The organism is Prosthecobacter sp., assembly GCF_034366625.1.
GTDB lineage: Bacteria > Verrucomicrobiota > Verrucomicrobiia > Verrucomicrobiales > Verrucomicrobiaceae > Prosthecobacter.
Map to the genome: position 1 here is coordinate 1151967 of NZ_JAXMIH010000006.1, position 57671 is coordinate 1209637.

The window sequence follows — 57671 nt, forward strand, 5'->3', positions numbered from 1 at the left end:
TGACGCCGGGGGCCTCGCGCTGCATGCGGAAGGCGAGTTCCATGCTCTGGATCATGCCCTCGACCGGTGCGTGGCGTGTGCGCTCGAAGTGCTCGCGGTTCATCGCTTGGAGCAAATCGAGCTTGCGCATCTGACCGGCGGAATCGCCAGTGGCGTCGAGAAAGCGGAAGGTGGCGTCTTTGCCCAACTTGCCTGCACGACCGACGGTGGTGCCTTGATGTGCGGCGGGCAGGAAAGCGCTGCCGTAATTACGCGGGCCACCATGCGTGGCGGGCGGACTGATGCTCACAAAGGCGGGCAGGTCGGCGTTCTCGCTGCCGAGACCGTAGCTGATCCATGAGCCGATGGACGGACGCACAAAATTGTCCGCGCCCGTGTGGATCATGCACACCGCCTGGCCGTGCGACTGGCCTTTGCTCTGCATGGAACGGATGACACACAAGTCATCGAGTCGCTTCGACACTTCGGGGAACAAATCGCTACCCCACAGGCCCGCTTCGCCATGCTGCGAAAACTTCCACGGCGAGCCGAGCAGCTTCGCCTGGCTCGTGGACGATGGATCGAGGTTCTTCGCCGGTGCAAAGGGCAGCTTCTTGCCGTCCATCTGCTGGAGCTTCGGTTTGTAATCAAACGTGTCCACCTGCGACGGTCCACCGTGCATGAAGAGGAAGATGACGCGCTTCGCCCGCGGCGTGTGATGCAGTCCACGCGGCAAACTGGCCGCTGTGGCGATGCCATTGAGCGCGAGCGCCCCGAATCCGCAGGCAGCGGTCTGCAAGGCATGACGGCGGGTGATAAGTGGAGACGTGTTCATGGCATCATTCGAGAAACAAAAACTCCGTGGAGGCGAGCAGCACATGGGCGAGATCGGCGAGGGCTTTTTCGCGATCATCGTTGGCGGTGTTGATGAAATCATTCGCACGCTTGGCCGCCGTGGCGCTCGGCGCACGTCCGAGAATGGCCTCATGTAGCCATGTCACTGGGTCAGCCTGGGCGTAGGCTTGTTGGGCGAGTGTGGCACCCTGTTTTTGCAGGAAGGGGCTGTTGAGCAGATACAGCGCTTGCGTGGGCACGGTGGTGAGCGGGCGGTCGCCGGAAACCATCTCGGGATTGGCGACGTCGAAGATTTCCAGCTCGGGGGCGAGGTTGTTGCGCGCGACGGGGAGGTAGATGCTGCGGCGCAGTTCTTTGTCGAACTTCATCGGCTTGTCGAGATCCTCGCCGTAAGTGAGCGCGGTGGCGGCGGCTTGTTCGAGTTTGAGTTCGCCGGTGAGGAAGAGCAGGCTGTCGCGAATTTCCTCGGCGGTGAGGCGACGATATGACCGCCTGCCGAACAAACGATTTTCGGGATCGGCGATGGTGCGCGGTGATTTGGCCTCAGCGGCGAGCTGATAGGTGCGGCTGAGCACCATCTCGCGGATCAATGATTTGAAGGAGCCGCCGCTGGCGCGGAACTTCGCGGCGAGGTGATCGAGCAGCGCGGGATGCGTGGGCTTCTCGCCCTGCACGCCGAAGTTATCGACGGTGCCGACGATGCCACGCCCGAAAAGCTGCGCCCAGAGGCGGTTCACGATCACGCGGTCGAGCAGCGCATTCTCCGTGCTCGTCATCCAGGCGGCGAGTTGCAGGCGACCGCTCGATCCGGCGGGGATCTTCGGCGCTTTGCCGCTGTGCAGCACGGTGGGGAAGCTGCGTGGCACTTTGGGGCCGAGTTGATTCACCTCGCCACGCACGCGCAGATGGATGTCGCCTGCGTCACGCGCATCGCGCGGGGCCATGGCCAGCTCGGCGTCTTTGAGCGCGTTCACCTGCTTGTCGAGCTCTTTGGTAAGCGCGGCGTTGTCCATCAGGAGGAGCGGATCGCCCGTGCTGCTGCCGTTCGCCATCGCCAGTGCGGTGGACTCGCGCTCGATGTCTTTTTCGGAGATGAACTGCACGGCATCGACGATCACATAATCCTTCGTGCCTTGCGTGCCGACGATGACATTCACGCGCCCGCCTTTCTCGAAATGAAACCGGCCGATGGGCTCGAACAGGCCGCCGATGCTGGGCTTCTTCGTCTGGTCAAAGATGATCTCATGCACGCCGTCGAAGGCTTCGACGGTGATGGGCACGCGCTTGTCGCAGTTGCCCTTCGCCGGATAGGCGATTCGCACCTCGTAGATGCCGGTCTCGGGCAAGGCACCGCGAAACACGGCCTTCTTCGCGCCTCGGTCCTGCTTGTCGTTGTGAATGTAGAAGTCGCCGAAGCGCTTCGCAGACAGGCTCGACTGCTTCCAGTCGCCGACGAGTTCCGCGCTGGCCTCATCATAAATCACGCCCGCGAGCGGCAGTTTCGTCAGTGCTTTTTTGCCCGCGACGGTTTCCATGAAATCGCGCTCCACTTTGAGCCGCATCGCGAGTTCGAGCCGCGCCACTTTCTGCTTCAGCTCGCCAAACGCTGGTTCCGGCTGCGGCAGTGCCTGCTCCACCCAGCTTGCCACATTCACGCAGCCGTTCCGCGTGCCCATGACGACCTCCGTGGAGCGGAAGAAGCCCGCGAGCGCGTAGTAGTCCTGCTGGCTGAAGGGATCGAACTTGTGATCGTGGCAGCGCGCACAACCAACGGTGAGGCCGAGAAACGCGCGGCCAATCGTGTCGATCTGCTCGTCCACCGTGTCGAGGTGCAGCTTCTCCTTGTCGCGCTCCGTGAGCATCTTCGGCCCCAGCGCGAGGAAACTCGACGCGATCATCTGACTGCGCCGCTGCGCGGGAGTCTTTGCGGCCATAAGGTCACCCGCGATCTGCTCACGAATGAACTCGTAGAACGATTTGTCGTGGTTGAAGGCATCAATGACGTAGTTTCTGTAACGCCACGCCTGATAAAAGGTGTAGTTGCGGTCACCGCCGTTCGAGTCCGAATAACGCGCGAGATCCAGCCAGTAGCGGCCCCATTTTTCTCCGAACTGCGGGCTGCTGAGGAGCTTCTCGACATAGTCGGACAAGTCAGACGTGTCAGACTCGTCCGACGGCGGCAAGCCGGTGAGATCATAGCTGAGCCTGCGCATGAGCGTGACGCGGTCCGCATCGGCGGCAGGCGTGAGCTTCTTTGCCTCCAACTCTGCGAGGATGAACACATCCAGCTCTTTGCGCGGCCAGTCTTGCTGCTTCACGGCAGGCAGCGCGTTCTTTTGCAGCGGACGAAACGCCCAGCCTTGGCGTGCCGCCGCGAAATCAATCGTCTTCTTCGTGCTCGCCGCGGCCATCGACTCCACGCGCGGATCAGGCGCCCCCATCGTGATCCATTGCTCCAGCACGCGAATGTCTTCCGGCGGCAGCTTCGACTTCGGCGGCATTTGCAGATCTTCGTCCTCGTAGCGCACGCTGTGCATGAGCAGGCTCTTCGCGGGCTTTCCGGGCACCAGCGCCGGCCCCGCATCGCCACCCTTCACCCAACCTTCCTTCCGATCCAGCAGCAGCCCGCCTTTCACCTTTCCCTGCTGCGAGTGGCACTCATAACAATGCTTCACCAGTAAAGGCCGCACGCTGCTCTCAAAAAACGCCACGCCATCCGCCGCCGATGAATCAGCAGCCGCGAGGGCAAGGAGGAGCGAGATGGAAGAAAAGCGACGCACGGCTACACAAGACAAGAAAAGAGGACTCTTGGACAGGAAAAGATCGGGCTGGGTGCGCGGGTCTTTCGGTTGGCTGTTTCCTCACTTCACCGGCACTGGCTTCGTCTGAATGAGTTGCAATGAGTCCTTGATGCTTTTGCCGACGAGGCCGGCGAAGATGACCTTGCCGCCGGGAACTTCAGCCGGAATGTCGAAGGTGACTTCGATCTCGCCGGTGCCGCTGGCTTTCACTTCCTTGCGTTCGATGCGCTCGTTGCCGCCGCCTTTGAGCGTGACTTGAATCGGTTTTTCACCGAGATCGGCCGGGAAGGTGTGCTTGAGTTTCACGGTGGCTTTTTGGCCGGGCGTGACACTGGCAGGTGCTTCGAGGGCGATCAATGCACCGGGCTTGGCGGCATCGGAGGACTTCTTGGCAGCTCGATTGGCGGTGACGCGCTCCTTTTTGCTCATCTGCTTGCCTTCGAGCTGCTTCATGTATTGCTCGCGAAAGGCGGCGTCATCGCGTTTGCGGAAGACTTCGAGGAGCGGGTCGTTCGTTTTGACCATCCAGTCTTCGAGCGCTTTTTCGAGCGTGGCCACCTGCGCAGCATCTTCGGGTTTGGCGATGAGATTGCTGAGCGCGTCGTGGTCGTAGCGCACCTCGTAGGCTTCCTCGGGCACGCGATGATCGAAAAGGTCGATGCGCGCGGCGATGGCCTCGTTTGTTTTTGCCAGCACGCGCATCTGGCGGGCAGTGGCGGTGCCATTGGTGGCTCCGGTCATGACGCGGGTGCCGTTCGACCACGGGCTGAAGACGTAGAGCCAGTCTTTCGTCTGCACGGCGCGCATTGGTGTGCGCTGACCGCCAGCGTTCTCGTTGTGCTCTTTGAAGACCATCACGCGCTCGGGTTGTGACTCGCCTTTGAGCAATGCGGCGAAGGAGGTGCCGTCGAAACCACCCGGCTGCGCGATTTGCAGCATGTCGAGAATCGTCGGCAGCAGATCGACGGTGGAGATCATGTGCGCGTCATCGACGGCACCTGCTTTTGTGACCCCTGGCCAGCGGATCATAAGCGGCGTGCGGCTGCTGTGATGATAGAGCTGCGTTTTGGCAAACGGCAGCGGCATGCCGTGATCGGAGAGGAAAATAATGATGGTGTTCTCATCCTGGCCGGCGGCCTTGAGGGCATCCAAGATCGCGCCCACGCCATCATCGGCGCGGCGCACACTGGAGTAATAAAGGGCGAGTTCTTTGCGGATGATTGGATCGTCATGCAGGAAGCCGGGCACGGGAACCTCCTCGGACGTGAAGACTTTCGAGGGCATATTCGGATCAGGAGCGCTCTCGCCTCGATTGCCTTCGCCATAGAAGGGCTTGTGTGGATCAGCCACATTCAAGAGCAGGCAAAACGGCTTTCCGGCCTGCTTCGCGGCTTCGATGCCTTGGGTGGCAGCCTTCCCCCACGAGGCGGCATTCTTCACATCGTCCTTTTTGCCTTCGCTGAGTATGATGTCCCAGGGGAAAGGCGAGTAGGGCGTGGAGTGCTCCACCTTGTGCCGGATGCCGGTGAAATAGCCCGCTGCCTTCACCAGATCACCCAGCACCGGGTAGTCCTTGTCGTTTTTGCCCATCGCCCGAAAGCCCTCGATGCGGTTGTTGTGCGGGTATTTGCCGCTCCACATGACATTGCGTGATGGCATGCAGTTCCCTACAACGACATGCGCATGATTGAACCGCAGGCTCTGCATCGCGAGCTTGTCCATGTTCGGCGTGGTGTCCTTCAGCGTGCAGCCGAAGACGCCGACCGAGTCGCAGCTCATGTCATCAGTGGTGATGATGAGCAGGTTGGGCTGTGCCAAAGCAGCGTGCCAAGGACAGAGAGCAAAGAGGAGATAAATGAAACGCATGGCGGAATTACTGGGTGTTCTTCTTTCCTTTGCCTTTCTTGGTCGACGATGTGCCAGGAGCTTCTGGGGCGACGGGACGAGTGGAGGCTGGATCGGTCAGCAGGTGCGGCTCGCTGAAGAGGGTTTGCTTGTCACCCTGCTCGCGCATCCAGGCTTCGAGTTGTTCGCGCAGTTTTTTCACGCGGGTGGACTGCGCAGGATCAGCGGCGAGGTTGTTCTGCTCGGCGGGATCGGCGCGGAGATCGTAAAGTTCGACAGCAGGGCGTTCATGGTAGCGCTTCACAATGGCGGTGGCCTCAGGGTCGGTTTGCGCCTTGTTGAACCACGAGGTCCAGTACGGAAGACCGCTTCTGATATTTGGTGATTTGTCGATGTGCGTGGTGTGCGCGAACTCGGGATGGAGATTGAGGATGAGCTTCCAGTCGGCGGTGCGGATCGCGCGGATGGGATAAACGTTCATGCTGCCGTCGCCGCTGTGCGTGGTGAAGATGAATTCGCGATGCGTGGACTTTTCGCCGCGTAAAACGGGAAGGAAGGAGCGCCCGTCGATCCCTTCCGGAACCTTACCGCCAGCGGCGTCGATGAGCGTGGGCAGTAGGTCGATCCACTGGATCATCGCGTCGGTGCGTGCGCCTGATTTGATGACGCCGGGCCACGCAGCGAGGAACGGGACGCGCGCGCCGGTGTCGTAGAGATTCCATTTGCCGAAAGGCCACTGCCCGCCGTGGTCGCTGGTGTAGAGGAACAGCGTGTTCGCGGGGACGAGGTATTTCTTTGCCAGATCCATCACCTCGCCGAGCTGCGTGTCGGCGGTGGTCACATCGGTGTAGTAGCGGGCGCGAGACTCACGTGTCTCTGGTGTGTCCACGAACTTCGGCGGCAGCGTCACCTTCGCGGGGTCGTAGCCTTCGAGCTTGTCCCATGGCACATGCGGCTCATGCGTGCCGACGAAGAGACAGAGCGGTTTGGAGGCATCGCGTTCCTTGAGAAACCTCTCCACAAAAGCTGCGTCGTGTTGCTCATCAAACACATCGAAACCGTGTCGTTGCGCGTCTTTGCCGCCGTGCGCCACTTTACCGAACGCAGCGGTCTGGTAGCCGAGTTTGCGTAGTACATCGGGCAGCGAAGCCACGTCATCGCGTTTGAAGGTGTGATTGTTCTCCGCACCATTGCGCGCCGGCATCAGACCGGTCAGCATGGCCGCGCGGCTCGGCGCACACGATGGCGAGGCGATGAAGGCATGCGTGAAGGTCATGCCCGCGTCCGCCAGCCGCTGCATGTTCGGCGTACGGACCTCCTTTGAACCATAGGGCGTGGAGTCGAGCTGCCCGTGGTCGTCGGCGAGGAAGATGACGAGGCTCGGCTGCGCTGAGTATGATGCAGGCGAAAGGCAGAACGCCGAAAGGATGACCGCGAGGATGAAAGGCTTCACGGCGCATGGAAACGCAGCAAGTGCGTCAGGCTATCGGCTTTAACTGCGTATGCCGCTCCTGCCTGCGGGCCGTGCGGACGGCGGCGGGCTTCAAAAGCGCGGGGGTAGTGGTCATGCCGCGAAGATTCAGTGCCTCGCGGCTCGGCGTGCGGTGCCAGTCGGCTTCCAGCGCGGCGGCGGCAAGTTCGCGATCCACGCCGCTTTCTGTGATGAGAAAATCAAAAAGGTTCTGCGCGATGACGTGCAGAGCGATCTGATGCGTGCGGCGCAGCGTGGCATGGAGCCAGTCGCTGAAGCGTAGGAATTGGACGAAGGGCGAGGCTCCGTCGCGCCAGAGAAGCATCAGCGTGTTGGTGAAATTACCGCTGTTGGCGACGATGTCCCAGTAGCGGGCGAACCGCCTCATACGTTGCATGTCGGCAAACGAGATGTCGCGTGTGGACAGGATTTCATAGGGCGGATGCGGCGCGTAGATCATGCGGTATTCGTCATCATGCCGGACGATGGGCGTGCCGCGCAGACGTTTGAGGATGCCGACCTGGATTTCCTGCGGGTTCAGCCGCACGAGGCGGTCAAAGCCGCGTCCGAAACTTTCGATGCCCTCGCCGGGCAGACCGACGATGAGGTCGGCGTGAATATGCACGCCGGTTTCTTCGCGGAGAAACCGGAAGTTGTCCTCCAGGCGGTCGAGGTTCTGGCGGCGGCTGATGTTTTTCGATGTGGCATCATCAAACGTTTGGATGCCAACCTCGAACTGCACCGCGCCCGGCGGGAAGCGGCGAATGAGAGCACGGAGTTGCTCGGGCAAACGATCCGGCACCATCTCGAAGTGCAGGAACAGGCCGTCACGCCAGCGGTCGAGGAAGAACTGCAAGATGCCCATGCTCGTGGGCAGATGCAGATTGAAGGTGCGATCGACAAATTTGAACTGCGTGGTCTCACGATCAAGCAGCCGCTGCATGGCGGCCAGGAAGGCATCGGTCGCAAAGGCACGCACGGGGATGTCGAGCGACGACAGGCAGAACTCGCACGTGAACGGGCATCCGCGCGACGCCTCGACGTAGATGACGCGATGTTTGAGGTCTTCGTCGGTGTAGAGCTCATACGGCGACGCGAGCTGGTTCAGCGCGGGCAATTCGGCAGCGATGATCTTGGGGACGTTCGCTTTAGCCGCAGAGGGGCAAAGAGGCAAAGGTGCTGAGTCAGATGCTGCCTCTTTGCTCCTCTGCCCCTCTGCGGTAAACCCGAGCAACTCACGGCATACTTGAGCGAATTTCATATCCGCCTCGCCAGTGATCACATGGTCCGCTAGCGCGACGATCTCCTGCCCCTCCGTCTCATACGAAACCTCCGGCCCGCCGAGGATGATGATCAGTTCCGGTCGGAGGCGCTTGAGCAAGGCAACCACTTCGGTCGTTTGCTCGACATTCCAGATATAGACACCAAAACCGACGATGCGCGGCTTGTGCGCGAGGATGGCTTCGACGATCTCCAGCGGTGGCTGGTTGATGATGAATTCCGCCATGCACGCACGCTCGCGCAGCTCGCCGAGATTCGCCATGAGGCAGCGGAGCCCGAACGAGGCGTGGATGTATTTCGCATTAAGCGTGGCGAGGACGATGTCCGGCATGAGTGGGCACAGTGGCCGATTCCCCAGCCCCTGCTACTTCTTCTTCCCCTGCCCTTTGCCCTTCTTCACAGCGCCCCCGCTGCCGCCTTCCATCAAATCCGGCAACGGCAGGTAGTCAAAATCGAGGATCATCTTTTCGGCCAGAGCGGCGCGGAGTTCGCGCTCAGTAGCGGCGAGTTCGGGTTTGCCGCTGAGGTTGTTCAGCTCGGAGGGGTCGGCTTCGAGGTCATACAACTCATAAACCGGACGTGGGGTCGTGAAATAGGTCGTGCGCAGGCCGGGCGAGAGCTTCCCGGCGGCATTCGCCTCCTGCATTTCCTTCCATGCGACTCCACCGGCGGAATCGACGGGTGAATACGGAATCCAGGGCGTGCAGTTGTAGATGAACTTGAAGCGGTCACTGCGCACCGCACGCGCGAGATCGTATCCGGCGTTCGTCATGTCCGCCGCGACCGGTGCAGAGCCATGCGGGCCGCGTTCGACGAAGAGATGTTTCCGCGGCGTGTGCGCCTCACCTTTGAGCAGCGGCAGAAAGCTCACGCCGCTCATTTTGGAACCTGCTTCGAGTCCTGCGGCCGCGAGCAGCGTGGGCGCTAGGTCTTCGGCGCTGATCAGCGCACGCGAATCGCCACCCGGCTTCACCACGCCGGGCCAGCGCACGAGAAAGGGCACGTTCGAGCCTGGATCATAGAGCGAGCCTTTGCCGTGCGGCATGGCCATGCCGTTGTCGCCGCAGAAGACGATGAGCGTGCTGTCCATGAGGCCGCGTTTTTTGAGCACATCGAGCACACCCGCGACGGTGCGGTCCACGCGATTCACCTCGGCGCAGTAGTCGGCGAGCTGCTCGCGCACGCCGGGCAGATCCGGCCAATGCGCGGGCACTTTCAGCGAGGCAGTATCGGGGCGAAACTCGGCAGGGGCATTCCACGCATGATGCGGGTCGCTGAAGTTCGCCCACATGAAGAAGGGCTTGTCGGCAGGCTTCTTGTCGAGAAAGGCGGCGACTTGTGCGGCTACTTCGTTGTCAGCGCAGGTGTTCAGTGAGTCCACGCGGTCGATGAAGGTCTTCAACTGATGCTCCTGGAAGACTTTCGCCGCTCCTTGGCCGATTTTCGTCGCTCCATCGAGATGGTAGCTGCGACCGCACACGCCGGTGAAGTAACCGCCCTTTTCACGAAGCAGTTCCGGCAGCGTGATCTCATCTCGCGGCAGCGGTGCGGAGAATCGCGTCATGCGTGCGGCCACGGGCGAGCGACCTGTCATGAGCGTGGCACGCGAGGGCACGCACTGCGGTGCCCCGGTGAAGAAGCGGTGGAACTTCATCCCTTCGGCAGCGAGTTGGTCGAGCGTTGGCGTTTTGACGTTCGAGCTGCCGTAGGTGCTGAGGAAGGGGTAGCTGTGGTCGTCGCTGAGGAGGAAGAGGATGTTCGGGCGCTGCTCCGCCGCGAAGGCCGAAACTAGCATGACGACTGACGAAAGGAGGATGAGAAAAGCCTTCATGGAGGCCTATAACGCGGAGACTTGTGTCATCTTCCGATTGGAAACGGCGACGGACAGTTCAAGATGAGCCGCATGTTCCAACCCCCTCGCTTTGTTGTCGTCGCACTGGTTTGCCTGCTGGCATCGTCTGCCTCAGGAGATGAGCCAAAATGGATTTCGCTGTTCAATGGCAAGAATCTGACCGGCTGGACGATCAAGATCGCGAAACGGCCACTGGGCGAGAACTTCGCGAACACGTTCCGTGTCGAGGATGGCATCCTGAAGGTCAGCTATGACGACTACTCGAAGTTTGATGAGCAGTTCGGCCACCTCTTCACCAACCTCGCCTACTCGCACTACATCCTGCGGCTGGAGTATCGCTTCACCGGCACAATGATGGCCGACGCACCGCATTATGTGAACCTCAACAGCGGCGTGATGCTCCATGCGCAGCCACCGCAGAGCATGCGCTTTGATCAAGGTTTTCCCGCGAGCCTGGAGATGCAGTTCCTGGCGGGTGAAGGCAAGGGGCCGCGCTCCACCGCCAATCTCTGCACACCCGGCACGCATGTGGAGATGGGTGGACAGTTGATCACGAAGCACATCGTCAAATCCAGCGCGCCGACCTTTCCGGCGGAGGAATGGGTGCGTGTCGAAGTCGAGGTGCGAGGCAATGACGAGATCATTCATCGCATCAACGGCGTGGAAGTACTGCGCTACCAGCGCCCACAGCTCGATCCCACGAACAACAACGCCCCGGCGACGGATCAGATCGAGGCGGGCGGTAATCTGATGCTCAGCTACGGCCACATCGCACTTCAAGCCGAAGGACAGCCGGTGTGGTTCAGAAAGATCGAACTGATGTCGCTGGAGAAGAAGTGATCATGCCGCATCAATCGCATTTGTGACGCGGCGTGCGGAGCGCGTGGCGGCGTCCTGGCCCCAGGGGAGATTGTCGAAAGCGGCACCGGCGAAGTGGACGCGACCGACGGGCTGGATGAGATGCGGCCAGATTTGCGCAAGCTTGCCAAGCGCGAACGGCGTGCGCTCGCAACCGAGGGCATATGGCTCCTCTTTCCACCACTGATGCACAATGGCCTGCTCGATGGTGTCCTTGTTTTGGCCGGGATAAAACTTCCGAAATGCGGCGAGCGCATCTTCCGGCGACAACGCGGGCGGGCCGCTGCCCATGAGCACGCAGCTTTCGCCCGGCACCTCGTGCGCGCATTCATAGACGAGGCTCATGGTAGAGCTGGCGCCTTCGAAATTAATGCTCGGCACGTTGTCGCCCTCCCAGAAGCGCGTTTTGGCCTGCAGCACGATGCGCGACTGCATGCCCATCGGCGTGTGTTCGAGCGCGAACTTTTTCTGCACCGGCCATGCGGGCGAAACCTTGATGCCAGCCTGCACGAGCGGCGACACGCACAGCACGGCGTAATCGGCCTTCAACGTCTGCTCTTTTTTATCCGGGCCTTCGGTGAAGGTGACGCTCACACCATTTGCATCGTGCTCCAACATAGTGACGGGACAGTTTCTGCGAATTCGGTCGCCAAGATGCTTCGCAAACGTGTCCGGCAGCAGTTGGTTGCCGCCCTTGAGACGAAACACCTCGCGCTTGAACACGGGCAGTCCGCGCAGCTTCACGATGGACTCCTGCCAGATGCGATACAGCGCAGAGACATCGCTTTCGGTCGCGGGCTTGTCCTTGCTGCTGAGCCGCGAACCGCCGCAGTAACTGCGCGCGGTTTCGGAAGCACCTTGCTCTGCAAGCCAGTCGCCTAGAACAATGTGATCGAGTTCGTCCAAGCCGATGCCGAAGGGCTGATACTCGTCTTTGAACTTCTCCGCCATCGGGCCAAAGAACAGCCGCGAAATTTCCTTCCAGCCATGTTCCTGCATGAAGGCGACCTCGCGCTCGTTGAAGCCGAACTCGCGCTGCGTCTTCGCATCCGCCAGCTCCTCCTCGGTGCGCCACTTGCCACGCACATTGGCAAACATCTTCCGCCGCCGCGCATACGCGAGCACCGGGAGATCAAACTTCCGAACCCACTCGCGATATGTGTCGTAACCCGGATTGGTGAACTGCTCCGCGCCGACATCGGCATACAAACCGTCTGGCAGCGGATCATAGATCGTCTTCACATGCCCGCCGGTGCGCTTCGACGCTTCCAGCACCGTGACCTCATGCCCCCGCTCCATCAGATCAAACGCACAACTCAATCCACCGATGCCGCCGCCGATGACGACGACGCGCTTCTTCTTCACAGGTTCTGCGGACGGGAGATTTGCAGCACCGGCCAGGAGAGCGGCGGTGGAAGTCTTGAACAGCTTACGCCGCGTGATGGCTGTGTGGCTGGCTGGCATGATGGTCGATCCTCGTGGTAGATGATTGTCAGCTTCCTGCCAGAGCCTCTGCTGCGATGCGCCGGTAGATTTCCTTCGCCGCTTCAAAGGTGCGCTTCGCTTCATCGCGCTCGGCGGGGGCGATGTTTTTCTCCCGCACGCGCCAGAGCTGGTCGATGCATGCGGCGCACCACTTGGCACTCTGCCGCGATGCGCGGATGGGTTTGTCAGCGATGATGACGTTGACGGGATTGGTGTGCAGTTGCGGGAAATGCCGTAGCGCGACCCAACTGCTGCGCGTGATCTCGACGGTGAACGCCACATCATGCAGTTGATCGTCGGCAGGCACTTCGCGCGTGGCGGCGACGATGCCGTTGACGACCAGTTCGACTTTGCGCTTGCCGCTGGCGAAGGGATTCGCGCCAGTTGTGTCGTGGTAATGCACGGTGTCGCCGACGAGACGCTGACCCCCGACGGGCACCGCGCCGCCGTAGGCGATTTCGAGCGGCGTTTCGGAGCTGAAGGCGACCTTGGCGCTCACTTTCACGCGGCCCGGTTGTGCGAGCCTCACTTCGTCGCCAGCGGCCTTACCTTCGACGGTGAAGCCCGGTGCGTGCGCGTAACCATCGCTCACATAGCTGCGTCCGTGTGCGAGTCCTTCGCACCATTTTTCAAATTCGAGTTTCTCGACGCGGCCGAGTTGCACATAGGTGCGCCCCTGGCCGACGCGGGTGCCGCTCATGCAGGGGTAGTCTGTCTCGCCGGCGCATTTCAGCGGGAAACCACAGTTCATCATGTGATACCAGGCGTTCCACTCCAGCAGCCGCGCGGTGTCCATCGCGCTGATGAAATCGCAGACACCATGCGCGGTGGTGACAAAGATTTCGTGTCCGCCTGCATCGGGGATCGCGACGTTTGGCAGCAGATCAATCACACGCTCATGGCTGTTGGTCAGTTCCGGCTCGTTCAGCCCTCCGTCGCGATCCGCGTCGATTTTTTCAAACGGCTCCGGCAGTACTGTGCTCGCCGTTTCATCGGGCGTGAGCCGCGCGTCTTTGTTGGCATCGCACAACTCGATCATCCGTTTCGCCGCCACCGACGAAATCACCTGCATGCCACTGCCGGAGTGCGGATAGCCGGTGAAGCCACCTTGGGCCTTCGTCCAACGCAGCGCTGGCGTAGTCCATGTCGGCCAGCCTTTGACACCGTCCGCGCCTGGATACACGAGTTCGCGCAGGTTCAGCAGGCACACATGCCCGAGCGCAGCGGAGCCGAAGCCGCTCACCTCCATGTCATAGCGCAGCAGAGTGTGTGGCTCGCTGAGCGGATGCGCGGAACCGCCGAAAAATGGACGCTGATGCTCAAAGCCATAGCCCCAGGTGAGCACACAGCCGACGTTCAATCCTTCACCTTTCACCTGCGCGAACATGTGCTCCGGCTGCATCCCGATGGACGGCGACGTGTAGTGCGCACAGCCCGCCGCGTGGATATGATGATCGCCGCTGTAGTAGCCGTGATCCGCCGCGTTCATCCAGCGGTCCAGCTTCACGGCGAGCTGTGTCTCCTTCGCTGCCGGAATCGTCACTTGGCTTTTCACGGTGCGGTATTCCGGTCCGCGTGATGCCTCCATCATGAACTCTCCCGGCGGCAGCAGCACTGTATCGCCATTCGCGCGGTAGATATGTTTTTGGAAAAAGAAATCTGGAGCAAGGCGACGTGCCTGCGGTGGAAAGACATGGCCGTGAGCATCAGTGAAGGTCAGTCGTGCCGTGGTGGGCTGCCCGTCGAAGTCCTTCACATCGAGCTTCGCCGCCACGGCAGCTTTCACGTCGAGCAGCACCGGCACCTCCGCGCGAAAACCGAGATCCTGCGTGCCTTGGCCGATGTCGAATGCGAGCACCGCCTCGCGCTTGCCAGACTCGCTCGAATACACAAGCGCGATGGCATACTCGACTTCAGGCCCGCTGAGATTCGCCGTCATCGGTGGCGCGTAGAACATGCTGATCTCGAGAAAGCGGTCTTCACCCTTCGTGTTCTCGTTCTCCCTCAGATGCGTCTGCCGCTCGCGCTCCATCGTGCCTTTCGCGACGCCCGCATACGGCGGCCCGGCCTGCGTGCTGGTGATGCGCAGCCGCGCCGCGCTCACGCCATGATTGATCACCTTAATGAGCACCGGCGTGTAGCCCGCCTGCTGCACTACTGACTTTGCCGGGCCGCGCACCGCACTCACTCGCAGCTCAGGATTGATGCTCACGACACAAAGTACCTGCGCATCCAGCGCCGTCTGTACACCGGTCGCATCACGACCCGTGACCGCTGTTTGCAATTTCGCACGCGCATCGCCCGCGAGCGGCGCACCGAGGAAATCGAGCGCCTGCACGATTCGCTGCGCATTCGCCGCGAGTGGTTGCCCTTCGACTTCGATCACGGGCAACGGCTCGGCAGCAGCCGCGGCGGAGAGCATCGCGAAAAGGGCGCAGATTTTGTTCATGAGCTCAATACGCCACGAACGGACGCATCTTGGATCACGGACTGAACTGTACCGGCGTGCTCACCATCGCATCGCGTTCGTCGGTGACGGTGATGAACCAGGTGTTTGCGTCGGCGGGCGGCTTGAGGGCGGTGATGGTGTTGCCGTTGATCTGAGCTGGAATGGACTTCCATTCGCGCTTCGAGCGCAGGCCGGTGTCGGAGGTGTAGTTGAGTTCGGCTTTCTTCAAGGTGGTCGCTGATTCGCAGGTGACCTCGAATTGATCGCCTTTGATCACGGGAGTTCCGGGGTTCGGCAACGGTTTGCCACCACGGCACTTGGAATCGATGAACAGGCCGATTTCCTGTGGCGCCCAGCCGGGCGGATGGCCGTGGGGCATTTTGATTTGGATGCGGATGTACTTTTCGCCAGGCACGACGTTGTAGGACTTCATGTAGCTGTCGAGCACGTAGTGGACGTCGTTGGTGCCATTCACGAAGAAGATCGGCACGCGGCAGCGTGGGAGAAGACTGCCGGGATCGTATTCCTTCACCCATAGCGCCTTGCGGTCGCCGAGTTTGTCGATGCTTGGCTTCTGCACGGATTCGCCTTCGTGGAGGAAGCCGCAGCCGTAAACCGGCACGGCGGCTTTGAAGCGATCATCGAGCGAGGCGACGAGACAGGTCGTGTAGCCACCCCAACTGATGCCGGTGACGGCGGTGTGCTCTGCATCGACCTCGGGAAAGCTGCGCAGCAGCGTGTGGGCACGCATCACACTCGCTGCGGCATGGAAGGGCCAGTCGTCACTCGTGTCGCCACCGATGCTGTCGAATTTTTCGGGAGCACCGTGAGGCGGGCCGCCGTTGGGCAAACGCGTGCGGGTGCCGCGATGCCCGTTGCCGACTGCCATGCCGGTTTTGGCGTCGAACTCCACCTCAGGCGGGCGCGAGCCGTTCAAATCCATGGCGATGGCTGCGTAGCCGCGCTTCGCCCAGAGCTGCACCCATTCCGCGAAAGCCGTGCCACCGCCGCCATGAATGAGCACGACGCCGGGAAACTTCGTACCCGCTTTGGCTTCACCCAGCGTGATCGGCGAAGCGTAAAAGGCGAAGACCTCGGTTTCGCGGCCCTGATACTTCTCACCGGCATAGGTCAGCGAATGAATCGGCTGATCCTGTCGCACCCACTTCATCGCGGGCACGTTGTTCTTGAGCGCGTCGATATTCCAAGGGCCGACTTGTTCGGCGTGGAGTGATGTGGTGAGCAGAAAGACGGCGACAATGGATGTTAAGCGCATGACGGACGAAGAAACGCCGCCATGGGCTGAATTCAGCGCCTTTTTTCAACCGCGTGACAGAGCAAGGCCCTCGCCAAAACAAAACCGCCGCCGCAAGTGACTCTAGGCACTCACGACGGCGGCTTTTACGGCGAATGAGAGATGGACGGCTCTCAGTTGGCCTTCTTTGGTCTGCCGAGCACGTCGTCCTTGGTCGTGAGGGCGACGGCGACAACTTGATCAATGAGTTCCTGGCTGATCTTGAGGTCCTTCAGTGTGTTGACGAGATTTTCCGCGATAGCATTGAAGTGAACTTCGGTGAGGCCCATGCCTGCGTGGGCCTTGCGCATGTCTTTGCCAGTCCAAGGCAGTGGCCCACCAAACGCGGCGGAGAGAAACTCCTTCTGTTTCCGGCGCTGCTTGTCCATGCTCACGTCGTCGAAGAAGTGCTTCACGCGGTCATCGGCCAGCACTTTGACGTAGAAGGCTTCCACGGCGGCATCAATGGCACCTTTGCCGCCGAGCTTCTGATACAGGCTGTCTTCGCGGGCCTTCACCCACTTCGTTTTGCAGGCTTCTTTGGCGAAGGACCATTTTCTTCCTTCATACTCGGCGGTGATGGCGGGATCGACGGGCTTGCCAGTGACGGGGCAAACGGTGTTCGTGGCGGTTTCGGTAGCGACTGCGGCGGGATCGGCGGCAAGGGCGGCGTTCACGAGCAGCGTCATCACAGCGGTGATCGTGGCGAGGGAGGAGAGGATGAGTTTCATGGTTGGATTGGAATGAGGCCGATATATAAGATGCATGGGTGGTGCATCAATGCGCCGATGCTGTGCTTGGCTGCGCCGATATTGCCGCAGGGAGTGGGGCAATGGACGCTTACAGGAGGCCAACATATGCATGGGTGGTTATGCGTTAAAGTTGCATCAAGAATACCACTTCAAGTCTTTTGGAGCTGCATTCATGACCAACCTGAACACAAAATCCATCTGGAGGCGCAGTCATGTCATCAACGGTTTCATCTTCAACGGAAACCCCGATTTGTTATCACTTGGCAGCAGATCGACGGCTGCTTGGCGGTGAGTGTGGGGTGGTTGGTTGCACGCATCGGGTGTCAGATCCCGCCGCCTTAAGCCCGGACATGCCGCCTTGCCTGATGGGACAGCAGCACCACACGGTGATCAGCATGGGAAAGGTGAAGAGGCTGGCGATCATGGTGACACCGCAGGGCGGCGGTGATTTCAAAGACGAGGCCTGGGAGGCGGTGTCCACGATTCGCGCGATCCTGCGGCAGCAGGACGAGCCGATGGCCGTGACGATGCAGACCGTGTTTGTGCGCGACCGTGAGGATGTGGCGACTGCCGAGCTGCTGTTCGAGGCGTGCTACGGCGAGAAGATGCCGCTGACGCTGTTCGTGGTGCAGCCGCCGTGTGACGGACGCGGGCTGGCAATTGAGGCCTGGGCGGTGAGCACGAGCACGGCAAAGGTGGAGTATCACAACGAGCATCTCGTCACGGTGAGCTACGATGACATGCGCTGGATTTACGCGTCGGGCGGCTCTCTGCATCGGGAGGGGCGCACCGCCTACGACCAGTCGCTGGAGGCTTTTGAAAGCATGAAGCGGGCGTTGGCGGAGGGCGGAGCCTCTTTTGAGGACGTGGTGCGCGTGTGGCTTTACCAAGGCTGCATTACCGAGGAGGTGGATGGCGTGGAACGCTACCGGGAACTGAACCGTGCGCGGACGGACTTCTTCGCGAACATTGCCTTCGATCACCGGCCCATCCCGGTGGGGCACAATGGACACGCGATTTACCCGGCGAGCACGGGCATCGGCACACGCTGTCACGGCCTGATCACGGCCTGCATGGCTTTGCAAACCGAGCGAAAAGACGTGGCGTTGCTGCCCCTGGAGAATCCGCTGCAAACCTCAGCTTTTGAATATCCCAAAGAGTATTCCGCGAAGAGTCCGAAGTTTGCGCGGGCGATGGCAGTGCGCATGGGCGACCATGTGACGACATGGATCTCCGGCACGGCGAGCATCGTGAACGCAGAAACGGTTCACATCGGTGACATCGAGAAGCAGACCGAGCAAACCCTGACAAACATCGAACGGTTGATCGACGCGCAGAATTTCGCGCGGCTCGGCTGGGCGGACGCCGGTGCGACCTTGGACGATCTGGCGAAGATCCACGTCTATGTGAAGCACGCGGAGGACTATGAGAAGTGCCGCGCTGTGTGCGAGCGACGGCTCGGGCGCATCCCCGCGATCTACGCGCAGGCGGATGTGTGCAGGCCTGATTTGCTCGTCGAAATCGAGGGCGTGGCGTTTTCGCATCTCCGCAAACCAGCCCACTTTCCTGGAGGTGATTTATGAGCCTCTGCCGTCTGATCATCTTGCTGATGCCGCTGGCAGTTTCGCCTGCGGCGCATCCCGTGTTTGAAGCTGGCCCGGTTCAAGTGCGTGCCGGAGCCAAATTGAAATCAAGCGAGCGCGTGGACGAGCTGGTCTTTAGTCGCCAGGACGAACTGGGCATCAAACGCGCCCATCTCTGCTCGGACGCGGTGTTTGTGCGCCGCGCCTTTCTGGCCGTGATCGGCACGCTGCCGACGGAGGCGGAAGCGCGGGGCTTTGTGGCGGCCAAGGAACCGGACAAACGTGCGAAACTCATCGAGATCCTCATCCAACGGCCTGAGTTCACGGATTTCTGGGCGATGAAGTGGGGTGATGTGCTGCGCGTGAAGGCGGAGTTTCCCATCAAGCTGTGGCCGAATGCGGTGCAGGCCTACCACCGCTGGATTCACACGAGCGTGCGTGAAAACAAGCCTCTGCACATCTTCACGCGGCAACTATTGCTCGCGAACGGCAGCAACTTCCGCGAGGGCGAGGTGAATTTTTACCGCGCCATGCAGGATCGCAGCCCGCAGGGCGTCGCAGCGACGGTGGCGCTGAGCTTCATGGGTGAGCGTGCCGACAAATGGCCGAAAAAGAAGCTGGACGCGATGGCAGGCTTCTTTTCACAAGTGGCCTACAAATCGACGGCAGAATGGAAGGAGGAGATCGTCTATTTCGACCCTACGGCAGACAAGGACGGCATCACGAAGCACGCCATATTCCCGGACGGCACGCCCGCCGGAATCAAGGCGGGCCTGGATGATCCACGGGTGGTTTTTTGCGAGTGGCTGCTGCGACCGGAGAACCCTTGGTTCTGCCGGAGTATGGCGAACCGCATCTGGTCGTGGCTGATGGGACGGGGCATCGTGCATGAGCCGGATGACTTCCGTGCGGACAATCCGCCATCGAATCCGGCACTGCTGTTTTTTTTGGAAAAGGAGTTCGCTGCCTCGAAGTGCGACATGCGGCATCTCTTCCGCGTCATCCTCAATTCGCAGACCTTCCAGCTTTCCTCGATTCCGGCGCAGGATACGCCGGAAGCTGCGGCGCAGTTTGCGCATTACCCCATGCGGAGGCTGGAGGCGGAGGTGCTCGTGGATGCGCTGAATCAGATCACCGCGACGAAGGAAACCTACAGCAGCCCGATCCCCGAGCCGTTTACGTTCATACCGGAGAACGTACGCGGCATCGCTCTCGCGGACGGCAGCATCACGAGCACGTTTTTGGAGCTGTTTGGCCGCCCGCCTCGCGACACCGGCTTTGAGTCAGAGCGCAATCTGAGCACGAGCCCCGCACAGCGGCTGCATCTGCTGAACTCCAGCCATGTGCTCGGTAAAATCAAAGCCTGCCCGCTGGTGGCGGATGCGGATGCCGGGGACCACGATCTGAACAAACTGGCCGACAAAATCTATCTCACGCTACTCTCACGCACGCCCACGGCGGATGAGATCACCGCGTTGAAGGCGCACATGACCTCCAGCTACTCCAGCGGTCGTGAACTGGCCGCTGACATCGTCTGGGCGCTGATCAATCAGCCCGAATTCTATTTCAATCACTGAACCTCAACCCAACTCATCCCATGAACTCCTTCCTGCCACCCAATGACATGGCACGCGATGTCGTGCGGCTTGCCCAAAACATGGGCGGTATTCCCTTTTCCCGACGCGAGGCACTGCGGCGCTGCGTCTATGGCTCCGCCGGATTGCTGCTGCTGGAACCCATCAGCATTAGCGCCGCTCCGCGTGCTGCCGCCATCGCCACGGAGGGAAAGGCGAAGTCGGTGATTCAAATCTGGCTATGGGGCGGCCCATGCCACATCGACACCTTTGATCCGAAACCTGAAGCGGGACGCGACTACACGGGTGCGCTGGATCAAACGCTCGAAACAAACGTCAGCGGCATGCGCATCGGCCAGTTGCTGCCGCAGCTCGCGAAGAACGCGGACAAATACTCGCTCATCCGCAGCATGACGCATGGAAACAACGGCCACGAAACTGCCTCCTACCTCGTGCAGACTGGCCGCGCCTCCGAGCGCGATGTGTTTCCTGGTCTGGGTGCCGTGGTGAGCTACTTCAAAGGCTATGACGCTGGTTATAAAGGACTGATCCCGCCCTATGTCGTGCTCACCCAGCCGCAGGGTCGCTTCTCCGAGGCTGGCTTTCTTGGCCCGCGCTACAAGCCTTTCGCCACCGGTGGCGATCCAGCGCGTCAGCCCTTTGCTGTCGAAGGAATCGTCACGCCAGGCATCACGGAGGAGCATCAAAAGGAGCGGCGCAAACTCCTTGGCAGCCTCAACACGCTCGGTGGTGCGCTGCCGGGGAATGCGACACTGAAAACGGTCGTGGATTCCGAACAGCAGGCGTACGAACTCATTTTGGGCGACGCCGGCAAGCTCTTTGATCTCAGTCAGGAGAAGGATGAAATGCGTGACCGCTATGGTCGCAGCACCTTCGGGCAGAGTTGCCTCATGGCACGGCGTCTCGTCGAAAAAGGCGTTCCCTTCATCACCATCAACTACCAAGGCTGGGACACGCACAAGCAGCACTTCCAGATCATGAACCGCAAGCTGCCGGAGCTCGATCAGGGGCTCGCCGCGCTGCTGGCGGACCTTTCCGAGCACGGCCTGCTCGAAAGCACCATCGTCTGGTGTACGGGCGAGTTCGGCCGCACGCCGAAAGTGGCCAACGAGTCGCCGTGGAACGGTGGCAGGCATCATTTTGGCAAAGTTTTCTCCAGCCTGCTCGCGGGCGGCGGATTCAAAGGTGGCCAGGTGCTCGGCAAGTCGAACGCCACGGGCGAGGAGGTCGCGGATCGCCCTGTGTATCCGGCGGATGTCATCGGCAGCATCTACGGCCAGCTCGGCATTCCGGCGGATGCACCGCTGCCACATCCACAAGGCACGCCGACCTTTGTCGTGCCCGGCAAGGACGAGAAAGTGCCCATGGGCGGCCTGTTGAAGGAACTCATTTAACCACTGCCACACCACCATGAAACTCCGTGCCTCCTTGTTTTGTCTGTGCGGTCTCGCGGTGACGGTTCCGAGCCTGGCGCAGCCAGCGCCGCGCATTGGTTTTGTGTATCCAGCGGGCGGGCAGATCAGCACGACATTTGAGGTCATCGTCGGCGGACAGTATCTTGATGAAGAATCACAGGTCATTGTCTCCGGCGAGGGCATCACTGCCAAAGTGCTCGAACACGACAAAATACCACCCGCTCAAGTCGTGGATGATTACCGGGACCGCCTGCGTGAGGTGCAGGGCAAACTGCGCGAGCTGAAACGCGGCGACAAATTGCCCGCCGACCAGGTTTTGCCCACCATTCGTCGTCTGCTGCGCGAAGCCGACCTCACGGAGAAAAACCTGCGTCTCATGGCCGAGTATGACCGCCGTCGCAACGATCCCAAGCAGCAGCTCAACAACCAGATCGGTGAAAGCGTGCGTGTGAAAATCACTGTGGCCGAGGCAGCCACGCCCGGCATCCGTCATCTGCGCGTGCAGACACCTTCTGGTCTCAGCAATCCGATGCGCTTCGTCGTCGGCCAGCTTCCCGAGGTCCGTGAAGCAGAGCCGCCGCGCGAGTTTGATCTGGAGCACTATCGCGGCGGCATGGATGCGGTGAAGCAGCAGCAGAAACTCGTCACCCCGCCCGTCAATCTGCCCGTCACACTCAATGGCCGCATCATGCCGGGAGAGGTGGATGAATTCACCTTCAAGGCGAGCAAAGGCCAGCAGGTCGTGCTCGCCATGCATGCTCGCAGTTTGATTCCCTATCTCGCGGATGCGGTGCCCGGCTGGTTTCAGTCCATCGTCTCGCTGCATAACGAAGAAGGCTATGAGGTGGCCTACTCCGACGGTTACCGCTTCGATCCAGACCCCGTGCTGTTCTACAAAATCCCGGCGGATGGTCTCTACCGCATCCGCGTGCATGATTCGATCTACCGTGGGCGCGATGACTTCGTGTACCGCATCACCGTGGGTGAGCTGCCCTTCCTCACCGGCATTTCACCACTCGGCGCGACCGCAGGCGAAAACATCGAGATCACCTTCCAGGGCGGCAATCTCGGCACCGAGTTCAAGCAGAAGTATGAAGCGCCGCAGCAAGCCGGCATCATCCTGCTGCATTCAACCGTCGGCGGCCTGCGCTCGAACTCGATTCCTTTTCACATCGACACCGTGCCGCAGGAGCGTGAACGCGAGCCCAATGCGAGCCTCGGTTCCGCGCAGGAGCTGAAACCGCCGGTCATCGTGAATGGACGCATTGAGGTGCCTGGCGACGCCGATTTCTACCGCGTCAAAGGCCGTGGAAATCACGAGATGATCTTCGAGATCTTTGCGCGTCGTCTGGGTTCGCCTGTGGATGCCAGTCTGACGGTCTTTGACAACGACGGCAACCAGATCGCCTTCAACGACGATCATGAAGACCTCGCTTCCGGCCTCACCACGCACCATGCCGACTCACGCATCAGTGTGAAGCTCCCGGCGGATGGTCAGGCCTTCGTGCGCGTGACCGACACGCAGGGGCAGAGCGGCATCACCAACGCCTACCAGCTCAAAGTGCATGTCGCGGAGCCGTCATTCTCGCTGCGTGTCACGCCCTCCTCTCTCAATGCGAGACCGGGTGGCAGCGCGAAGCTCACCGTGCATGCGCTGCGCAGCGGCGGATTCACCGGCCCCATTACTTTGAAACTCAAAAACGCGCCTGCGGGATTCGAGGTCAAAAATGCTGTCGTGCCTGCCGACAAGGACTTGGCCGACATTGCCATCGCTGTCCCTTCCACTGGTGAAACCGAAAAGCCTGTCACCCTCATGCTGGAAGGCACCGCCGAGGACGGCGCCAGGACGATCACCGCCGACGCCGTGCCCGCCGAGGACATGATGCAGGCCTTTATCTACCGCCACTTGGTGCCAGTGGACTCATTGCTTGTCGATGTGCGCACGCCACCGCCACCGCCGGTCAAACCCACGCCTTAAAACTCCCCATGTCCAACCCCACCTGCACCGACTGGCTCTCCCACCGCTCTGAAATCCGCGTGCTCGACTGCACCATCCGCGACGGAGGATTGATGAACAATCATCAGTTCGAGGACCGCGTCGTGAAGGACGTTTATGAAGCCTGCGTCGCCGCAGGCATTGATTACATGGAGATCGGCTACCGGGCCTCGCGGAAGAACATCAAGCTCGGCGAGCACGGCTGCTGGAAATACTGCCAGGAGGAGGACATCCGTCGCATCGTCGGAGACAACGCCACCGCGCTAAAACTCTCCATCATGGCCGACGCGGGCAAATGCGACTACCGCGAGGACATTCCATCCAAGAAGGACAGCGTCATCGATCTCGTCCGCGTCGCTTGTTACGTCCATCAGGTGCCGATGGCGCTCGACATGCTCAAAGACGCCCGTGACAAAGGTTACGAAACCACCGTGAACCTCATGGCCGTCACCACCGTGGGCGACTGCGAGCTCGACGCCGCGCTCGAACTGCTCGCCACCTCCGAGGCGCAGGCCATTTACGTCGTGGACAGCTTTGGAGCGCTCTATCCGCAGCAAACACGCCGGCTCGTGCAGAAATATCTCCAGCACGCCAAAGCAGGCGGCATGGAGGTCGGCATCCACGCCCACAACAACCTCCAGCTTGCCTACGCCAACACCATCGAGGCCATCGCCCTCGGCGCGAACTACCTTGACGCCACCATGGCCGGACTCGGGCGTGGCGCGGGCAACTGCCCCATGGAGCTGCTCCTCGGCCTGCTGCGCAATCCGCGCTACAAACTGCGCCCCGTGCTTGAATGCGTCGATCAGACCATCGAGCCGTTGCGCAAAGATCTCGGCTGGGGCTTCGACCTGCCCTACATGCTCACCGGCCTGTTCAACCAGCACCCCCGCGCCGCCATCAAATTCAACGCCGTCCCTGAACGCGGGAATATTGGCGGCTTCTACGAAGCCATCTGCGACGCGCATTGAGCCAGCAGCACCACCACACCCATCCCAATCCTTGCGCACTCGTCGCCAGCATGGGCGGAGCATCCGCGAACCTAAAGTTGCATAGTCGATGCATGTTTACAGCCAATCCAGACCCCAACCCCGACCTGTTAGGCCGCGCGGAGATCGAAACGCTGGTGAACACGTTCTACAAACGCGTCCGCAGTGACGAAGTGCTCGGCTTCATCTTCGACAAGGTCGCGCAGACGAACTGGGAGACCCATTTGCCGAAGATGTATGCATTTTGGGAGACGGTGATGTTTCGCAGCGGTGGATTCACCGGCAATCCCATCGCTGCTCATGCAAAACTGGTGCCACTCACCAACATGGGCCGCCCGCAGTTCGACCGCTGGCTCATGCTCTTCCGCAGCACCGTGGATGATCTCTTCAGCGGCGAGCATGCCGAGCACATCAAGAACTGCGCCGAAGACATGGCGAACGTGATCCACGCCCGCATCAACCATGTGCCGGATGCCCGCTTCGATCCTGCCAACCTCACTCCCGAGCAGCGCGAGCGCTACGACCGCTACAAATCCAAACCACAACCAGCCACACCATGAAACCAACACTGCGCCTCATCCTGACGGCTCTCGCCATTGCCTTGCTCACGCAATGCGGTGACCGCGAACTCAGCCCGAACGAAAAAATGTCCCAGGAGACCTTCATCAAAGCGATGGACTCCTACAAAACGCCTGCGGCGACACCCGCCGCTCCAGTCGGGGGCGCTCTGACGAATCTCACCGAGCAGCCGGACAAGCCTGTCTCCGGCGCGGAAGACGCGGTGCTCACTGATGCGCCGAATGTGCCGCCGCCCATCACGCGCGATCATCCCACGAAAGTCACCATCAAGCTCGAAGTCGTCGAGCTGGTGAAACGTCTGGCGGATGGCGTGGACTACACGTTCTGGACCTTCGGCGGCAGTGTTCCTGGGAAGTTCATCCGCATTCGCCAGAACGATGAGGTCGAGTTCCATCTGATGAACCGTCCTGACAGCAAGATGCCGCACAACATCGACCTCCACTCCGTCACCGGTCCGGGCGGTGGTGCGGCGGCGTCCTTCACGGCGCCGGGCCATGTGTCCGTGTTCTCGTTCAAGGCGCTGAATCCGGGCATCTACGTTTATCACTGCGCCACCGCGCCGGTGGGCATGCACATCGCCAACGGCATGTACGGCCTCATCCTCATCGAGCCCATCGGTGGGCTGCCCAAAGTGGACAAAGAGTTCTACGTCATGCAGTCCGAGTTCTACACGAAGGGGCGCAACGGTGAGGCCGGTCTGCAACCCTTCAACATGGACAAGGCGCTGGATGAGCGGCCGGACTACGTGGTGTTCAACGGTTCTGTCGGCGCGCTGGCGGGCGACAACGCGGTGCATGCCAAGGTGGGCGAGCGTGTCAGGCTCTTTGTCGGCAACGGCGGCCCCAACTTGGTCTCTTCCTTTCACGTCATCGGTGAAATCTTCGACAACGTGTATCTCGAAGGTGGTGTGAAGCCCGCGCAGAATCATGTGCAGACCACCTTGGTTCCCGCCGGCGGCTCCGCCATGGTTGATTTCGGCCTGGAGGTGCCCGGCACCTACATCCTCGTCGATCACTCCATCTTCCGGGCCTTCAACAAAGGTGCCATTGGCATGCTCAAGGTCACGGGCCCTGAAAACAAGATCGCCTATTCCGGCAAGCAGGATGACCGCATTTACCAGTTCGAAGGCGGCGCTGCCCAGAACATCGTCCAGGCCTCCAAGCTGCAGACTCCGGCGGCGAACAAGCAGGAGCGCATCGACCGCGGCAAGCATATCTACACCTCCATCTGCATCGCCTGCCATCAGGCCGAAGGGCAGGGCATCCCGAAGGCCTTCCCGCCGGTGGCAAAGTCGGACTACCTCAACGCGGACCCCAAGCGTGCCATCGCGACGGTGCTGCATGGTCTTCAGGGCAAGGTCACGGTGAATGGCGAAACGTATGAAAGCATCATGCCACAGCTCGGCCTCAATGACGAGCAGGTCGCCAACGCGCTGACCTATGTTTATAACAACTGGGGCAACAACGGCACCGAGATTCATCCCGACATGGTCAAACAAGTCCGCGCCACCGTGCCGCCGGCTCCGGCAGCCAGCGGTGAATGATCCTATCATGCGCTTGATCCTCACAACCATCCTGCTGGCAGCCGCCGCGCTGCCGGCCGCCGATCTCCCGCCGCCACCGGGCATGGTTTCCATTCCTGGTGGCAGCTACAAGCCGCTGTACGCCAAAAAGACGAAGCCGCGCAACGTGGAGTCGTTCTTCATCGACGTGGCACAGGTCACCAATGCGCAATTCCTCGACTTCGTGACGAAACACCCCGAGTGGCGGCGCTCGCAGGTCAAAGCCAAGCTCTCTGACAAAAACTACCTCTCCCACTGGGCCGGCGATCTCGATCTCGGCGATGACAAACTCCGTGATGCGCCTGTAGTCCACGTTTCGTGGTTCGCCGCGAAGGCCTACTGCGAATCGAAGGGCAAACGCATGCCCACGCAGGACGAATGGGAGTTCGTCGCACGCGCGGACGCCACACGTCTCGATGCCAGCAGCGACCAGGCCTTCCTGCGTCAGTTGCTTGAGTGGTACTCCAAGCCAGCCTCCAGCGCGTTGGAGAACGTCCACAGCGCGTCAAAAAACATCCATGGCCTGCGTGGTCTTCACGGCCTCGTGTGGGAATGGGTGCATGACTTCAACTCCACCATGGTCGTCGGCGACTCACGCGGCGATGGTTCGCTCGAACGCAAGCTCTTCTGTGGCGCAGGCTCGCTCCTCGCCGCCGATGTGAGCAACTACGCCGCCTTCATGCGCTATGCCTTCCGCTCCAGCCTCAAGGGCGACTACTGCGTCGGCAGCCTCGGCTTTCGCGGGGCGAAGTCGGTGAAGGAAGCACCTCCAGCGCCCGCCACGCCTCAATTCACCACCATCTACGACCTGCCCGGCGAATGGCGCACGCAGGACGACCAACCGCTCAAGCTCGATCAACTGCGCGGCAAGCCCCGCATCATCACCATGGGCTTCACCGCCTGCAAATTCGCCTGTCCACGCATCATCGACGACATGAAACGCATCGAGCGGGAACTAGGAACCGATGCGGACAAAGTGGGCCTCGTCTTCTTCTCCTTCGACACCGCCACCGACAAGCCCGCGAAGATGAAAGCCACCCAGATCGAGCATCAGCTCGATCCCAGCCGCTGGACCTTCGCCATCTCCACTGATGAAACCATCCGCCAGCTCGCCGTGGCGCTGAACTTCAAATTTCAGTCCATCGAAGGCCTCTACGCCCACTCCAATCTCATTGCCGTCCTCGATGCCGAGGGAAACATCGTCCACCGCGAGGAAGCGCTCGGTGCTGACATCGAGCCAACGGTGAAGGCCGTGCGCAAACTGCTCCAACCATGACCATGCGCTCATTTCATCTTCTGGCCGCCACGGCGGCGCTCGCCACGTCCGCGCATGCTCAAACAGCCCCGCATCCGCTCTCCTACGCCGATGGTCGCGTCGTGTTTGGCATCGAAGACCAGACGCGGTTTGAATACCGCGACAACAATTTCGACTTCAACAGCGGCCTGCGGACCATTAATGACGACTCCTGGCTGCTGAACCGCTTTCGGCTCAGCATGCAGTTGAAGCCTGCCGACTGGCTCACGTTTTATGTTCAGGGCCAGGACGCGCGTGAGATCGCTAGTGACCGCGCCGACATCCCCGGCCTGCTCGGCGCGGAGGGCGACAATCCTTTCGATCTACGTCAGCTCTATGTCGAAATCGGTGATGCCAAGGTTTCCCCGCTCGCGCTCAAAGTCGGCCGCCAAGTGCTGCTCTATGGCGATCAGCGCCTCATCGGCCCATTGGAGTGGAGCAACATCTCCCGCACCTTTGACGCCGTGAAGCTGCGCTATACCGGCAAAGACGGTCTGTGGGTCGATGCTTTCATCGCTTCCGTCGTCGTCATCGACCGCTTCGGCATGGACGACAGCGACAAAGACTCGCTCCTCTCCGGCCTCTACGCGCATATGCCTACTCTCGGCATTCAAGACACCGGGCTCTACGCGCTCTACTTTGACGACACGAATCGCAACGATCACTTCCTCACCCTCGGCACTCATTGGAAATCCATGCCTGGTAAACTCGGCCCCTGGGACTACGAGACCGAATTCGTCGTGCAGACCGGCAAAGCAGGCGGACGTGATCTCCGCGCCTTCGCCAGCTATATCGAGGGCGGCCACACCTTCCAGGCACCGTGGAAACCCCGCCTCGGCCTCGAATACAGCTACGCCAGCGGTGACGGCAATGCCGCCGACAACAAGCAAGGAGCCTTTCAGAACCTCTTCCCGACCAATCACCTGCATTACGGCCTCATGGACGCCTTCTCATGGAGCAACATCCACAACATCGCCCTCCATCTCAGTGCCAAACCTGGAACCAAGCTCACCACCAGCCTCGACTTCCATCTCTTCTGGCTCGACGACACCGCCGACACCTGGCGCCGCGCCAATGCCAGCACTGCCGTCCGTCCCGCCAGCCCCGCCGCCAGCAACTATGCTGGCAGCGAACTCGACGTTCTCGTCACCTATGCCGCCTCGAGCCATCTCACGCTCACCGCCGGTTACTCGCACTTTTTCGCCGGCGATTACCTGAATGACACCGGAGCCGGGAGCGATGCCGATTTCGTTTATGTGATGACTGGCATCAAATTTTGATTCATCAACTCGCTCGCATGACCACCGTCGGCCTTCTCATCAGCCTGGACACCAGCGTTTCCTGCGGCGTGGCGCAGCAACTGGCGGCGCATCCGGCACTCACGGTGGGAGAGGCGTCCGATCGCTGGCTGCCGGTGGCGGTGGAGGCCGAAAGTGATGTGGAATGTCGCGAAGTGCATGACTGGATCGCCGCTCAGCCCGGTGTGGCTTATGTGGATGTTGTACACGTGAGCTTTGAACCTGAAATGACTGAAACACCCGACCTTTTGCCCGCATGATCAAACGACGTGAATTTGCCAAACTCAGCGCGCTGGCCGCCGCGACCGCAGCCGCGCAACAACGTGCTTTCGGAGCCGCTCCGACCGCCGCCGCCAGCGACATTCAGTGGGACAAGGCCCCCTGTCGTTTTTGTGGCACCGGCTGTCATGTGCGTGTCGGCGTCAAAGACGGGCGTGTGGTCGCCATCGAGGGAGATCAGCTCGCGGAGGTGAACAAGGGCCTGCTTTGCGTGAAGGGCTATCACGTTGGACTCGCGCTGTATGGCAAGGACCGGCTCACGCAGCCGCTGCTGCGTCGAAACGGCGTGCTGGAACCGATTTCGTGGGAGGAGGCCGTCGAAATGATCTCCCAGCGCATTTTGGCCGCGCCGGACAAGTTCGCCATTTATGGCAGCGGTCAGTGGACCATCCCGGAAGGCTACGCGGCGAACAAATTCATCAAAGGCGGCCTTTCGAGCAATCACATCGACCCGAACGCGCGTCTGTGCATGGCCAGCGCGGTGACGGGCTTTCTCAGTGTCTATGGCGTGGACGAGCCATCAGGCTGTTACGACGACTTCGACAAGTGCGACGTGCTCATCCTGTGGGGCAACAACATGGCGGAGATGCACCCGGTGCTCTTCAGCCGCTTCATCGACCGCCGCACGCGCGGAGAAAAAGTCACGCTGATCGACATCGGCACGCGGCGCACGCGCACGACCGAGTTTGCCGATCACTACCTCGAGTTCAGGCCGCACAGCGATCTCGCCATCATGAATGGCATCGCATATCTGCTGATCAAAAGCGGCACCTACGACAAGACCTTCGTCGAACGCTTCTGCAACTTCCGCAAGGCACCAAAAGACCCCGCGGCCACGCCCACCGCGCCGCTCTTGGGTGATGCGATGAGCTTCGACGACTACAAGGCCGCGCTGGAGCCCTACACACCCGAGCATGTCGAAAAACTCTCCGGCGTGCCTGCGGAGAATATCCGCATGCTGGCCGGTCTGTTTGGCAGGAAGGACATCCGCATCACCAGCACCTGGTGCATGGGCTTCAACCAGCATTCACGCGGCACGAACGCCAATCGCCTCTGCCACGGCATCCATTTGCTCAGTGGACACTATGGCAAGCCTGGTGATGCGCCCACCTCGCTCACCGGCCAGCCCAGCGCCTGCGGAACGGCGCGCGAAGTCGGCACCATGTGCCATTTCCTGCCCGGCGGACGTGTCATTCTCAATCCCGAGCACCGCAAGGAGACGGAAAAAATCTGGAACGTGCCCGAGGGACGCATCAATGCGAAGATCGGCCACCACACCGTGCTCATGTGGGAGAAGTTTTGCACACCTGCGGACAAGGGTGGCGACATTTCCACGCTGTGGGTGCAGGTGACGAATCCCGGCCAGTCCCTGCCGAATCTGCACAAGCTTTTCAAAGCCAAAGCCGGTCAGCCGGACAAGTTCCTCATCGTCTCCGATGTTTATCACACGGCAACGACGGAACTGGCCGATCTGGTGCTGCCTTCCGCGCTGTGGGTGGAGAAAAACGGCATGTATGGCAACAGCGAGCGCCGCACCCAGCAGTGGTTCCGCATGGTGAAGCCGCCCGGTGAGGCGCGTGACGACTGCTGGCAGATGCTGGCGGTGGCGCGTCGTTTGCACGACCTCGGGCACCCGGGCATGAAGGACAAGGACGGCAAGTTTCTTTTCACCTTCAAAAACGACAAAGGCGAGGAGGTGCCCGTGTGGGACTGGCCGCGCTACTATGACATCAACGTGGACAAGGCCCTCTTTGAGGAATACCGCGCCTTCAGCCGCTACAAGCACAAGGATCTCGCTCCGTATGATGAATATGTGAAGGCCCGCGGCCTGCGCTGGCCGGTGGTGCAGCAGGCGGATGGAAGCTGGCGCGAGACGAAGTTCCGTTTCTCCGAGTTCGATGACTCGTATGTGAAGAAGGGCGCGGAGATCCAGTTCTACCACTCCGTCACCAAGGACGACAAGGCGCTCATCTGGTTCGCACCCGCTGAAAAGGCCGCCGAAGAACCGGATGCCGAGTTTCCTTTCTGGCTCTGCACCGGTCGTGTGCTGGAGCACTGGCACACCGGCAGCATGACGCGCCGCATCCCGCAACTGCACGCCGCCATGCCGCATGCGTATGTGGAGATGCACCCCGACGACGCCAGGGAGCACGGTTTTGCCAATGGCGAGTCCATCCTCATCAAAACGCGCCGCGGAGAGTTGAAGCTGCCGGTGTGGATTGACGGACGCGGGCATCCACCGCGTGGTTCGCTGTTCATTCCGTTCTTCGACGAGCGGTTGCTGTGCAATGACCTCACGCTGGGCGAGGTCGATCCCATCTCGAAAGAGCCCGACTACAAAAAATGCGCCGCCACTGTGCTGCGCGCCACGCTTTGATCATGGCCGACACCCGACAGCCCAAGACGTTGCAGTCCAGCATGATCGCTGGCGGCATTATCGTGATGCTCGCGGTCAGCGGCTACTTCGTCGGCCTGCGCCAGACGAACTCCGCCATCAGCATGACCCGGCCCGTGGAGAACGTGCGGCCCGAGGCGCGGCGCGATCTCACCGGTGCCACGAACGTGCCGGTGGCCGTGCGCTACATCGACCAGGACTGGTCCGCGAAGGGTGTGAATGCGATGTGGCGAAACTCACTCGTGGATTTCCAGCAAGTCCCTGTGCCACCGCCGGATGCCAAGCGCGTGATGCCACCTGAACAAAAACAAGCCGCGCTCCGGGATCGTGCGGCACGTCGCGCGTATGATGGTGCGCCGCCTGTGGTGCCGCATCCGGTCACGCAGGACTCGTCGGCCTCGTGTCTCGCCTGTCATGGTCAGGGCATGCAGGTGAAGGACCGTTTTGCATCAAAGATGAGCCACGCAAGCCTGGGTGGCAGTTGCACGCAGTGTCATGTGTCCACCCAGCATGCCTTCACCGCCGTCGAGGCCGCGCGGTGGACTGCGCCGCTCACGGAGAACACGTTTCACGGCAAAGAAGCGCCTGCCGCAGGCACACGCGCCTGGAAAGGCGCGCCGCCCACCGTGCCGCACCGCACGCTCATGCGCAGTGATTGCATGAGCTGCCACGGACCGAGCGGGCTTTTTGCACTGCGCACGCCGCATCCCGAGCGTCAATCCTGCGTGCAGTGCCATGTGCCCGCCGCAGAGAATGATCAGCGCCTGTTCGTCTCCGCCCCGCCGCTGGATGCGGCACGTCCAGCAGCGCCAAAGCCCGTCGTTGCGCCCGCGCCTGTGGTTGTTCCACCCGCACCCATTGCTGCTCCTCCACCCAAATGAGCGACGTCGTTTCCAGACGCGGATTCTTTTCCGCCTTCGCCAAGACTTTCCAAAAGAAAGCCGCCGCAGCGCCACCGGTTGAGCCCACCGCAGTGGCTGAGAGTGCCACGCCACGCACCGCCATCATTCAGGGACGCTTCTGCATCGCGCTCACGTCGTTTTGCGCCACGTGTGTCGAGCGCTGTCCCGTGCCCGGGGCCATGAGCCGCGACCGTGGTCTGCCCATGGTGAACCCCGATGTCTGCACCGGTTGCGGCATCTGTCATGATGTCTGTCCCGCACCACGCAAGGCGGTGCTCATGCTGCCACGCCGCACATCCACTCCACCGCCCACCGCATGAGCACTGACGCCACCAGCACACCGCCACTACCTGAACTCCAGCAGGCGCAGTTCGACGCCGCCGAGCTGGAGACGCTGCTGCGTGACATCGGTGCCTGCGCACAGATCACCGAGATCATCCCCAAGTTTTCCGCCACCGGTCATGTGCCCGACAACACCGTGCTCACGCTCGACGATGGTCGCCGGCTGCTGCTCGATGGTTCGGCACGCGCCGTGCAGTTTCGCTATCGCTTCGAAGGCGCTGACTGGTGGGACACCATCATGGCGCTGCCAGGCGGCCTGTTCCGCCTCGTGCGCATCCAGCATCACTTCGACACACCCGCCGCATGAGTTTGTATCTGAAAAAACATCCGTGGCTCGCCTGGCTGACCCTCGTGGTTCTCGTCACCGGCTTCAGCATGGCCATCGTCTGGGCGCAGAAGACCATCACCCCCAACGCGCCCGCGCCCGTGACCAAGATGAAGCCCGCAGCGACGCATCCCGTCATCATCAAGCCCGGCCCCGCGACACCACGGCTCGACACCGGCCTCAAAGACAAGGCAGGCAACGCCGTCACCGTCGCCTGCAGCACCTGCCACAGCACCACCACGCCGAACGTCCTGCGCAACACGGCGGAAGATTTGTTTCAGGCCCATCGCGGTCTGCAATACCAGCATGGTGCGCTCACCTGCCTGAGTTGTCACAACGCCTCGAACTACGACACACTGCATCTCGCCGACGGCCGCAGCGTTGCCTTCCCGGATGTGATGACGCTCTGCTCCCAGTGCCACGGCACCGCCCGGCGCGACTACGACCATGGCAGTCATGGCGGCATGAATGGCCACTGGGATCTCACCAAAGGCGGACGCATTCGCAACAACTGCATCAATTGCCACGACCCGCATCATCCCAAGTTCCCGCTCGTGCAGCCCGTGCTGCCGCCGCGTGATCGCATCTCCGTCCCGAAAGCCGAAGGCTCCCACTAGCAGGCCATGAACGATCCATCCACATCTCCGAAAACACCCTGCTCCGGCAATTGCGCCTGCTCCGGCAACTCCGCGCCACCGCCTGCCGATGAGCCCACGGGCATCTCGCGCCGCACCGTCGTCAAGGCGCTCGGTGCCACGCTTGGAGTCGCGGCGTATGCCAAAGCGCTCGCGCCGCTCACTGAGCTGACGAAGGAGACCTCGATGGATGAGTTCATCCAGAAGCACTACAAAGAACTCAGCAAAGAGGAAATGGCCGCCGTCATCCAGCGGCTCACGCAGGAGGCCAAGGACCACTACGGTGCCGATGTCACCATCAGCGATCCGCAGCCAGTCGATGGCGTGAAGTTTGGCTACGCGCTGAACCTCTCCATCTGCAATGGCTGCCGCAAATGCGCCGAGGCCTGCCATTTGGAGAACAATCACGACCGCCCCTCGCATCAGAGTTACATCCGCGTCTTCGAGATGAGCAAAGGCTCGATGGATTTCGAGAAAGGCAACGCGCACTACGATCATCCCGTGCCGCAGCCCGACAAATACTACATGCCCGTGCAGTGCCAGCAGTGCGAGCATCCGCCCTGCGTCGATGTGTGCCCCGTCGAGGCCACATGGAAGGAGAAAGACGGTGTCGTCGTCGTGGACTACAACTGGTGCATCGGCTGCCGCTACTGTGAAGCCGCCTGTCCCTATCACGCACGTCGTTTCAACTGGACCAAGCCGCAGATCCCCGCCGAGGAGATCAATCCCAACCAAAGCTATCTCAGCAACCGCATCCGACCGCAGGGCGTGATGGAAAAATGCACCTTCTGCCTGCATCGCACCCGCGAAGGACGACTGCCCGCTTGCCTTGAAGCCTGCCCGACAGGAGCGCGTGTCTTTGGCAATCTCAACGATCCGAACTCCGAGATCCGCTGGGTGCTGGAGAACAAACGCGTCTTTGTCCTCAAAGAGGAGCTCGGCCTCAAACCCCAATTCTTCTACTTCTTCGATGAGTGATCCCACCCCATCCGTCTCGCCCGCCACATCCGATGTGCCTGAGTGGAGACGCTACCTGAGATTCCTCGGCAATGCCGTGAGCCAGTCCGTCGAAGGCGGCTGGAAGTTCTACGTCTGGATGACGCTGCTCACCGCCATCTTCCTCGTCGGAGCCAATGCCTGGGCCATCCAGGTGCGGGATGGCATGGCAGTCACCGGCATGAGCGATCATGTTTCGTGGGCGCTCTACATCGCCAACTTCACCTTCCTCGTCGGGCTCGCTGCCGGTGGTGTCATGATGGTCATCCCCGCTTATCTTTATAACGACAAGGAAATGCACGACATCGTCCTCATCGGCGAGTTGCTGGCCATCGCCTCCGTCATCATGGCCATCATGTTCGTCGTGTGCGACCTCGGTCGGCCGGATCGCTTCTGGCACATGATGCCCATCGTCGGGAAGTTCAATTTTCCGATCTCCATGCTCACCTGGGACGTCATCGTGCTCAACGGCTACCTGCTCATCAACGTCCACATCTGCGGCTACCTGCTCTACAAGCGCTACCGCGGTCAGCCGCCTGTGGCGAAGATGTATGTGCCCTTCGTCTTTCTCAGCATCATTTGGGCCATCTCCATCCACACCGTCACCGCCTTCCTCTACTGCGGACTGGGCGGCCGTCCGTTCTGGAACACCGCCCTGCTGGCCCCGCGCTTCCTCACCAGCGCCTTCGTCAGCGGTCCAGCCTTCATCATTGTCGCCATTCAGATCATCCGCAGACTTACCCACCACCGCTTCGGTGATGGTGCCATCCGCACCCTGGTGGGCATCATCCGCATCACCATCCTCGTGAACCTGCTCATGGTGGCGTCTGAAGTCTTCGTCGAATTCTACACCGGCGGCAGCCACACCGGTGCCGCCAAGTATCTTTACTTTGGCCTGCATGGACATCATGAGCTCGTTCCCTGGATTTGGACCGCTGTGGCCTTCAACATCATCGCCGCCATCATGTTCATGCGTGGCCGCCTCAACGAGCTCCCCGTGTGGCTCAACACCGCCTGCTTCCTCGCCTTCGCCGGCATCTGGATCGAAAAAGGCATGGGCATGATCATTCCCGCCTTCATCCCCAGCGCGCTGCACGAGATCGTCGAATACCGCCCCAGCCTCACCGAATGGAAAGTCACCGCCGGCATCTGGGCGCTGGGTTTTATGATCTACACCCTGCTTCTCAAGATCACCATCAACGTCTATTCCCGCAACATGCGCGACGCCCAAGGCCAGCGCACCATTGAATCCAAAGACGCCCTCGCGTTTGGGGAGCATATCTGAATCCATGAGCTTCCCCGCCTGCAAACACAAGAAACATAAGGCTAAAGGGCCGCGCAGAGACGGCCTTCTCTGGCTCGCGTCCGAGCCGTATCGAGTCTTCTTCGCCAGTGGCGCGGTATGGAGCATCATCGGCGTGACGCTGTGGCCGCTGTTCTATGCGCAGCAGCTCGGCTTCTATCCGAACTTCGTTCACGCACGGCTCATGATCGAGGCGTTTGGCGGTGCGTTCGTCGTCGGCTTTCTCGGCACCGCCGGTCCGCGCATGGCCACCGCTCCGAAACTGACGCCGCTGGAGCTGTTCTGGCTCTTCGCGCTGCATCAGGCCTCGGCCATCAGTCATTTGCGACTGCAACACGCCTGGGGCGACGGATTCTTCATCGCGCTGCTCGTTTCACTGCTGCTATGCCTCGTGATTCGCGTGGTGAAGTTCCGCAAGGAAGCACCGCCGCCGCAGATGCTGCTGGCACTCACGGGGCTGGCCTGCGGCATCGCGGGAGCGGCGATGTTGCTCTCAACGGCGACTTTGATGGACCTGCAACGGCTGCGTCTCGCCAATCTGCTGCTCTACCAAGGCCTGTTGCTGCCTCCAGTGCTCGGCATCGGCTCGTTTGTGTTTCCACGCATGCTCGGCGGCGAATTCGGCGATCCGAAAACCCCCGCGCAGAGCAAGTCGAAGCTGATTCGCTCCATCGTCGCCGCTGTGTTGCTCGTGGTCAGCTTTTTCCTCGAAGCGTTCGGCCAGGTCACGCTCGGCTATGCTCTGCGAGCCATCGTCGCGGCGGGTTATCTGCTCATCGAGGTGACATGGAAGACGCAGCAGACCGGATCGCTCACCACGGGTCTGTTTTGGGCGCTCATCCTCGGCTGGATCGGCATCGTGCTCGCACCGTTTCATTATGTGCAGCACGTCAGCATCGAGCACCTGCTCTACATCGGCGGCTTTGGCATGCTGATGCTCGTGGTGGGCAGCCGCGTGCTGTTCGGCCACAGCGGCGACCTGGACGGCTTCTTCGTGAAATCCAAATGGGTGCGCTTTCTGGTCTTCCTCGGCGTTCTGGCCGCCACCACCCGCGCCACACCGGCCTGGATGCCTTCGACAACGGTCTCGCATCACATCTACGCCTCGTGGACTTGGGGAGCGCTGGCGCTGTTCTGGTTGCTCTGGCACCGGCGACGGTTTGCAAAACGGGATGAGGAGGAATAAATCGGCTTTGGTTGAACAATGAAAGCGGGTGGTTGATTCTTTCATGGCAAGATTCTCAGTTTGCCGGCACGCATGTCGTCACCCATCTACTCATCTCCTCGCCCAGAATTTGATGCCGCCATGCAGGAAGCAGTGGCTGAAGCACGCAGAACTTTTAAATTTTTCTGGCGTGAGTTGTACTGGGAAAGTCGCCGGATTGTTCCCGGACTTGATTTGGCTTGTGTAAAGGTTCCATTTTCAGATCCGCCTGGTTCGCGAAACGATGACGGACCTGAAGTTGAGCACATGTGGATCAATGATGATGTTTTCGACGGCCAGAATGTTCAAGGGACACTTATCAACTCTCCTCGTTGGGTGAGGTCAGTGGCCGAAGGAGATCATATTACAGTGCCGCTTAGCATGGTTCACGACTGGTTGTATGTGATCGGCGGCCGAGCCTACGGTGGCTGGACGGTCAATTGCATGCGCTTGCGCATGTCGGACGAAGAGCGCTTGTCGCATGATGAGGCATGGGGCTTGGATTTTGGCGACCCTAATCAAGTGCTGGTAGTGCCTGATTGGAGCAAAAGCAATCCTGCGGCAGAAAAGGCGGGTGAGCACCCCATGGCATTGAACATGCTGAAGTCGTTGGAGATCCACTTGAAACAGCATCCGGAAGACTCCAGATCGTCGGACGATGCTGGCTGGACTCAGCTCCATAGCTTCGCACTGGCTGGCTCCGCTGCCAGTGTGCAGATGTTACTGGCTCATGGAGCGGACCCCACTGCCATAACCAATTCTGGCATGACCTCACAGCAAATGGCCGAAGCATTGGGTTGGGAAGCAGTAGTGAATCTTTTCCAAAATCACCCTGCCCGAGTTTGTCTGAAAGATGGCCGGCTTGGATCGTAGCACAAATCAGCCGCACAATATCGGCACAGCCTTCGACATTGGTTGGCAGAGCGTATTCGGCAATCGGGCGTTTGTTCCACCATGAACATGCCCGTTTTGGATCTGGAAGCCTCGAAGGTGCCCGCGATGGGTTACGACGGTTTCGATGAACGCCCGTTTCTCGTCTTCTGGGAGATCACGCGGGCTTGTGCGTTGGCCTGCAAGCACTGCCGGGCCGAAGCGCAATCGCACCGGCATCCCGATGAATTGAATCGCGAGGAATCGAGTCGCCTCATCCGGCAATTGGCCGAGTTGAAACCGCCCATGCTCATCCTCACCGGTGGTGATCCGTTGATGCGCACGGATGCGCTCGAACTGGTGCGCGAAGCGACCGACGCAGGCCTGCATGTGAGCCTCAGCCCATCGGCGACGGCGCGGCTGATTCACGCTGACTTTCACGAAATCAAAGCTGCTGGCGTGGAGCGCATTTCGCTGAGCCTGGATGGGGCCACGCGGGAAACGCACGATGCCTTTCGTGGTGTCGCAGGCACCTTTGATCGCACTATTGCGGCGGTGCATCGCGCCCATGCGGCCGATTTGAGCGTGCAGATCAACACGACACTCACGCGTGGCAATCTGCGCGAGTATGAGGCCTTCAAGCAGCTCATGTTCGAGCTGAAACCGGCCATGTGGAGCGTCTTTCTGCTCGTGCCGACTGGTCGTGCAGGCATCGACGATCTGCCGGACCCGCAGGACATCGAGTTCATCTTCCGCGACATGGCCTCGCTCGTCGGCAAGGCTCCGTTCGCGGTCAAAACAACGGAAGGACATCACTTCCGCCGCGTGGTGATTCAATCGCTGGGGGCCACGACTGGCAAACACCGTCCGGGCATGCGCTCACCGCTCGGCATCCGTGACGGACGCGGCGTGATGTTCATCTCGCACACCGGCGTCGTGTCACCGAGCGGGTTCCTGCCTTTCGACTGCGGCAATGTGCGCGAGGAGCACCCGGCGGACATCTACCGCGGTCATCCGTTGTTTGTGTCGCTGCGCGACAACGACGCCCTGGGTGGCAAATGCGGGCGCTGCGAGTTCCGCGCGGTTTGCGGTGGTTCGCGAGCGCGGGCTTATGGCGTCAGTGGTGATCCGTTCGCCGAAGATCCGGCGTGTGTTTATCAGCCGAGAGCACAGGCTACGGCTTCTTGTACGGCGCCCGTTTGACCTCCTCGACAGCGGGAACGTCCTTGTTCATGACATCGTGAGCGGCTTGGAGTCGCTTCACTTCGTCGGGATGTTGCGCGGCGACATCGACTTGCTCGCCGGGATCGTTCTGAAGATCAAAGAGCTGCATCTTCGCAGGTTCGACGCCGGTGGTGAGGCCAGGATGGGCATCGATGTTGTATTGCTCGAAGGGGGCGAGGATGGTGACGCCATCGGGTGTGCGTGGATCGAGCCACTTGCCGTCCGGTCCAGGTTTGAGCTTCATCTGGCTGGCGGGCAGGAGATGCAGCTTCCAGCGTGCATCGCGGATGGTGGCGAGCTTGGAATTCTGATGACCGAAGATGAACTCGTGCGGTGATTTGGCGGCGCTGGTGAGCAGCGGGAGGATGTTGCGGCCGTCGAGCACGCGGTCATCGGGCAGCTTCACGCCGGTGACGTGCAGAACGGTGGCAAAGAGGTCCATCATCACGCCGAGTTCGTGGCTGACATGACCAGCGGGGATTTTTCCGGGCCAGCGGGCGATCATGGGCACGCGGTAGCCGCCTTCGTAGTTGGTGCCCTTCATGCCGCGCAGGCCGCCGCAGCTTCCGCCGAACCATGCGCCGTTGTCGCTGGTGAAAAACACGAGCGTGTTGTCGTCGAGGCCGTTTTGCTTCAGCGCATCGAGCACCGCGCCCACACTGTCATCAAGGTCGGCCAAGGCATCGCCGTAGAGGCCCGCGCCGCTTTTCTTGTCGTTCTTTTCGGAGACGGCGAGCGGCTTGTGCGGCATCGCTTCGGCGAAGTAGAGGAAGAAGGGCTTCTTCGCATTCCGCTGGATGAAGTCGGCGGCGCGTTTCGCATAGCGCGTGGTCAGCGTGGCCTGCACGACGGGGTATTCGACGACCTCGGTGCCTTCGAGCACCTGCACGGGCCGCATGTCGTTCGAGTAGGGGATGCCGTAATACTCATCGAAGCCGCACTCGGTGGGCAGCGAGCCGGGTTTGTGACCGAGATGCCATTTGCCGACCATGCCGGTGGCATAGCCCGCTGATTTGAGCACCTGCGCCAGCGTGATCTCCGATTTTGGCATCGCCAGCGCATCAGCGGCGGGTCCACCGTCTGGCGCGGGGTTCTGCGTCATGCCGCAGCGGAAGGGATACCGGCCTGTCATGAGCGAGGCGCGCGTCGGTGCGCAAAACGGCGCAGGCGTGTTGAACTGTGTCAGCCGCGCTCCTTCCGACGCCATCTGGTCAATGCGCGGTGTTTTGAACTTCGGATGGCCGTAGCAGCCGAGGTCGCCGTAGCCTAGGTCATCGGCAAGGATGATGATCACGTTCGGCTGCTTCGCCAAGGCGAAGAGCGAAGAGCAAAGGACGAAGTGAAAAGCGATAAACGTGGTGAAGGAATGCATGGAAGGAATGACTTACTTACAGATCTCTATAATTTCCGACATTTCACGGCCTGTGGCCGCACCGCCTAAATGGTGAAGGTAACTTTTGATGATCGAACTGAAACGCTTTGCTGCCAACGCATACCAAGGTCGCCTTTGTTCGAGCCACCAAAAGTACACGGTTCGGTCTGGTCTCGTGCTTTGGATGGGATTTGATGCCGCGCACTGCCAGATGATCTTCATATCACTTCGAGTGAACAAGAATGTGCTCGGAGTTGGATCATCCGGGCCAATCAACTCACCTTGGCAGTTGGTGATGAAGATTGATGGGTTGCCAGGCACACAACGAGGAAGCGTACGCAACGCCATTTCTGAAATGGAATAGATCTCTGCCATATCATTTGATTCCCGCTTTCTTTGGCTTCGGGGGCGGCGGCACATAGTCCACGGACACGGGTTGGAATTCCTTCAGATCGAACAGCGTAGTCTGCACACCTTCGGCGGGCACGTTGAGCTTCGCGGTCCAGACGATGGCGTTAAGGATGCAGCGGCGGAGGTCTTCGTTGGTCCAGTTCTTGTAGAAGTGCGGCATCACGATGCCGAAGCCGCGTCCACCATCGGCGCGCTCGACACACCAGGCGACGGTTTCGCGCTTCGGTGCTTCGGGTGGCAGCATAGATGTCGCGATGGCGGTGACGTTTGGCGCGAGCTTGTTCTCGCCTTTGCCGAAGTAGTTGTTGATGTAGGGCTCGTCGTGCAGCGTGAATTCCTTCCAGCCGCGCGTGATGGGATGCTGCGCTGCCGCTGGCGTGATGGTGGCTGCACTGAAAATGCGCGCGAAGGATTCGTGATGCGGACAGGAACGATTGGCGAAGTAGCCGCCGAGCCAGCGTAGCAACGGATGATCGCCTTCAGGCGTGACGTCCTCGCCAAGCAGGCCTGTGGCGTAGTGAACGCACACGATGCCACAGCCGCGCTGCATCATCGCATCGAGATCCGCGAGACTCTGCTGCGGATTCGGGAAGCGCCCAGCGGGAAAGGTGTCACCGATGAACACGACGGTCGATGCGGCATCACGCAGGGCCTTGTCCGGCCACGTCTCGACCACATCGGCTTTCACGCCGGGCACATTTGCCATCGTTTCGACGCAGTGCTTCATCACTCGTCCGCCCGCCGCGACTTCGTGCGATCCCGGTGGATGCTTGCTGGGGCCGACGACGATGAGCACGCGCGCTGGATCGGCGGCGAGAGTCTGCGAGACGATGAACAGCAGAAGGAGGGTGAGACGTTGCATGAGAAATCAGGGTTTGGGTTTAGCGACGAGGTCGTTGATCGGAGGCGCTTCGTGTTCGCCGGTGTTCTCATAGCCAGGCAAATCCTTGCCTCCGTGGCGTTCGATGCGTGACTGCACGTCCGGGTCCCATGCCATGCCGCTGATCTTGAACTGCTCGATCTTGTCTTCCGCCCGCACACCGACCTGTGTGTTGTAGATCGCGCAGTCTTGGATCGTGACTCGAGCGTCCCCGCGTCCTCCGGGGCCACGCGCACGGATGGCGATCTCGTTGTCGTCGAAGACGCAGCGGCTCACCAGCGCCTCGATATGCTCCTTCAGATTCAAAGCGGCACGGTTCTGAATCTGCGAAGGCTGGCTCCAGCCGTGCATGTGGCAATGGCGGATGATGAGCTTGTTGCGTTCGCCATCCGGCATCGTTTTCGAGTCAAAGGCGTTCTCACCCGGACTCTGTCCCGCTTTGAATCCTGGCGCATCCGCCTCCAGCGGCCCGGCCCAGAGATGACAATGCTCAATCGTGAGGCTGCCGCGCGATTTGCGATCTGGATCAAACTGAACACAGTCGCCGGAGATGTGCGAGATGTCGCAATTGCGGATCGTCACATCGCCCCAGCGGCCGGTGATGCCATGCGCGTCGTGCTGATCCTCGAACGTGCCGCTCAGCAGGTGATGGATGCGGCAGTTTTCGATAACGACTCGCGTGCCGAACACACCGACGCCATTACCGCTGCTATTGAAGATCTCGCAATTTCGCAGTGTGACGTCGTCCGCGGTGATTTTGACGATGTTGCCGCCTTTGCCCTGTGCATCGACGCGGAAGTTCTCATACACGCCCGGCCTCGTGATTTCGAGCCGGTGAACGAGCTTCGGATTCTCCAGTGTGCCCACCTTGCCACGGGTGCCGGCAAGTTCTGGCGCGTCGGCGGCGAAGGATGCCGACAGGAAAAGCGTGGCTAGAATTGCGATCGTTTTCATACACTGCTGCTCAACGAAGCGGCAGGCCATGACGTTGCCAGAAAGACCGAGGTTACCAATACTTCGGCCAGCGGGTCTCACGGGTGACGTTGTGGAAGACCAGGGCCACCAACACGAGCAACACGGCCCCAGCGAGCGTCGGGAACAACGCGAAGCCCCATCCCGGCTGCATGAGAAAAACGATCACCGGATTCGAGCCTGCCGGTGGATGCACGGTGCGCGTGAGCATCATCATCGCGATGGCACTGCCGACCGCGAGCGCCACGCTCCACCAGTGCGGACCGCACAGATGCACAAACACCAGCCCGATGAGCGTGCTAAACAAATGTCCGGCGATCACATTCCTCGGCTGGCTGAACGGCACTTCAGGATAGCCAAAGACGAGTACACAGCTCGCGCCGAACGATCCCAGCACGAGTGCGACGTGCAAACTCTGCGCCAGCAATGCGATGACCGCGATGGCGAGAAAGCCGCCGACAAAGGCAAGCGCGACAGATTTGCCCGACGCATGCGGAGGAAGGGCGGCGGAATCGCCGCGAATTTTGGTGAGGAAGTTCATGAGATCTTTTGAAGGTGATCAGCGAAGTCGCAGCCCGTGCTGCTGCCAGAACGCGGCCAGCGCGGCGTGCGAGCCGTGGAAGACGTTTCGCTCGGTCGGGCGGTCGAGATTGCCAAAGAAGGGCGAGAAGCGGTAGCGGCCGTGGTTGTAAACTTTGGGCCGTGAGCGACCACCTTGCCAATCGACACCGCCGTATTGCCACAGCGTCCAATTCGACCACACGTCGTATTGTTTGAGCAGACCGTTCGGATTGCCCGGAGCGGGATACACAGGCCCCGCACCGCTGTCGTGCGCATAAAGGGCGAGCCAGTAAGGCATGCGGCGCAGTTTGGCCTTCGTGGCGGCATCGGCCCGGCTGAGTGTTTGTTTGAGCTGCGTGCTGTTCTCCAGATACGCGACCGGAACGACGCCGGTGCGTGCCTCCACGCGATCCATGAAGCGCACAATGGCCGAGAGCGGCAGATTGCCGTCGAAGTCGCCGCAGAGCAGCAGTGCTGGTGCATTCCAGGACCGACTGCGGGCCAGAGCCATGGCCCGGTTCACGAACTGATCCGCCTGCGCCACCGCATCGACATGCCGCTGCACTCGATAATAGACACCGGGCAGCATTCCCGCCCGATCTGCGGAGGAGAGGAAGTTCGCGCATTTCTCATCAAGGTTCCCGCCTTTGCCCGCACGAGCGATCAGCGCGCTCGCGCCATTCGCGCGCAACGCCGAAACGTCATGCTCCGAGTAGCCACTGCCGTTTCGCTGACGCTCCTTCGGATCGTAGGCCGACACATTGATGATTTGCGGCATGCCCCACGAATGCGGCGGAAGGCCGCCGGGCGTGCTGCCTGGCTGGGGGGCGCATTGTGCGAGGAGGCAGAGGAGCGGGACGAGGATCAGGCGATGCATGGTGCCGCCATCAAAACCCCGTTCGCGTTGGTTTGCCGCCGTTTTTTGAAGCAAGCTCGATCCAGTCGATCTCCACCGGCTGCTCCTGCATCGGCAAATAGAGCCGCACGATGCCGAGCAGGCCTTCGGCGGGCAGTTCGACGGTGATTTCCTCCCAGTCGCCGCCTCGGAGCGTGAAATCGGTTCGCTGCTGTTGGCTACCGACACCGCCAGGCAGCCAGTCGAAGTGGTTGGTGCCGGCTTTGGCCTTGATGCGGAACTTCGCGGTCGTGGGTCCGCTGTGTTTGCCAGCCGAGAAGCCGAGGAAGCACTCGGACCCAATGTTCGTGATGCGCAGGATGCCGTCTTTGACCGACGCTTTGCAATCACGGGCCTTCCAGCCTTGCAGCGCGGGATCGCCATCGTCCTTGCCTTTGGAGGCGGGCTTCGTGGGCGCTTTCGCTTTGCCCTTCGGCTGCTGCTTGCCTTCGAGTTCGGGGCGATATTTCGACGGATCAAACGCTTGATTGGGCACGGGCACGACGGCCTTCGTATCGGAGAGAAACTTCTCGATCATCGCATCGAGTTCAGTGACGAGTTCGGGCTTCTGCGCCGCGAGGTTGTTTTTTTCGCCGAGATCATCCCGCAAGTTGAAGAGCAGATGACGATGCGCGCCCTTTTCGCCGCCGTGGAAGATGCGGATGAGCTTCCAGTCATCGCGATGCACGGAAACACTCGGTGGCAGCCAGTCCGGCACGCCAGGATTGTGTGGGAAGTATTGGAAGACGGCTTTTCCGGCTAGCGCATCGCCCTTCAGCGCGGGAAGAATGCTGTGACCATCAAATCGCTGCCCGTCGGCCGGTTTCAAAGCGAGACCTTCGAGCAGCGTTGGATAGTAGTCCTCGCTTTGAATGATCGCGTCACTGCGACTGCCCGAAGCGGCGATTCCGGGCCACACCACCACACATGGCACCCGCGTGCCGCCTTCAAACATCGTCGCCTTGCCACCGCGCAGCGGGCGATTGCTGGTGGGCGTGGTGCCGTCCACTTCGTTATACATGTTCCCGCCGTTGTCGGCGGTGAAGATGATGATCGTGTTGTCGGCCAGCTTGAGCTTATCGAGCCCATCGAGCAGCGTGCCGATCGCGTCGTCCATGCTCTGGATCATCGCGGCGTAGGTGGGGCTGCGCTGCGCGTCCTTCGGATCAATGCGGGCGCGATGCATCTCGATGTTCGCCTTCTTCGCATCGAAGGGTGCATGCACGCTGAACATCCAGTAGTTCAGGTAAAACGGCTTCGCCTTCTGCTGCTCCATCCACGCCACCGCCTCCACTGCCATGCGGTCCTCAATGTGCTCGCTGGGCGACTTCTCTTTGAAGTTCGCAAACTTCCACGGTGCCACAAAACTGCCCGCAGGCCCCGGCCCCGGATGATGCGGCAGATCGACATCAAAGCCCTGCTGAAGCGGCGAATACGGCTCCGGCCCCAGGTGCCACTTCCCAAAATGCGCCGTCGAATAGCCCGCATCCTTCAGCGTCTCCGCCAGCGTGCGATACTCCGTCTTCAATCGCGTCACCGGATCAGGTTGGATGGCTTTTTGATCCACTGGAGCCTTCTTGCCCGTCGTCGCCTGCAAAACGACCTGCGGCACATGGCAGTTCGGCACCGTGATGCCGGTGCGTGTCGGACTTTGCCCCGTGAGCAAGGCCGACCGCGTCGGCGAGCACAACGGACTCGCCGAATACGCCCGCGTGAAGGTCATCCCCCGCTTCGCCAGCCGCTCGAGGTTCGGAGTCTGGTAAAGTGTCGTCGTGCCATGGAGTGTCGTGTCACTCCAGCCGAGATCGTCGGCGAGAATGACGAGCACGTTCGGCTGCGCCGAAAATGACGAATGCGGAATGACGAATGCCGAAGCAAAGAGGAGGATAAGAGGACGAAGCATCGCGACCTGAAACGTCGTCAGCGGCCAGACATTCCGGCAAAGAGTGTGTCGGATTTGGAGAAGGAACGACCATCATCGAGCTGCGGCAGCAGCGATGTGGCCTGCTAAGGTCGTCACGAAGGCGCTCAGGCTGGTCTGGTCGTTGAAACCCGTGAATGCTCCGTCTTTGATAGCGGTGCGCGGTGAGGCGAGAGTGGTAGCGGCGGTGTAGAGCTGCTCTTGAACCAGGCGTTTGCAGAGAATGTGATAGCGCTCGATGTAGGACGCATCGCGGAAGTCAGGAAAGACGGGGAAGTGCGGTGAGGCATCGCGAACAGGGCTGCGAGAGCTTGGAGCGTCCTCGACGAGCATCAGCCAGCCGAGAAACGGGCGCGGGATGTCGCCGAGAGCGCCTTCACGGTAGGCGGTCCAGAAGTCGTGCGCTGTGCCGATGGATTCTTCAGCGCGGTTGTTGAAGTTGTTGCCAAAGGATGGCCCAACTTGCGATTTGAATTCCAGCGCTGCGACGAGCGTGCCGCGATCAATGATCACCATGTCCCAGAGCTTCGTTGGTCGGAAGTAGCCGGGCAAGCTGAGCGCTTTGCGGTCGAGATGAATCTCCGCGCCCTTTAATCCGTTCGCATGGACGAGATCACGCACCAAGGCGATGAAGCCATTCATGTTTTTGCCAGACGTGACGGCCGCGCGTTCGCCTTGATCGGCTTTGCCGGATGCCGTCTGCTTTTGAACGGCATCATATCGTCCCGTCCAGAAAGTCTTCACCGCAGCTTGAGTGCGAAGTTCGTAGTTGGCGAGATCGAGAGGCATTCAGGTCGCTGGGGTGAGGTGAGTCAGCTCGTCAGGCGTCATGCCATAGATCACAGCCGTTGCATTGAGGATGGCGGAGGCATCCTTGGCTTCCACGGCGGCCAGCAATTGTTTCTGAGTCTTGGTGGGGATGTCAGTCCACTTGGGAAGCCGGATGCGGCGCAAATACTGCGCCTGAAACCGCAGCGCACCCCCGTGCATCTTCGTGGAGTAAGCGCGGACGAACAAATGAGCTAGTCCGGCCATCAGCACGGCTTGAAGCGCTGGCAACGGCCATTCTTTGGACAAGACGAAGTAAAGATTGTGGTGCGGGTAGAGTTTGCCGTCTTCGAGCACGATGTGCGCGTCACCTTTGATGTCAGGAATCAGCAGTTTCGGCTTTTGCGCGAGCGAAGGTGTGATGCGGTCGATGGTGCGATACCAAGAGCCGTTTGCCTTCTGGGCGCAGTGTCGCGCCTTCAGCGTTTTGCCGTGTTTCTCCATGTAAGCGGCAAAGCGTGGATAGCGGGAGAAATCAGCCAGCGAGCCGTCTTCTTCAAAGGGGTTCACCACACCGAGGCCACGCCATTCAACGACGCCCTGCCGCATGTCACGAGTCATCACGAGCGGCAGCTTGCGTTCGTCCTCAACATCCAGCTCATCCATCGGACCGATAAAGACTTTGTCGGCTCCAGTGGCCACGCCGATTCCCACCGAGCATCCAGCTTCTTCCAAGGTCGGAAACTCGGCCTCCAACCGGCGCACAAGCGAGAGCGAGGGCTGCGCATCTGCCTCCAGTAGCCAGGGATCATCTCCGTTAGCGATGCGAGGCATCTCGATCACTGTGCCATTGAAGTTCTTGGGCGATCCGGCGAGTCGTGAATGCAAACCTCTCAGTGCCTCGACAGAAACTTCAGGCCGATGAGCGATGCGACAGCGACCACTGATGCCGCGCCCGATGACGGTGATGGCTGGATAAGCGATGACCTCGCTCTGAAATGCCGCGGTGCCGACCATGTCGATGTAATACTTCAGCGTGAAACCTGTCGAGATCATCTGACGCAGCGGGCCGCCGTAGCGATTCTTCATCCAGCGGTCCGAGCAGATGAATCCAAGCAAACCATCCTTGGAGAGAAGCCGAAGCGATTGCTCAATGAAGGGCACATACAAATCGGCTCGATCATACAGCGTGGTGTAGCGCTTGCGATACTCGGCCAGCATCGGCGCGGCGATCATTTCCTGCCGCACATAAGGCGGATTTCCCACGACGGCATCAAACCTCGCGGTGAATGGCTCCAGCAGGAAGTCGCCGTTGATCAACCATTTGCCCGCCAGCATGATCGCATCGCTTTGGGAGACTCCCGCATCGCGCAGCAGCTCGATCACACGCTCCTTCGTCGCCTCAAAAGTGTCCCGATGCAGTTCAACCGCCCGCACAGCCTCCATGAGGTCTTTGGCAGGTATCCCATCGCTTTTTGCAGCCTCCAGCAATCGGGCCAAAGCGGGCAGCAGAAAGTCCCCCGAGCCAAACGACGGCTCAAGCAGCCGCTTTTGCCAAAGCGGCTTGTCAGAGGTGTATCCCGTCAGATCGAGAATGAAGCCCACCACCTCGGACCGAGTATAAACAACCCCGCGTTCCATGTCGCCGCTCGTCTTCATGCGCTCGACCTCAACCCCCAGGAAAACCTGTGGGGCGAATAGTTCGGGCATGGTCAATGCTGAAGACGAGAAGTGCGACATCGGTGCCTGGAGTGTCTGCGTAAGGCAGTGCCATTGGACTCCGAAAGCGCTGACAGATCAAGATAGGAAAACTTGCCGGACACTCACCGTTCTGTCGCCTTCAATTCAATCCCCTGAAACTCCGCCGCGCCCGCAGGCAAATGCACACGCACATGGATGACGCGGCCAGTGGTGGGGATTTGGAGGGTGTGGGTTTGCCAATCCGAAGTGGCTTGGAGGGGGAAGGTGAGGCGGTTGGAGGGGAGGAAGTCTTTGTCGCCGTCGAGACGCCAGGCGATGGCTCCTTGGCCGGTGGTGGCGGTTTTGAGGGTGAGTTGGGCGGAGACTGGACCGGCGAGCTTGAGCTTGGATTTGGTGATGAAGGTGGGTTTGTCGGCTTTGTCGGGCGTGAGGATGAGAAGGCCGTCTTTGGCAGTGAGCTTGCCGTTTCGGGCTTCCCAGCCGTTGGTTTCGGAGGCGGTGGCTTGGGGTGTTTCAGCACGCGGAGCGATGGTTTTGCCTTCGAGGTAGTGATCGAAGTAATCGTTCCAGGTCGCGGCCATGGTGCCAAGGGCCATGCCGGGTGGATTGAGGCCATCGGCCCAGGTTTTGAGCTTGGTGCGGAGTCGTGTGGCGATTTCCGGGTGCTTCGAGGCGAGGTTGTGCTTCTCCTCGCGGTCGGTGGCGAGGTCGTAGAGGTATTCGCGCTCGCCACCGCGCAGGAGTTTCCAATTTCCCTCGCGGATGGCGCTCTGAGCCATCCAGCGCCAGTAGAGGGCTTCGTGCGGCGGGGCTTTGTTTTCGCTGGTGAGATGCGGGAGGAGGTTCACACCGTCCAAACCACTTCGATTGCCAATCGAAGCTACTTCACAGGCTGTGGCCGCGAAATCGAGGGAGCTGACGGGATGCTCATAGGTTTGACCGCCGGGGATCGTGCCCGGCCAGGCGATGAGGAAGGGCGTGGACATGCCGCCTTCGGCCAGCATGCCTTTTTCGCCGTTGAGCGGGGTGTTGAGGCTGCCATCCCAGCCGCCGGGATCGCCTTTGAGCGGAGAATCAACTTTGTGGATCTTCAGCGGAGCGCCGTTGTCGCCGATGAAGAAGATGAGCGTCTTCTCGGTGAGGTTGTTTTTCTTCAAGGTGCTCGTGATGAGTCCCACGCCGTCGTCGATGGCTGAAAGCATCGCCAGTGCGGCACGGCGTCGCTCCGGCATCTCGCCGGGAAAGCGGTCCATGTAGCTCTGCGGCGCATCCAACGGCGTGTGCGGCGCGCGATAAGCCACATAAAGGAAGAACGGCTGGTTCTTGTAGCGCTCGATGATCGCCGCAGCGGCTTTTGAGCAACCATCAAGATGATACTCCGTCGGCGGCAGATCGCTCATCGGGCGGTCTTGGCCATCGAGCGTGATGTTCGCCGCAAACTTCTGCCCGCCGTGCTGCGAGAAGACATGCTTGAAGCCGTGTCGCGTGATTTCGTTCTGCGGCCCGAGGTGCCATTTGCCGAACTGCGCCGTGGCGTAGCCCGCGTTCTGCAATCGCGTGGCGATGGTGGTCTCCTTATTGAAGCCGTCGAGCGCGGAGCCGTTGTTGTCGAGATTGAAGCGCCCCTGGAAGCGCCCCGTCATCACCCCACCGCGTGAAGGCACACATTGCGGCGCGGTGCTGTAGCCATGCGTCGCCACCACGCCGCTGCGGGCCAACGCATCGAGATGCGGCGTCTGGATGTCCTTCACCACGCCGTGAATGCCGAGATCGGCGTGGCCATGGTCGTCGGTGTAGATGAGGATGATGTTGGGCTTCGCCGGGAACGCGTAGAGCGAAGGGCAGAGGGCGAAGAGGAAGGCAGCTAGCAGTTGACGCATGGTGCAGCGTGAAACGACGGGCAGCGCCGGACATTCCGGCAAAGGATGTGTCTGATCCGGAAAATTCGCCCTTTACGGCCAGCGGGCGATTGTTTTAGCCTCTGGTCGTCATGAATGCGAAACCCGCCTCTCCTGCCACCACGAAGCCCAACGCCGAATTCGCCATCTACAAGCCGAACGGTCGCGGCAATGGCGGTGTGATCCGGTTTGAGTTCAATCGCACCAAGGGCGCGGTTTTCGTCGATGCAGCCACGCAGAGCGGCGAGAAGCAGTTCGACTGGGAACAGAAGATCACCATGAAATGGGGCCTCAACGACCTCGGCAGTGTTTTGGCGACGCTGCAAGGCCGCCAGGAGCAGGCGAAGCTCTTTCACCAGTCCGAAAAGGCCAACAGCGCCTTCGAGCTGACCTGCCGCGACGATCCGCAGAAAGCGCCGTTCTTCATGAGCATGTCCCGTCAGGAAGCCGCGACGAAAAGCGTGAAGAAGGTCACCATCCCCGTCACGCATGCCGAGGGAGCGATTTTGGAGACAGCGCTGCGTGCTGCGATCACTCGGCTGATCGGTTGGTGAGGCTTACAGGGCCGCCATCTTCACCACCAGCGAGTCGTAGCCTAGCGTGCGGTCAAACTTGGCCTCGTGCTCGACACGTTCTTCGGCCTTCACGATGGTGATGCGCTTCACACGGTCGCAGCAGAGCTTTAATAGCGTGCGCAGAATCAGCCGTGCATGAGGCGCGCCGAGACAGAGGTGCGTGCCGAAGCCGAAGCTAAGATGCGGGTTTGGTTTGCGGTCGAGACGGACTTCATCGGACTGCGGGAAGGCTGTTTCGTCAAAGTTCGCCGAGGCCCAGGCAAGCGAGATGCGGTCGCCAGCTTTCACGGTGACACCATTCACATTCGTCTCAGCAGGACAGACGCGGCCGATGTGCGTGAGCGGCATGAAGACACGGAAAAACTCCTCGCTGGCGAGCGTGATGCGCTTGGGATCAGCGCGGAGATATTCGAGCGCCTCAGGATGTTCGGCGAGATAGCCAAGCGCACAGGAGATCGTGTGGATGATGGTGTCGCGACCACCGGCGAAGGCGAGATTGGCGAAGCCCATGCACTCCTCACGCGTGAGCTTGCGACCGCGATAGTCGGCCTTCACCAGCGCGCTGAAGAAGTCCGCTCCGGGACTCGCCTCGGCTTCGTCGAACTTCTGGTGCAGGTAGTCTTCCAGCACCGTGCCTTTCTTAAACTCGCCACCGGTGACTTTGAAAACGTGGATGCCCCAGCCGATCCAGGTGTCCGCTTCGGACTCGGAAGTGTTGAGCAGATACGTCAGCGCCCGCGATTGCACAGGTAGCGCGAACTCGTTCACGATCTCGATGGACTCACACTTCAGCGCCTGCGTGAGCATGCCATCCAGCAGCGCCTCGACCTGCACGATCATGGCGGGATCTTTGGCGCGTTGGAAAAACGGCTCGGCGATCTCGCGATACTCGGTGTGCTCGGGTGGATTTGTCTCGATGGGTAGCTGACGCATGCTGCGCACATCCTCCTCCGATGGAATCGGCACACGGAAGGGCGCGTCGGAGCTGAAGGTCTGCCAGTCTTTCGACGCCTTGCGCACATCCTCGTGGCGGAGAATCATGGTGATGTTTTCGCCGTGAAACGGGCATTGCATCACGCCGGATTCGGCGCGGGCTTCTTTGAAGGGATCGGAAAAGGCGGGCATGGTTGGAGAATGACGAATGCAGAATGGCGAATGACGAAGGGTTCGGCAATCCGCCTGATTTGCTTTTTACTGCTTCTGCCAGGGTGTGCTGCCGCCGCGCTGGATGTGTCGGCTGAGGGCAATGGAGAGTTCATTGAAGATCTTCGGTGCCTTCGTGGCGACGTTGGTCTGCTCCTGCGGGTCGTTCTTGAGGTTGTAGAGCTCCAGCGGGCTGAACGGGTCGTTTTGCATGAGCTTCCAGTCGCCGCGAATGAGCGCCTCGTAGCTTTTGCCGCCGTAGGTTTTCCAGCCTTCGCGACGGACGAAGTAGAGGTCACGCGGCGTGGTGAGCGTGTCGCCTTTGAGGATGGGAACGAGACTCACGGCATCGAGTTCGGACGAGGGCTTGGCTCCGGCGAGTTCGAGGAAGGTGGGGAAGAGGTCGAAGTTAAGTCCCTGGTAATCGCTATGGCTGCCGGGCTTGATTTGCGCAGGCCAGCGCATCAGAAACGGCACCCGCAGGCCGCCGTCGTAGTGATCCTGCTTGCCACCACGCCACGGGTCGTTGTTCTGCGCATGCGGCACGGAGCCGCCGTTGTCCGCGCTGAAGACGACCACGGTGTTGTCTTCCAAACCGACCTCTTTGAGCACCGCGAGCACACTGCCGATGCGATCATCAAGATGCTCGACGAAGGCCACGTTCATCGCCCGCTTTTCATCGAGCTGCGGCGCACGCGCTTTGACCTTCGCCAGCCATTCCGCCGGTGGTTCGATGGGAAAATGCGGCGCGTTGTAAGCGAGGTAGAGGAAGAACGGCTTGTCCTTCGACTTTGACCGCTCGCGCAGGTAATCGCTCGCCCAGTCGGTGAAAATGTCCGTCGCATGGCCCTTCGGATCGACGACCTCGCTGTTGAGCCGCATGTAATTGTTTCCGTGGCGAAGATGCGTCGTGTAGCTGTCCATCATGTCCCCGAGAAAACCGTGGAAGTGGTCAAAGCCGCGCTCGTTCGGTGTGTTCGGCGATTCGAGCCCGAGATGCCACTTCCCGATGATGCCAGTGTGATAGCCAGCTTTTTTGAGTTCATCCGCGATTGTCGGCACACCCGGTTTGAAGTAGCCCCAGGAGCCCTCCGGCTGCGTGCGGATCACGCCCGGCACACCCACGCGATCCGCATAGCGTCCCGTGAGCAATGCCGCGCGTGAAGGCGAGCACACCGTGCAATTCGCCCGCATCGCCGTGAACACCATGCCCTCCTTGCCAATGCGGTCGATGTTCGGCGTCCGCACATCGGACGCGTGATAAGCCGACACATCGCCGTAGCCGTGGTCGTCGGCGAAGATGAGCAGGAAGTTCGGCTGCGCGGCTTGCAGAGCACCGCAGAGAGAGAGAATGGCAACAAGGAGGCGTTTCATGGGTTCAAGGCTTGCCGCTGATCTTGAGCAAACGGATCGAGGCTTTTTGGCCGCCGACGGCAATCCAGCTCCGCGTCTTCGGCGTGGCGAGGAAGGCGTGTTGGGCCTGCAGAGCCAGTTCATTGAGCTGGATGGCGATTTGATCGCCTTTCCATTCGAGGCGCAGCTTGTGCCACACGCCGGATTTCAAATCAGCGGGCAACTTGGCGATTGTGTGACTGGGTTTCACCGAGTCTTCCGCGATACTGATCTGCTTCGGTGAGATGACGAATCGCCCGACATGCTTGAGGCCGTTTGGCGTGTTGCCATCGCAGCCGAGGATGAGGACTTTCGAGCCGTCGAAACGGAACTCGCACTCGATGACACCGGTGTTCCAGCCGACTTGATGCCAGATGACAGCGGAGTGTTTATTTTCCGGTTTTTCGGCGCACACAAGCACGCCGTCCTTTGGTTCGTAAGTGCCATGGGCGATCTTCCACGTGGCATCGAGCGGAGATTTGAAATCCGGTTCGGCGACGATGGGCAGGGTTTCCGCGGCGAAGACAGGGCCGCATATGAGCGCGGCGAGGATGATGAGTTTCATGAATCAGGGAAGTTTGGGTTTCACGGGAGTCGTGCCGCCTTTTTCGACGGGATAGACGGCGTTTTGCGCTTCGAGTCCGGCAATGAGGCCCTGCATGAGACGCTTTAAGTCGGAGGGATTGGTCGTGGCGAGGTTCTTTTGCTCGAAGGGGTCGGCTTTGAGATTGAAAAGCTGGTAGTGGCTGCTTTCGGAGACCTCAGAGGGGAAGTAGTGGTAGATGACCTTCCAGTCGCCATCGCGGAAGGTGGTGAAGTAGTCGGTGCGATGCGGCGCGTGCGGGTAGTGCATGAGGAACTTCTCATCGCGGGTACTGTCAGGCTTGCCGGTGAGCAGGGTGTCGAGCTTCTTGCCATCGATGGTGTGTTGCGCAGGCGATTCGATGCCGGCGAGCTTCAAAATGGTGGGAAACATGTCATACACGGCGGCTTGCTGGCTCTGGATGGCTCCGGCAGCGATGGGCAGGCGCTTTTGATGCGCGTTATCGGCGTTCGGTTTTGCCCAAGCGGCGATGAAGGGCACGCGCATGCCGCCCTCGTAGTGTGAGCCCTTTTTACCACGCAACGGCGCCGCGCAGGCGACGGCGTGTTCGTTGCCGAGCGGTGCATCACTGCCGTTGTCACCGAGGAAGAGGACGAGCGTGTTGTCGGCGATGCCGAGAGCGTCGAGATGATCGAGGACATCGCCGAGCGACTTGTCCATGCCTTCGACGAGGGTGGCGAAGTTTTGCGCCTGCTGCGGCTTACCACTGTTCGCGTAATTCGCGGCGAATCGCGGATCAGATTGATGCGGGCCATGTACGGCATATTGCGCGAAGTAGAGGAAGAAGGGCTTCTCCGCCTTCACTGCATCACTGACATGCGCTTTGGCTTCGACGGTCAGCGCCTCGGTGAGGAAGATGTCCTGGCCGTGGTATTTCTCCAGGCCCGGCACTGCGGAGCCGGTTTTTTTGGCCTTCTTCTTGCCCTTTGGGTTGTCCTGAATACCGCCGAAGTTTTTCAGGCCATAGTAGCTGCCTGGAGCGCCGATGGAGGCTCCGGCGACGTTGATGTCGAAACCGATGGCCTGCGGATTTGCTGCCTCAAACTCTCGCGGTGCGAAGTGTCCTTTGCCGACATGAATGGTGCGATAGCCTGCACCGCTGAGAAGACCGGGCAGCGTGACATCGCCCTTCTTGAGCCCTTTCCAGTTCCAATCGGCGGGGCCCTGCGGTCCGGCGTTGTCGTTGTCAGGATTGATCCAGTTCGTGGTGCGATGACGCGCCGCATTCTGCCCGGTCATGATCGAGATGCGCGTGGGCGAGCACACGCTCATGGCGCAGAAGTTGTTGAAGCGGATGCCGCGTGCTGCGAGCCGTTCCATGTTCGGCGTGCGGTAGTAATCGTTGAGCGGATAACGCTTCGGCTTGTCTGCGGTGTCGGTCAAAAACGGCAGCGAAGTGTCCATCACCCCCATGTCATCGACGAGCATGATGACGATGTTGGGCGGCGATGCGGCGAACGACGGCTGCAAAATGACAAACGACGAAATGAGAATGAGGAGAAGCTTCATGGGGTGGTGGGTTTTGATTCGGTGCCGCTCAACAGCTCGCCGCATTCCGCGAGGGCGAGCACGGCCCAGGCGGTGGCGGAGTTCGAGAGGACGTGATTGGGACGTGAGGTGAACGAGGGCACAAACCAGCGCCCGCTTTCACGCTGATGGGTCTTCAGCCAGTCCAGCGCAGGCCGCAGACGGGCATCGTTGGCGGCGAGTCCGGCCTGACGCAGCACATAGACGATGAAACCAGTCGCATACGCATCGCCGGGACGCTGGAGGTCGAGTTGCAGTTGCTCGAAGGACAGGGTGCCGACGACGAGATTCTCAATCGCCCAACCGCCATCGGGGGCACGCAGAGACAGCAGCCGTTTGATGATGGCATCGCGCAGCGGTTTGTCGGCGAGGCCTTCGATGCGTGTGGAGGCCCACAACTGCATCGCTTTGCCATAGGCGCTCGGCGGCGGATGTTTCGGGACGTAGTCGCGCACGCGGGCCAGCGCTGTTTGTGCGGGGGCGGTGTTTTGAAAATCACCGGGCGCTGAAACGATGTTCAACGCGGCGAGCAGCGTGCCTTCGTATTCACGGATGAAGGCTTTCGGTGCGCCGGGATTCCACGTCCAACCGCCGTCCGGGCGCTGTGTGCCGAGCATTTTTTCCAAGGCCTTGCGTGTGACCGGACGCAGCACTCCACTCGCACGATCTTCCGCCACCAGCGCCATCGAGACGACGACCGGTTCCATCGGATAGCGCAGACCCTTCGCCGGCCAGCGTTGTTCGACCAGTTCGCTCAGCAGCGCGTCATACTCGGCGGGTTGCGGCAGCACGCTGTTCAGCAGGGGCCGCGCGAGGCCATAGTGCATGTTCGCGTGGCATTGGATGCAGCGGTTTTCTTCCTGCCACAGCCGCATCGAAGTGTCGAGCGCCTGCGCCGCCGCGAGCGCGGAGAAACGTTTCGCCAGCGGTTCCTCCGCGTTGGCGGGAGGATTTTGATATGCCTGCTCGGCGGCTGCAACACAGCCGCAGACGAGGCAGAACAGCATGAGAAGGCGCTTCATGGTGAGTTTCTTCAAACACCAACGATGTCGTGGTCTTTCGGCAGATCCAAGATGGAGAGGATGAATGATCGCGTTTAGAAACGGCACATGACTCCCACCATCACACGAAGATCACTACTTGCGAACCTGGGCTGCACCGGACTCGGCGTCATGGCCGGATCTCACCTATTCGCGGATGAATCCCTCATTTTGGTCGATGCTTCCGCGTGGAAGAAGCATGGTGAGCAGTTCCGGCATCGTGGTGAACCGGCGAGCGGCTGGGTGCAGAACTTCACGAGCACGGTCGAACCGCTGGAGGATCATCGCTGGCGGGTGTGGACGA

Annotated in this window: 48 protein-coding genes (2 of these 48 cut by a window edge); 23 read left to right on the forward strand and 25 right to left on the reverse strand. The window is 60.6% G+C overall.

Translation table 11 applies throughout. The features are described from left to right. The 6 genes from U1A53_RS07500 to U1A53_RS07525 all read right to left on the reverse strand — a co-directional run. Positions 1–814: the 5' portion of a DUF1501 domain-containing protein gene (locus U1A53_RS07500; RefSeq protein ID WP_322280005.1), read on the reverse strand. The gene continues 566 nt to the left of window position 1, outside the view; 814 of the gene's 1380 nt are visible here — the first part of the coding sequence; it begins with the start codon at positions 812–814; its stop codon lies off the left edge, out of view. 4 nt (positions 815–818) lie between these two features. Further along, positions 819–3614 (reverse strand): DUF1553 domain-containing protein, encoded by a 2796-nt coding sequence (locus U1A53_RS07505; protein ID WP_322280007.1) that lies wholly within the window; start codon positions 3612–3614, stop codon positions 819–821. Positions 3615–3695: 81 nt separating this feature from the next. After that, entirely contained in the window at positions 3696–5501 is a 1806-nt protein-coding gene (locus U1A53_RS07510; RefSeq protein ID WP_322280008.1) for a sulfatase, read from the reverse strand. Between the two features lie 7 nt (positions 5502–5508). Beyond that, complete coding sequence (locus U1A53_RS07515) at positions 5509–6933, reverse strand: sulfatase-like hydrolase/transferase (protein ID WP_322280009.1); 1425 nt, start codon at positions 6931–6933, stop codon at positions 5509–5511. Positions 6934–6958: 25 nt separating this feature from the next. Beyond that, the gene (locus U1A53_RS07520) at positions 6959–8563 is read right to left on the reverse strand and encodes a DUF4080 domain-containing protein (RefSeq protein ID WP_322280010.1); all 1605 of its coding nucleotides are present in this window, start codon (positions 8561–8563) and stop codon (positions 6959–6961) included. 33 nt (positions 8564–8596) lie between these two features. After that, positions 8597–10063, reverse strand: coding sequence for a sulfatase (locus tag U1A53_RS07525; RefSeq protein ID WP_322280011.1), 1467 nt, complete (start codon positions 10061–10063; stop codon positions 8597–8599). A 72-nt stretch (positions 10064–10135) separates the two neighbouring features. Between U1A53_RS07525 and U1A53_RS07530 the strand changes: the two genes are divergently transcribed. After that, positions 10136–10924: a DUF1080 domain-containing protein gene (locus tag U1A53_RS07530; RefSeq protein ID WP_322280012.1), complete on the forward strand. Its 789-nt coding sequence runs from the start codon at positions 10136–10138 to the stop codon at positions 10922–10924. Here the strand turns inward: U1A53_RS07530 and U1A53_RS07535 are convergent, their stop codons facing one another. The 4 genes from U1A53_RS07535 to U1A53_RS07550 form a co-directional block, all read right to left on the reverse strand. After that, a complete protein-coding gene (locus U1A53_RS07535; RefSeq protein WP_322280013.1) occupies positions 10925–12406 on the reverse strand; it encodes an NAD(P)/FAD-dependent oxidoreductase in 1482 nt (493 codons plus the stop codon). It abuts the gene before it with no gap. Positions 12407–12434: 28 nt separating this feature from the next. Next, a complete protein-coding gene (locus U1A53_RS07540; RefSeq protein WP_322280015.1) occupies positions 12435–14876 on the reverse strand; it encodes a CehA/McbA family metallohydrolase in 2442 nt (813 codons plus the stop codon). Between the two features lie 34 nt (positions 14877–14910). Next, positions 14911–16152 (reverse strand): acetylxylan esterase, encoded by a 1242-nt coding sequence (locus U1A53_RS07545; protein WP_322280016.1) that lies wholly within the window; start codon positions 16150–16152, stop codon positions 14911–14913. A 152-nt stretch (positions 16153–16304) separates the two neighbouring features. After that, positions 16305–16901, reverse strand: a complete 597-nt coding sequence (locus tag U1A53_RS07550; RefSeq protein WP_322280017.1) for a group 1 truncated hemoglobin — start codon at positions 16899–16901, stop codon at positions 16305–16307. A gap of 371 nt (positions 16902–17272) precedes the next feature. On the opposite strand from U1A53_RS07550, the gene U1A53_RS07555 reads away from it, so the two are divergent. From U1A53_RS07555 to U1A53_RS07650, 20 genes are all read left to right on the forward strand, one after another. Continuing rightward, positions 17273–18505 (forward strand): Rid family hydrolase, encoded by a 1233-nt coding sequence (locus U1A53_RS07555; RefSeq protein WP_322280019.1) that lies wholly within the window; start codon positions 17273–17275, stop codon positions 18503–18505. Then, on the forward strand, positions 18502–20082 hold the full coding sequence (locus tag U1A53_RS07560) for a DUF1553 domain-containing protein (RefSeq protein WP_322280020.1): 1581 nt from the start codon (positions 18502–18504) through the stop codon (positions 20080–20082). The genes U1A53_RS07555 and U1A53_RS07560 overlap by 4 nt, the downstream gene beginning before the upstream one ends. Before the next feature lie 20 nt (positions 20083–20102). Continuing rightward, the gene (locus tag U1A53_RS07565) at positions 20103–21494 is read left to right on the forward strand and encodes a DUF1501 domain-containing protein (protein ID WP_322280022.1); all 1392 of its coding nucleotides are present in this window, start codon (positions 20103–20105) and stop codon (positions 21492–21494) included. 16 nt (positions 21495–21510) lie between these two features. Next, positions 21511–23493: a hypothetical protein gene (locus U1A53_RS07570; RefSeq protein ID WP_322280023.1), complete on the forward strand. Its 1983-nt coding sequence runs from the start codon at positions 21511–21513 to the stop codon at positions 23491–23493. A gap of 8 nt (positions 23494–23501) precedes the next feature. Next, positions 23502–24482 carry an aldolase catalytic domain-containing protein gene (locus tag U1A53_RS07575; RefSeq protein ID WP_322280024.1) on the forward strand — a complete coding sequence of 327 codons (981 nt, stop codon included), beginning with the start codon at positions 23502–23504 and terminating at the stop codon, positions 24480–24482. A 92-nt stretch (positions 24483–24574) separates the two neighbouring features. Beyond that, on the forward strand, positions 24575–25060 hold the full coding sequence (locus U1A53_RS07580; protein ID WP_322280025.1) for a group III truncated hemoglobin: 486 nt from the start codon (positions 24575–24577) through the stop codon (positions 25058–25060). Continuing rightward, the gene (gene nirK, locus U1A53_RS07585) at positions 25057–26622 is read left to right on the forward strand and encodes a copper-containing nitrite reductase (protein WP_322280026.1); all 1566 of its coding nucleotides are present in this window, start codon (positions 25057–25059) and stop codon (positions 26620–26622) included. Before U1A53_RS07580 ends, nirK begins: the two co-directional genes overlap by 4 nt. A 7-nt stretch (positions 26623–26629) precedes the next feature. After that, positions 26630–27916: an SUMF1/EgtB/PvdO family nonheme iron enzyme gene (locus U1A53_RS07590; RefSeq protein ID WP_322280027.1), complete on the forward strand. Its 1287-nt coding sequence runs from the start codon at positions 26630–26632 to the stop codon at positions 27914–27916. Continuing rightward, positions 27913–29214 carry an alginate export family protein gene (locus U1A53_RS07595; protein WP_322280028.1) on the forward strand — a complete coding sequence of 434 codons (1302 nt, stop codon included), beginning with the start codon at positions 27913–27915 and terminating at the stop codon, positions 29212–29214. Before U1A53_RS07590 ends, U1A53_RS07595 begins: the two co-directional genes overlap by 4 nt. Positions 29215–29231: 17 nt before the next feature. Further along, on the forward strand, positions 29232–29492 hold the full coding sequence (locus U1A53_RS07600; protein WP_322280030.1) for a hypothetical protein: 261 nt from the start codon (positions 29232–29234) through the stop codon (positions 29490–29492). After that, positions 29489–31888: a molybdopterin-dependent oxidoreductase gene (locus tag U1A53_RS07605; protein WP_322280031.1), complete on the forward strand. Its 2400-nt coding sequence runs from the start codon at positions 29489–29491 to the stop codon at positions 31886–31888. Before U1A53_RS07600 ends, U1A53_RS07605 begins: the two co-directional genes overlap by 4 nt. A 2-nt stretch (positions 31889–31890) precedes the next feature. Next, a complete protein-coding gene (locus tag U1A53_RS07610; protein ID WP_322280032.1) occupies positions 31891–32787 on the forward strand; it encodes a hypothetical protein in 897 nt (298 codons plus the stop codon). Beyond that, entirely contained in the window at positions 32784–33128 is a 345-nt protein-coding gene (locus U1A53_RS07615; RefSeq protein ID WP_322280035.1) for a 4Fe-4S binding protein, read from the forward strand. The genes U1A53_RS07610 and U1A53_RS07615 overlap by 4 nt, the downstream gene beginning before the upstream one ends. Continuing rightward, positions 33125–33457, forward strand: a complete 333-nt coding sequence (locus U1A53_RS07620) for a hypothetical protein (protein ID WP_322280036.1) — start codon at positions 33125–33127, stop codon at positions 33455–33457. The genes U1A53_RS07615 and U1A53_RS07620 overlap by 4 nt, the downstream gene beginning before the upstream one ends. Beyond that, entirely contained in the window at positions 33454–34092 is a 639-nt protein-coding gene (locus U1A53_RS07625; protein WP_322280038.1) for a hypothetical protein, read from the forward strand. The genes U1A53_RS07620 and U1A53_RS07625 overlap by 4 nt, the downstream gene beginning before the upstream one ends. Positions 34093–34098: 6 nt before the next feature. Next, positions 34099–35088 (forward strand): 4Fe-4S dicluster domain-containing protein, encoded by a 990-nt coding sequence (locus U1A53_RS07630; protein WP_322280040.1) that lies wholly within the window; start codon positions 34099–34101, stop codon positions 35086–35088. After that, positions 35081–36391, forward strand: a complete 1311-nt coding sequence (gene dsrP / locus U1A53_RS07635; protein WP_322280042.1) for a sulfate reduction electron transfer complex DsrMKJOP subunit DsrP — start codon at positions 35081–35083, stop codon at positions 36389–36391. Before U1A53_RS07630 ends, dsrP begins: the two co-directional genes overlap by 8 nt. Before the next feature lie 4 nt (positions 36392–36395). Next, positions 36396–37595, forward strand: a complete 1200-nt coding sequence (locus tag U1A53_RS07640) for an NnrS family protein (protein WP_322280043.1) — start codon at positions 36396–36398, stop codon at positions 37593–37595. Between the two features lie 72 nt (positions 37596–37667). After that, positions 37668–38486, forward strand: coding sequence for a DUF2314 domain-containing protein (locus U1A53_RS07645; protein WP_322280045.1), 819 nt, complete (start codon positions 37668–37670; stop codon positions 38484–38486). A gap of 81 nt (positions 38487–38567) precedes the next feature. Further along, entirely contained in the window at positions 38568–39686 is a 1119-nt protein-coding gene (locus U1A53_RS07650; RefSeq protein WP_322280047.1) for a radical SAM protein, read from the forward strand. Here the strand turns inward: U1A53_RS07650 and U1A53_RS07655 are convergent. The 10 genes from U1A53_RS07655 to U1A53_RS07700 form a co-directional block, all read right to left on the reverse strand. Continuing rightward, positions 39658–41079: a sulfatase gene (locus tag U1A53_RS07655; protein ID WP_322280049.1), complete on the reverse strand. Its 1422-nt coding sequence runs from the start codon at positions 41077–41079 to the stop codon at positions 39658–39660. The genes U1A53_RS07650 and U1A53_RS07655 overlap by 29 nt on opposite strands. 12 nt (positions 41080–41091) lie before the next feature. After that, on the reverse strand, positions 41092–41454 hold the full coding sequence (locus U1A53_RS07660) for a hypothetical protein (protein ID WP_322280051.1): 363 nt from the start codon (positions 41452–41454) through the stop codon (positions 41092–41094). Position 41455: 1 nt separating this feature from the next. After that, a complete protein-coding gene (locus tag U1A53_RS07665; protein WP_322280053.1) occupies positions 41456–42352 on the reverse strand; it encodes a ThuA domain-containing protein in 897 nt (298 codons plus the stop codon). A 6-nt stretch (positions 42353–42358) separates the two neighbouring features. Beyond that, positions 42359–43324, reverse strand: a complete 966-nt coding sequence (locus tag U1A53_RS07670; protein ID WP_322280055.1) for a right-handed parallel beta-helix repeat-containing protein — start codon at positions 43322–43324, stop codon at positions 42359–42361. A gap of 52 nt (positions 43325–43376) precedes the next feature. Continuing rightward, positions 43377–43883 carry an HPP family protein gene (locus U1A53_RS07675; protein WP_322280058.1) on the reverse strand — a complete coding sequence of 169 codons (507 nt, stop codon included), beginning with the start codon at positions 43881–43883 and terminating at the stop codon, positions 43377–43379. Positions 43884–43901: 18 nt separating this feature from the next. Next, positions 43902–44780 (reverse strand): GH25 family lysozyme, encoded by an 879-nt coding sequence (locus U1A53_RS07680; protein WP_322280060.1) that lies wholly within the window; start codon positions 44778–44780, stop codon positions 43902–43904. Between the two features lie 10 nt (positions 44781–44790). Beyond that, positions 44791–46701: a sulfatase gene (locus U1A53_RS07685; RefSeq protein ID WP_322280062.1), complete on the reverse strand. Its 1911-nt coding sequence runs from the start codon at positions 46699–46701 to the stop codon at positions 44791–44793. 72 nt (positions 46702–46773) lie between these two features. After that, the gene (locus tag U1A53_RS07690) at positions 46774–47508 is read right to left on the reverse strand and encodes a PaeR7I family type II restriction endonuclease (RefSeq protein WP_322280064.1); all 735 of its coding nucleotides are present in this window, start codon (positions 47506–47508) and stop codon (positions 46774–46776) included. After that, positions 47509–49197 (reverse strand): Eco57I restriction-modification methylase domain-containing protein, encoded by a 1689-nt coding sequence (locus U1A53_RS07695; RefSeq protein WP_322280066.1) that lies wholly within the window; start codon positions 49195–49197, stop codon positions 47509–47511. A 113-nt stretch (positions 49198–49310) separates the two neighbouring features. After that, positions 49311–51068, reverse strand: coding sequence for a sulfatase-like hydrolase/transferase (locus U1A53_RS07700; RefSeq protein WP_322280068.1), 1758 nt, complete (start codon positions 51066–51068; stop codon positions 49311–49313). A 110-nt stretch (positions 51069–51178) separates the two neighbouring features. Between U1A53_RS07700 and U1A53_RS07705 the strand changes: the two genes are divergently transcribed. Then, complete coding sequence (locus U1A53_RS07705; RefSeq protein ID WP_322280069.1) at positions 51179–51640, forward strand: hypothetical protein; 462 nt, start codon at positions 51179–51181, stop codon at positions 51638–51640. A 3-nt stretch (positions 51641–51643) separates the two neighbouring features. Here U1A53_RS07705 and U1A53_RS07710 read toward each other — a convergent pair whose 3' ends face one another. The 5 genes from U1A53_RS07710 to U1A53_RS07730 form a co-directional block, all read right to left on the reverse strand. Continuing rightward, positions 51644–52786, reverse strand: a complete 1143-nt coding sequence (locus U1A53_RS07710) for a cytochrome P450 (RefSeq protein WP_322280070.1) — start codon at positions 52784–52786, stop codon at positions 51644–51646. Positions 52787–52852: 66 nt separating this feature from the next. Next, a complete protein-coding gene (locus U1A53_RS07715; RefSeq protein ID WP_322280071.1) occupies positions 52853–54178 on the reverse strand; it encodes a sulfatase-like hydrolase/transferase in 1326 nt (441 codons plus the stop codon). A 4-nt stretch (positions 54179–54182) separates the two neighbouring features. Further along, entirely contained in the window at positions 54183–54761 is a 579-nt protein-coding gene (locus U1A53_RS07720) for a hypothetical protein (protein WP_322280072.1), read from the reverse strand. A 3-nt stretch (positions 54762–54764) separates the two neighbouring features. Next, positions 54765–56309, reverse strand: a complete 1545-nt coding sequence (locus U1A53_RS07725; RefSeq protein ID WP_322280073.1) for a sulfatase — start codon at positions 56307–56309, stop codon at positions 54765–54767. Next, entirely contained in the window at positions 56306–57349 is a 1044-nt protein-coding gene (locus U1A53_RS07730; protein ID WP_322280074.1) for a hypothetical protein, read from the reverse strand. Before U1A53_RS07730 ends, U1A53_RS07725 begins: the two co-directional genes overlap by 4 nt. 87 nt (positions 57350–57436) lie before the next feature. On the opposite strand from U1A53_RS07730, the gene U1A53_RS07735 reads away from it, so the two are divergent. Beyond that, positions 57437–57671 carry the start of a hypothetical protein gene (locus U1A53_RS07735; protein ID WP_322280075.1) on the forward strand. 974 nt of this gene lie beyond the right edge of the window, so 235 of the gene's 1209 nt are visible here — the first part of the coding sequence; it begins with the start codon at positions 57437–57439; its stop codon lies beyond the right edge, outside the window.

What these genes read in the sequence shown, in the direction of transcription:
- U1A53_RS07510 (WP_322280008.1), bottom strand. Translation starts at nt 5,501, where the DNA reads ATGCGTTTCATTTATCTCCTCTTTGCTCTCTGTCCTTGGCACGCTGCT.
- U1A53_RS07520 (WP_322280010.1), bottom strand. Translation starts at nt 8,563, where the DNA reads ATGCCGGACATCGTCCTCGCCACGCTTAATGCGAAATACATCCACGCC.
- U1A53_RS07525 (WP_322280011.1), bottom strand. Translation starts at nt 10,063, where the DNA reads ATGAAGGCTTTTCTCATCCTCCTTTCGTCAGTCGTCATGCTAGTTTCG.
- U1A53_RS07530 (WP_322280012.1), top strand. Translation starts at nt 10,136, where the DNA reads ATGTTCCAACCCCCTCGCTTTGTTGTCGTCGCACTGGTTTGCCTGCTG.
- U1A53_RS07535 (WP_322280013.1), bottom strand. Translation starts at nt 12,406, where the DNA reads ATGCCAGCCAGCCACACAGCCATCACGCGGCGTAAGCTGTTCAAGACT.
- U1A53_RS07540 (WP_322280015.1), bottom strand. Translation starts at nt 14,876, where the DNA reads ATGAACAAAATCTGCGCCCTTTTCGCGATGCTCTCCGCCGCGGCTGCT.
- U1A53_RS07545 (WP_322280016.1), bottom strand. Translation starts at nt 16,152, where the DNA reads ATGCGCTTAACATCCATTGTCGCCGTCTTTCTGCTCACCACATCACTC.
- U1A53_RS07550 (WP_322280017.1), bottom strand. Translation starts at nt 16,901, where the DNA reads ATGAAACTCATCCTCTCCTCCCTCGCCACGATCACCGCTGTGATGACG.
- U1A53_RS07555 (WP_322280019.1), top strand. Translation starts at nt 17,273, where the DNA reads ATGCCGCCTTGCCTGATGGGACAGCAGCACCACACGGTGATCAGCATG.
- U1A53_RS07560 (WP_322280020.1), top strand. Translation starts at nt 18,502, where the DNA reads ATGAGCCTCTGCCGTCTGATCATCTTGCTGATGCCGCTGGCAGTTTCG.
- U1A53_RS07565 (WP_322280022.1), top strand. Translation starts at nt 20,103, where the DNA reads ATGAACTCCTTCCTGCCACCCAATGACATGGCACGCGATGTCGTGCGG.
- U1A53_RS07570 (WP_322280023.1), top strand. Translation starts at nt 21,511, where the DNA reads ATGAAACTCCGTGCCTCCTTGTTTTGTCTGTGCGGTCTCGCGGTGACG.
- U1A53_RS07575 (WP_322280024.1), top strand. Translation starts at nt 23,502, where the DNA reads ATGTCCAACCCCACCTGCACCGACTGGCTCTCCCACCGCTCTGAAATC.
- U1A53_RS07580 (WP_322280025.1), top strand. Translation starts at nt 24,575, where the DNA reads ATGTTTACAGCCAATCCAGACCCCAACCCCGACCTGTTAGGCCGCGCG.
- nirK (WP_322280026.1), top strand. Translation starts at nt 25,057, where the DNA reads ATGAAACCAACACTGCGCCTCATCCTGACGGCTCTCGCCATTGCCTTG.
- U1A53_RS07590 (WP_322280027.1), top strand. Translation starts at nt 26,630, where the DNA reads ATGCGCTTGATCCTCACAACCATCCTGCTGGCAGCCGCCGCGCTGCCG.
- U1A53_RS07595 (WP_322280028.1), top strand. Translation starts at nt 27,913, where the DNA reads ATGACCATGCGCTCATTTCATCTTCTGGCCGCCACGGCGGCGCTCGCC.
- U1A53_RS07600 (WP_322280030.1), top strand. Translation starts at nt 29,232, where the DNA reads ATGACCACCGTCGGCCTTCTCATCAGCCTGGACACCAGCGTTTCCTGC.
- U1A53_RS07605 (WP_322280031.1), top strand. Translation starts at nt 29,489, where the DNA reads ATGATCAAACGACGTGAATTTGCCAAACTCAGCGCGCTGGCCGCCGCG.
- U1A53_RS07610 (WP_322280032.1), top strand. Translation starts at nt 31,891, where the DNA reads ATGGCCGACACCCGACAGCCCAAGACGTTGCAGTCCAGCATGATCGCT.
- U1A53_RS07615 (WP_322280035.1), top strand. Translation starts at nt 32,784, where the DNA reads ATGAGCGACGTCGTTTCCAGACGCGGATTCTTTTCCGCCTTCGCCAAG.
- U1A53_RS07620 (WP_322280036.1), top strand. Translation starts at nt 33,125, where the DNA reads ATGAGCACTGACGCCACCAGCACACCGCCACTACCTGAACTCCAGCAG.
- U1A53_RS07625 (WP_322280038.1), top strand. Translation starts at nt 33,454, where the DNA reads ATGAGTTTGTATCTGAAAAAACATCCGTGGCTCGCCTGGCTGACCCTC.
- U1A53_RS07630 (WP_322280040.1), top strand. Translation starts at nt 34,099, where the DNA reads ATGAACGATCCATCCACATCTCCGAAAACACCCTGCTCCGGCAATTGC.
- dsrP (WP_322280042.1), top strand. Translation starts at nt 35,081, where the DNA reads ATGAGTGATCCCACCCCATCCGTCTCGCCCGCCACATCCGATGTGCCT.
- U1A53_RS07640 (WP_322280043.1), top strand. Translation starts at nt 36,396, where the DNA reads ATGAGCTTCCCCGCCTGCAAACACAAGAAACATAAGGCTAAAGGGCCG.
- U1A53_RS07645 (WP_322280045.1), top strand. Translation starts at nt 37,668, where the DNA reads ATGTCGTCACCCATCTACTCATCTCCTCGCCCAGAATTTGATGCCGCC.
- U1A53_RS07650 (WP_322280047.1), top strand. Translation starts at nt 38,568, where the DNA reads ATGAACATGCCCGTTTTGGATCTGGAAGCCTCGAAGGTGCCCGCGATG.
- U1A53_RS07655 (WP_322280049.1), bottom strand. Translation starts at nt 41,079, where the DNA reads ATGCATTCCTTCACCACGTTTATCGCTTTTCACTTCGTCCTTTGCTCT.
- U1A53_RS07660 (WP_322280051.1), bottom strand. Translation starts at nt 41,454, where the DNA reads ATGGCAGAGATCTATTCCATTTCAGAAATGGCGTTGCGTACGCTTCCT.
- U1A53_RS07665 (WP_322280053.1), bottom strand. Translation starts at nt 42,352, where the DNA reads ATGCAACGTCTCACCCTCCTTCTGCTGTTCATCGTCTCGCAGACTCTC.
- U1A53_RS07670 (WP_322280055.1), bottom strand. Translation starts at nt 43,324, where the DNA reads ATGAAAACGATCGCAATTCTAGCCACGCTTTTCCTGTCGGCATCCTTC.
- U1A53_RS07675 (WP_322280058.1), bottom strand. Translation starts at nt 43,883, where the DNA reads ATGAACTTCCTCACCAAAATTCGCGGCGATTCCGCCGCCCTTCCTCCG.
- U1A53_RS07680 (WP_322280060.1), bottom strand. Translation starts at nt 44,780, where the DNA reads ATGCATCGCCTGATCCTCGTCCCGCTCCTCTGCCTCCTCGCACAATGC.
- U1A53_RS07685 (WP_322280062.1), bottom strand. Translation starts at nt 46,701, where the DNA reads ATGCTTCGTCCTCTTATCCTCCTCTTTGCTTCGGCATTCGTCATTCCG.
- U1A53_RS07690 (WP_322280064.1), bottom strand. Translation starts at nt 47,508, where the DNA reads ATGCCTCTCGATCTCGCCAACTACGAACTTCGCACTCAAGCTGCGGTG.
- U1A53_RS07695 (WP_322280066.1), bottom strand. Translation starts at nt 49,197, where the DNA reads ATGCCCGAACTATTCGCCCCACAGGTTTTCCTGGGGGTTGAGGTCGAG.
- U1A53_RS07700 (WP_322280068.1), bottom strand. Translation starts at nt 51,068, where the DNA reads ATGCGTCAACTGCTAGCTGCCTTCCTCTTCGCCCTCTGCCCTTCGCTC.
- U1A53_RS07705 (WP_322280069.1), top strand. Translation starts at nt 51,179, where the DNA reads ATGAATGCGAAACCCGCCTCTCCTGCCACCACGAAGCCCAACGCCGAA.
- U1A53_RS07710 (WP_322280070.1), bottom strand. Translation starts at nt 52,786, where the DNA reads ATGCCCGCCTTTTCCGATCCCTTCAAAGAAGCCCGCGCCGAATCCGGC.
- U1A53_RS07715 (WP_322280071.1), bottom strand. Translation starts at nt 54,178, where the DNA reads ATGAAACGCCTCCTTGTTGCCATTCTCTCTCTCTGCGGTGCTCTGCAA.
- U1A53_RS07720 (WP_322280072.1), bottom strand. Translation starts at nt 54,761, where the DNA reads ATGAAACTCATCATCCTCGCCGCGCTCATATGCGGCCCTGTCTTCGCC.
- U1A53_RS07725 (WP_322280073.1), bottom strand. Translation starts at nt 56,309, where the DNA reads ATGAAGCTTCTCCTCATTCTCATTTCGTCGTTTGTCATTTTGCAGCCG.
- U1A53_RS07730 (WP_322280074.1), bottom strand. Translation starts at nt 57,349, where the DNA reads ATGAAGCGCCTTCTCATGCTGTTCTGCCTCGTCTGCGGCTGTGTTGCA.